General features: G+C 43.8%; 46 protein-coding genes and 1 pseudogene (2 of these 47 running past the window's edge). 26 read left to right on the top strand and 21 right to left on the bottom strand.

Going from position 1 to position 57,671, the window contains the following annotated elements:
* Positions 1-282 carry the 3' end of a RecQ family ATP-dependent DNA helicase gene (locus BACINT_RS00660; protein WP_007659762.1) on the top strand. Its footprint begins 1,644 nt before the window's first position, so only the last 282 of its 1,926 coding nucleotides appear in the window; its start codon lies beyond the left edge, outside the window; it ends in the stop codon at positions 280-282.
* A 51-nt stretch (positions 283-333) separates the two neighbouring features.
* Here the strand turns inward: BACINT_RS00660 and BACINT_RS00655 are convergent, their stop codons facing one another.
* Entirely contained in the window at positions 334-1,134 is an 801-nt protein-coding gene (locus BACINT_RS00655; RefSeq protein ID WP_007659761.1) for a M48 family metallopeptidase, read from the bottom strand.
* Between the two features lie 195 nt (positions 1,135-1,329).
* On the opposite strand from BACINT_RS00655, the gene BACINT_RS00650 reads away from it, so the two are divergent.
* The 8 genes and pseudogenes from BACINT_RS00650 to BACINT_RS23445 form a co-directional block, all read left to right on the top strand.
* Complete coding sequence (locus BACINT_RS00650) at positions 1,330-2,286, top strand: tetratricopeptide repeat protein (protein WP_181990179.1); 957 nt, start codon at positions 1,330-1,332, stop codon at positions 2,284-2,286.
* A 4-nt stretch (positions 2,287-2,290) separates the two neighbouring features.
* Positions 2,291-4,006: a DUF6377 domain-containing protein gene (locus BACINT_RS00645; protein ID WP_007659759.1), complete on the top strand. Its 1,716-nt coding sequence runs from the start codon at positions 2,291-2,293 to the stop codon at positions 4,004-4,006.
* A gap of 201 nt (positions 4,007-4,207) precedes the next feature.
* Positions 4,208-7,243, top strand: coding sequence for a SusC/RagA family TonB-linked outer membrane protein (locus tag BACINT_RS00640; RefSeq protein WP_232288730.1), 3,036 nt, complete (start codon positions 4,208-4,210; stop codon positions 7,241-7,243).
* Positions 7,244-7,267: 24 nt separating this feature from the next.
* Positions 7,268-9,061 (top strand): RagB/SusD family nutrient uptake outer membrane protein, encoded by a 1,794-nt coding sequence (locus BACINT_RS00635; protein WP_007659756.1) that lies wholly within the window; start codon positions 7,268-7,270, stop codon positions 9,059-9,061.
* 144 nt (positions 9,062-9,205) lie between these two features.
* Positions 9,206-10,594: a C4-dicarboxylate transporter DcuC gene (gene dcuC, locus BACINT_RS00630; RefSeq protein WP_007659755.1), complete on the top strand. Its 1,389-nt coding sequence runs from the start codon at positions 9,206-9,208 to the stop codon at positions 10,592-10,594.
* Between the two features lie 14 nt (positions 10,595-10,608).
* The gene (gene iadA / locus BACINT_RS00625; RefSeq protein ID WP_007659753.1) at positions 10,609-11,754 is read left to right on the top strand and encodes a beta-aspartyl-peptidase; all 1,146 of its coding nucleotides are present in this window, start codon (positions 10,609-10,611) and stop codon (positions 11,752-11,754) included.
* On the top strand, positions 11,751-14,777 hold the full coding sequence (locus BACINT_RS00620; RefSeq protein WP_007659746.1) for a M14 family metallopeptidase: 3,027 nt from the start codon (positions 11,751-11,753) through the stop codon (positions 14,775-14,777). Before iadA ends, BACINT_RS00620 begins: the two co-directional genes overlap by 4 nt.
* A 532-nt stretch (positions 14,778-15,309) precedes the next feature.
* Positions 15,310-15,498: pseudogene (locus tag BACINT_RS23445) on the top strand (cell filamentation protein Fic); the annotation flags it as partial.
* A 36-nt stretch (positions 15,499-15,534) separates the two neighbouring features.
* Here the strand turns inward: BACINT_RS23445 and BACINT_RS23440 are convergent.
* Complete coding sequence (locus tag BACINT_RS23440) at positions 15,535-15,936, bottom strand: hypothetical protein (protein ID WP_225663099.1); 402 nt, start codon at positions 15,934-15,936, stop codon at positions 15,535-15,537.
* A gap of 784 nt (positions 15,937-16,720) precedes the next feature.
* On the opposite strand from BACINT_RS23440, the gene BACINT_RS00610 reads away from it, so the two are divergent.
* The 5 genes from BACINT_RS00610 to dnaG all read left to right on the top strand — a co-directional run bounded on the left by BACINT_RS00610 (position 16,721) and on the right by dnaG (position 23,002).
* Positions 16,721-17,569: a prephenate dehydratase gene (locus BACINT_RS00610; protein WP_007210092.1), complete on the top strand. Its 849-nt coding sequence runs from the start codon at positions 16,721-16,723 to the stop codon at positions 17,567-17,569.
* Entirely contained in the window at positions 17,544-18,725 is a 1,182-nt protein-coding gene (locus BACINT_RS00605) for a pyridoxal phosphate-dependent aminotransferase (RefSeq protein ID WP_007659734.1), read from the top strand. The genes BACINT_RS00610 and BACINT_RS00605 overlap by 26 nt, the downstream gene beginning before the upstream one ends.
* A 67-nt stretch (positions 18,726-18,792) precedes the next feature.
* Positions 18,793-19,860: a bifunctional 3-deoxy-7-phosphoheptulonate synthase/chorismate mutase type II gene (locus BACINT_RS00600; protein ID WP_007659732.1), complete on the top strand. Its 1,068-nt coding sequence runs from the start codon at positions 18,793-18,795 to the stop codon at positions 19,858-19,860.
* 89 nt (positions 19,861-19,949) lie between these two features.
* The gene (locus BACINT_RS00595; RefSeq protein WP_007659729.1) at positions 19,950-20,723 is read left to right on the top strand and encodes a prephenate dehydrogenase/arogenate dehydrogenase family protein; all 774 of its coding nucleotides are present in this window, start codon (positions 19,950-19,952) and stop codon (positions 20,721-20,723) included.
* A 194-nt stretch (positions 20,724-20,917) separates the two neighbouring features.
* Positions 20,918-23,002, top strand: coding sequence for a DNA primase (gene dnaG / locus BACINT_RS00590; protein WP_007659728.1), 2,085 nt, complete (start codon positions 20,918-20,920; stop codon positions 23,000-23,002).
* 169 nt (positions 23,003-23,171) lie between these two features.
* Here the strand turns inward: dnaG and folE are convergent, their stop codons facing one another.
* From folE to BACINT_RS00525, 13 genes are all read right to left on the bottom strand, one after another.
* A complete protein-coding gene (folE, locus tag BACINT_RS00585; protein ID WP_007210082.1) occupies positions 23,172-23,765 on the bottom strand; it encodes a GTP cyclohydrolase I FolE in 594 nt (197 codons plus the stop codon).
* Positions 23,766-23,825: 60 nt separating this feature from the next.
* Positions 23,826-24,281, bottom strand: coding sequence for an SPOR domain-containing protein (locus BACINT_RS00580; RefSeq protein WP_007659727.1), 456 nt, complete (start codon positions 24,279-24,281; stop codon positions 23,826-23,828).
* A 102-nt stretch (positions 24,282-24,383) separates the two neighbouring features.
* Positions 24,384-25,139, bottom strand: coding sequence for a triose-phosphate isomerase (gene tpiA / locus BACINT_RS00575; protein ID WP_007659726.1), 756 nt, complete (start codon positions 25,137-25,139; stop codon positions 24,384-24,386).
* A 54-nt stretch (positions 25,140-25,193) separates the two neighbouring features.
* Positions 25,194-26,501 (bottom strand): BT_3928 family protein, encoded by a 1,308-nt coding sequence (locus BACINT_RS00570; protein ID WP_044154559.1) that lies wholly within the window; start codon positions 26,499-26,501, stop codon positions 25,194-25,196.
* A complete protein-coding gene (locus tag BACINT_RS00565) occupies positions 26,491-27,033 on the bottom strand; it encodes a DUF1599 domain-containing protein (protein WP_007210078.1) in 543 nt (180 codons plus the stop codon). The genes BACINT_RS00570 and BACINT_RS00565 overlap by 11 nt, the downstream gene beginning before the upstream one ends.
* Before the next feature lie 105 nt (positions 27,034-27,138).
* Complete coding sequence (locus BACINT_RS00560) at positions 27,139-28,008, bottom strand: M23 family metallopeptidase (protein ID WP_007659724.1); 870 nt, start codon at positions 28,006-28,008, stop codon at positions 27,139-27,141.
* 201 nt (positions 28,009-28,209) lie between these two features.
* Positions 28,210-30,306, bottom strand: a complete 2,097-nt coding sequence (recG, locus tag BACINT_RS00555; protein ID WP_007659722.1) for an ATP-dependent DNA helicase RecG — start codon at positions 30,304-30,306, stop codon at positions 28,210-28,212.
* The gene (locus BACINT_RS00550; RefSeq protein WP_007659721.1) at positions 30,294-30,965 is read right to left on the bottom strand and encodes a 2-C-methyl-D-erythritol 4-phosphate cytidylyltransferase; all 672 of its coding nucleotides are present in this window, start codon (positions 30,963-30,965) and stop codon (positions 30,294-30,296) included. The genes recG and BACINT_RS00550 overlap by 13 nt, the downstream gene beginning before the upstream one ends.
* A 16-nt stretch (positions 30,966-30,981) precedes the next feature.
* On the bottom strand, positions 30,982-31,530 hold the full coding sequence (locus BACINT_RS00545; protein ID WP_007659720.1) for a DJ-1 family glyoxalase III: 549 nt from the start codon (positions 31,528-31,530) through the stop codon (positions 30,982-30,984).
* A 14-nt stretch (positions 31,531-31,544) separates the two neighbouring features.
* Complete coding sequence (locus BACINT_RS00540; RefSeq protein WP_044154558.1) at positions 31,545-32,372, bottom strand: TonB family protein; 828 nt, start codon at positions 32,370-32,372, stop codon at positions 31,545-31,547.
* Between the two features lie 50 nt (positions 32,373-32,422).
* Positions 32,423-32,836 (bottom strand): ExbD/TolR family protein, encoded by a 414-nt coding sequence (locus BACINT_RS00535; RefSeq protein WP_181982215.1) that lies wholly within the window; start codon positions 32,834-32,836, stop codon positions 32,423-32,425.
* 36 nt (positions 32,837-32,872) lie between these two features.
* On the bottom strand, positions 32,873-33,589 hold the full coding sequence (locus tag BACINT_RS00530) for a MotA/TolQ/ExbB proton channel family protein (RefSeq protein WP_007659717.1): 717 nt from the start codon (positions 33,587-33,589) through the stop codon (positions 32,873-32,875).
* Complete coding sequence (locus BACINT_RS00525) at positions 33,589-34,302, bottom strand: pyridoxine 5'-phosphate synthase (RefSeq protein ID WP_025725903.1); 714 nt, start codon at positions 34,300-34,302, stop codon at positions 33,589-33,591. The genes BACINT_RS00530 and BACINT_RS00525 overlap by 1 nt, the downstream gene beginning before the upstream one ends.
* A 104-nt stretch (positions 34,303-34,406) precedes the next feature.
* On the opposite strand from BACINT_RS00525, the gene BACINT_RS00520 reads away from it, so the two are divergent.
* Positions 34,407-35,276, top strand: coding sequence for an NAD kinase (locus BACINT_RS00520; protein WP_007659715.1), 870 nt, complete (start codon positions 34,407-34,409; stop codon positions 35,274-35,276).
* 111 nt (positions 35,277-35,387) lie between these two features.
* Here the strand turns inward: BACINT_RS00520 and mdh are convergent, their stop codons facing one another.
* From mdh to BACINT_RS24295, 6 genes are all read right to left on the bottom strand, one after another.
* Positions 35,388-36,329, bottom strand: a complete 942-nt coding sequence (gene mdh, locus BACINT_RS00515) for a malate dehydrogenase (protein WP_007659714.1) — start codon at positions 36,327-36,329, stop codon at positions 35,388-35,390.
* Positions 36,330-36,684: 355 nt separating this feature from the next.
* The gene (locus tag BACINT_RS00510) at positions 36,685-37,548 is read right to left on the bottom strand and encodes a phosphoenolpyruvate carboxykinase (ATP) (protein WP_007659710.1); all 864 of its coding nucleotides are present in this window, start codon (positions 37,546-37,548) and stop codon (positions 36,685-36,687) included.
* Between the two features lie 5 nt (positions 37,549-37,553).
* Positions 37,554-39,209 (bottom strand): ABC transporter ATP-binding protein, encoded by a 1,656-nt coding sequence (locus BACINT_RS00505; protein ID WP_007659709.1) that lies wholly within the window; start codon positions 39,207-39,209, stop codon positions 37,554-37,556.
* Positions 39,202-40,344, bottom strand: a complete 1,143-nt coding sequence (locus BACINT_RS00500; protein WP_007659707.1) for a Wzz/FepE/Etk N-terminal domain-containing protein — start codon at positions 40,342-40,344, stop codon at positions 39,202-39,204. The genes BACINT_RS00505 and BACINT_RS00500 overlap by 8 nt, the downstream gene beginning before the upstream one ends.
* Positions 40,345-40,502: 158 nt before the next feature.
* On the bottom strand, positions 40,503-43,007 hold the full coding sequence (locus tag BACINT_RS00495) for a hypothetical protein (RefSeq protein ID WP_157448639.1): 2,505 nt from the start codon (positions 43,005-43,007) through the stop codon (positions 40,503-40,505).
* Between the two features lie 65 nt (positions 43,008-43,072).
* Entirely contained in the window at positions 43,073-43,222 is a 150-nt protein-coding gene (locus tag BACINT_RS24295) for a hypothetical protein (protein WP_007659703.1), read from the bottom strand.
* A gap of 733 nt (positions 43,223-43,955) precedes the next feature.
* Here BACINT_RS24295 and BACINT_RS00490 point away from each other — a divergent pair.
* From BACINT_RS00490 to BACINT_RS00435, 11 genes are all read left to right on the top strand, one after another.
* Positions 43,956-44,222, top strand: coding sequence for a PqqD family protein (locus BACINT_RS00490; protein ID WP_021967495.1), 267 nt, complete (start codon positions 43,956-43,958; stop codon positions 44,220-44,222).
* Between the two features lie 560 nt (positions 44,223-44,782).
* Positions 44,783-46,072, top strand: a complete 1,290-nt coding sequence (locus BACINT_RS00480) for a tyrosine-type recombinase/integrase (protein WP_007659695.1) — start codon at positions 44,783-44,785, stop codon at positions 46,070-46,072.
* 993 nt (positions 46,073-47,065) lie between these two features.
* Positions 47,066-49,414 carry a leucine-rich repeat protein gene (locus BACINT_RS00475; RefSeq protein WP_130070139.1) on the top strand — a complete coding sequence of 783 codons (2,349 nt, stop codon included), beginning with the start codon at positions 47,066-47,068 and terminating at the stop codon, positions 49,412-49,414.
* Between the two features lie 114 nt (positions 49,415-49,528).
* The gene (locus BACINT_RS00470) at positions 49,529-50,641 is read left to right on the top strand and encodes a hypothetical protein (protein WP_007659689.1); all 1,113 of its coding nucleotides are present in this window, start codon (positions 49,529-49,531) and stop codon (positions 50,639-50,641) included.
* Positions 50,622-52,268: an ABC transporter ATP-binding protein gene (locus BACINT_RS00465; RefSeq protein ID WP_007659688.1), complete on the top strand. Its 1,647-nt coding sequence runs from the start codon at positions 50,622-50,624 to the stop codon at positions 52,266-52,268. Before BACINT_RS00470 ends, BACINT_RS00465 begins: the two co-directional genes overlap by 20 nt.
* 5 nt (positions 52,269-52,273) lie before the next feature.
* Positions 52,274-53,137 carry a hypothetical protein gene (locus BACINT_RS00460; RefSeq protein WP_007659687.1) on the top strand — a complete coding sequence of 288 codons (864 nt, stop codon included), beginning with the start codon at positions 52,274-52,276 and terminating at the stop codon, positions 53,135-53,137.
* Positions 53,125-53,607, top strand: a complete 483-nt coding sequence (locus BACINT_RS00455; protein ID WP_007659686.1) for a hypothetical protein — start codon at positions 53,125-53,127, stop codon at positions 53,605-53,607. The genes BACINT_RS00460 and BACINT_RS00455 overlap by 13 nt, the downstream gene beginning before the upstream one ends.
* A gap of 76 nt (positions 53,608-53,683) precedes the next feature.
* Positions 53,684-54,805 carry a nucleotidyltransferase domain-containing protein gene (locus BACINT_RS00450; RefSeq protein ID WP_007659684.1) on the top strand — a complete coding sequence of 374 codons (1,122 nt, stop codon included), beginning with the start codon at positions 53,684-53,686 and terminating at the stop codon, positions 54,803-54,805.
* A gap of 12 nt (positions 54,806-54,817) precedes the next feature.
* Entirely contained in the window at positions 54,818-55,687 is an 870-nt protein-coding gene (locus tag BACINT_RS00445; RefSeq protein WP_007659682.1) for a hypothetical protein, read from the top strand.
* A 117-nt stretch (positions 55,688-55,804) separates the two neighbouring features.
* Positions 55,805-57,292 carry a TolC family protein gene (locus BACINT_RS00440; protein WP_044154522.1) on the top strand — a complete coding sequence of 496 codons (1,488 nt, stop codon included), beginning with the start codon at positions 55,805-55,807 and terminating at the stop codon, positions 57,290-57,292.
* Positions 57,293-57,339: 47 nt separating this feature from the next.
* Positions 57,340-57,671: the beginning of an HlyD family secretion protein gene (locus BACINT_RS00435; protein WP_007659678.1), read on the top strand. 655 nt of this gene lie beyond the right edge of the window; 332 of the gene's 987 nt are visible here — the first part of the coding sequence; the start codon lies at positions 57,340-57,342; the stop codon falls past the right edge of the window.

The raw sequence follows: 57,671 nt of genomic DNA, 5'->3' as shown, positions 1-57,671 counted from the left end.
GTTTGCCGCAGCCGTATGCTTCTACGCTATTTCGGAGAGAAGAATGAGCATAACTGCGGAATATGCGATGTCTGCCTCAGCCACCGTGCCGAGACTCCCGGGCTTTCCTCCCAACAAATAAAAGAAGAAATTAAAGAATTGCTTCGCAAGCAACCTCTGACACCTGCCGATATTGCCTCACAAATAGAAGCAGATAAAGAAATTATCTCTCAATGCATCCGCGAATTGCTGGAAGATGAAGATCTGAAGGCGGAGAACGGCATAATAAGTCTGAAGGCATAATAAAGGGCGTACAGTGAATGCACACCCTTCTCCTTATGATATCAATAAGAATTATTCCGTTACTGCCGGCTTCTCAATACCCTCGCTGGTTGCACGTTCTTCCATACGCTGGATACGGGCATCCAAATCAGGATGAGTAGAGAACAGTTGATTCAGCTTACTACTTTTCTGTGCACCGGCTTCTTCCTGCAATTTCTTCAGCTTTTGGAAAGATAAAGCCATTGCCCAGGGATTCTTACCATGACTTTTCAGGAATTCATATCCATAGTCATCAGCACTTCTCTCCTGCTTCTGTGAATATGTAGAGTTTACCAGAGCCTCACCCAGGTCACCCAACTGAGAATCAGATAACTTAGCTGCTGTACCACCTTGTGAAGAAATACCATCCTTCAAAGCTGAAGTCAGCAATGCCGTACGGAACCCATTCTTAGAGTCCTTGTGTGCCACGTGACCTACTTCATGACCGATTACACCCAGCAATTCATCATCCGTCATGATATCCATCAAAGACGAGAAAATGCGCACACTACCGTCAGCACAAGCAAATGCATTGACATCTATCACATAATAAACTTTGAAGTTCAAAGGAATTCCCTCCACATCCGTCAAACCTTCAGTCAGCTTTTTCAGACGAATTGTATACTCATTATCGTCGGCACATACCTGATTATGTGTATCCATCCAGTCGATATACTCTTTTACATATTCTGCCATCTGAGCATCAGTCAGAGTAACAGCTTTAACAGCTTTAGCCGCACCTTTCAGTGCTTTCACATTAAACTGAGCCATTGCAGGCATTGTCATGGCCATACATAACATAAAGAAGGCCCACTTCATGAAAGTCTTTTTCATTCTTGTGTCTTTAATTTAGAAATGATGATTAATTAATATAATTGATAAATGTATCGCAAAATAACAAATTTTAAATGATACCATCAATAATAACACGGATGTTTTTTCTTTTTAGGTCGAATTCTTGATATGGAAACGAGATTTTTCACTAAGTTTGCAAAAAGAATAAAAACAAAACACCTAAGAAATACAGATATTATGGGATTCTTTAAATCTTTCTTCTCCGGCAAACAAGAAAAACCGGAAACTGAAAAACAGAAAAACGATCAAAAGAACTTCGAGATATTTAAGTATGACGGCATGCGTGCACAGCGCATGGGGCGTCCCGATTATGCAATTAAATGCTTCACGGAAGCCCTTGCCCTTCAGGAAGACTTTGAAACCATGAGCTACCTGAGCCAGGTTTACATCCAAACCAATGCCCTCAGCGAAGCACATGAACTGCTGGAACGCATGGCAAAACAGGAACCGGACCATACCTCCACTTTCCTCACCCTTGCCAACGTATGTTACCTGCAAGAAGACTATCAGGCAATGGCAGACGCCGCACAAAAAGCTATTGAAATAGAAGAAGGAAATGCCATGGCACACTATCTTCTGGGCAGAGCCAAGCAAGGTATGGACGACGGTATCATGAGCATCGCCCATCTCACCAAAGCTATCGTACTGAAAGACGACTTCACCGAAGCCCGCCTGCTGCGTGCCGAAGCCTTAATCAAGATGCAGCAATACAAGGAAGCTACCGAAGATATCGACGCTATACTCTCCCAAGATCCCGATGAAGAAGCTGCATTACTGCTCCGCGGTAAAGTGAAAGAAACAACGGGACAGCAGGAAGAAGCCGAAACCGATTATCGCTATGTAACAGAATTGAATCCATTCAACGAACAGGCTTTTCTTTGCCTGGGACAACTTTATATCGTCCAGAAGAAGTATCCCGAAGCTATCGCACTCTTTGACGAAGCCATCGAACTGAATCCTAATTTCGCACAAGCCTATCATGAACGCGGTCGCGCCAAGTTGCTGAATGGTGACACGGTAGGCTCTGCAGAAGATATGAAGAAAGGATTGGAGTTGAACCCCAAAGAAATCCAAGGAATCAGCGGACAATATGACAATCAGCCAAGACAAACGGACGTTTTAGGATTGTAGCGCCATGAAAAGCGGCCTCTTTATACTCATTGTATGCCTTCTTTTTCCTGCCTATGTCTGTGCGGACACTTCTAAACATGCTTTAGAAGAAAACAGGAAATTACTTCACTCTTTAGATAGCCTGCTGGAACAGCAGGATCTATTTGTCAGAGTAAAAGAGGAGCGCATCAAGCAATTGAAAATGCAGTATAGCCGGGTCAAAGATGTAAAGGAACTCTATGCCATGAATAGAATGGTCTATTTGGAGTATCGGGTTTATGATGCGGATTCCGCCCTACATTACATCAACAAGAACATACAACTGGCACAACAGACCAACAACCGTACCTGGGAAGTGGTCTCTTTGCTCGAACAATCATTTGTCCTCACCTCCTCCGGGCTACTGACCGAAGCCTTGAAAGCCGTCAGTGACATCCAACCGGAAGAATTACCCCAAAATCTCCGTTCCGAGTATTTTGGCAGGTTATGTACACTCTATTCCCGCCTCCGGGATTACTCCAGTGAGAACTCCCAACTGTCGGAACATTACAATAATCTCCAAAAGGCTTTCCGAGACTCGGTATACCTCACAGCCACTCCCGACGAATTGCGCTACTGGAACTGCCGGGCATGGCTCTACATGGGAACCCCGGAAATAGAACCCGTCAAACAAGCATTTGAGGAAAACAAGCAGACATTGTCTAACGACAGCCGCAAGTATTCCATAGCTACCTACAATCTCTCCGCCATCTACCGGAGTGAAAATAACGAGAGCAAATACCTGGAAAACCTCATTCTTTCGGCTATGGCAGACATACGGTCTGTCAACGGAGATATCGGCTCTTTGCAGGAAATAGCGGAATACCTATTTAAGCATGGAGAAATAGACCGCGCCTATAACTACATCCTCTATTGTTCCCAAAAAGCCATGCTTTTCCACAACCGGGTACGAATAGTCAAAATGTCTCATTTGCAAAACCAAATCTACAAAGCGTACCAGGAACAGAGCCGCACACAGCAAAAGCGTCTTCAAGCCTCCCTGATTGCCGTCAGTTTCTTATTTCTCGTACTGATCGGCGCCTTCCTGTTCATCCGCAAGCAAATGCGCCGGCTAAAAGAAGCCAACTTGAAGTTAGACAGTACAAACCAGAAGCTGTCTGTTAATATGGATGCCCTCTCTACGGCACATCAACGCCTGGAAGAAGTAAACATACAGCTAAAAGACTTGAATACGCAATTACAGGAAGTCAATGACCAGTTGCGGGAATCTAATTACGTAAAAGAAGAATATATCGGCTATGTATTCAACATCTGTTCCACCTACATCAGTAAGCTGGAAGAGTTTCGCAAGAACATCAACCGGAAACTGAAAGTAGGCCAGATAGAAGATGTAAAAGCAATGACAGACTCTTCCGCAACAGCCTCCAACGAACTGAAAGAGTTCTACCAGAATTTCGATACCATCTTCCTGCATCTCTATCCCGATTTTGTAGGTGACTTCAACGCCTTACTGCTACCCGAAGAGCGCATCGAACTGAAAGAAGGCGAACTGCTTAATACCGAACTGCGCATACATGCCTTGATAAGACTCGGCATCACAGACAGCGTGAAGATAGCGGACTTCCTCCATTGTTCCGCACAAACAGTTTATAACAACCGGCTTCGTACCCGGAATAAATCCATTATCCCGAAAGAAGATTTTATAAATGCTGTGAAAAAGCTCGGAAAATACAAAGCGTAAGCCCTGCTCTCTACTACCGATTCCATTCAAAGAGTTTACTTCCGAGCCTCTCATTTTCAGAAAGCAGCACTAATAATCAATCACTTATCAGTTTTAACAGTTTACTTTGCCTGTTTACCTCGCAGAGTAAGTAACCCTTATTGCGCATACCTTTGCCACAGAGATCCAAACTAAAAACTTATGTTAACTATTAAACGAATCATGAAAAGAAAAGAAAAACGCTCATGCAGACTCATTCTTGCCTGCTGCGCTTTGTTACTGTTCATTTCGGTAAATGCATTTGCACAACAGCAAGTCACAGTCACCGGAAATGTGAAAGATGAAAAGGGCGAACCCATCATCGGAGCTAATGTCATTGTGAAAGGCACTGGTACAGGAAGTGTCACCAATGTAGAAGGAGACTTTTCATTAGCAAATGTACAGAATGGCAGCACTCTTGAAATCTCTTTTATCGGCTATCTGAACCAGGATGTGAAAGTCAACGGCACGAAACCCGTCAGCATTATCCTGAAGGAAGACACTAAGATGCTGGATGAGGTAGTAGTGGTAGGTTATGGTGTGCAGCGCAAGTCGGATATGACAGGTGCAGTTGCTTCCGTAAATACCAAAACACTGGAGAATCGCCCGCAAACCAACATCATCCAATCTTTGCAAGGTGCCGTACCGGGCCTGAATATCTCAGTGACCGGAACCAATGCGGAAGGCTCTTCCACCAAGACCCGCATCCGCGGCGAGAACTCCATCACGGCAGACAACAAACCACTGGTTATTCTGGACGGTATTCCCTTTGATGGTCCCTGGTCCGAAATCAATCCGAACGACATCGAATCCATTGAAGTATTGAAAGATGCTTCTTCGGCTGCCATCTACGGTGCCCGCGGTTCGAACGGTGTCATCCTCATCAGCTCCAAGAGAGGTGAAAAAGGCAAACTGACCGTATCTTACGACACCTACATCACCATTGACAATCCTATCAACTTCCCCAACCTCATGAATGGAGCTGAATTCTGGAAGTATAAGACGGAAGCATTGAAAGATGCCAATACCACCCCGCCCACAGAAAGCAATCCCGAACCGTGGATGGGATCTATGACCGCCACAGAATTGCGTATGCACGAAGCCGGCATGGATACCGACTGGCTGGAGCTGGCAACCCGCACCGGTTTCAAGCAGCAGCACAACATCTCCTTCCGTGGTGGCGTCAACAAAACCAACTATTTTGTCTCGCTGAACTATACCGATGTGAAAGGTACTGCCGTAGGCAACCAATTCAAACGCTACAACATCCGTTTCAACCTCGATCAGGAGTTCACTTCCTGGTTTAAGTTCTCTACCAGTACCCAGTTGGGACGCTACGACCGAAGCGGCAGCAGCGCTTCTTTCTCCAGAGCATTCCGTATGAATCCCCTGGCAGAAGCTTATGACGAAGAAGGCAACATCCGTTCCGCCGCCTGGGAAGATTCCAGCGAAGCTTTCTCTGTAAACCCCTTAAGCAGCCTCAACAACAAGAGCAACGACATACGCTCTAAAGTCATCACCAACAACGTGGTAGAAATAAAGTTGCCGTTCGTCCCCGGACTCAGCTATAAGCTCAATACCGGCTATACGTACCAAAACAGCAGCTGGAAACAGTACCAAGGAATGGACACTTACTACGGCGCACGCTCCAATGGTATTCTGAACACCGACGACTGGCACTCACAAGAGTGGATTCTGGAAAACATCATCACTTATACCCGTGAATTCGGCAAGCACCGCATCTTCTTCACCGGTCTGTATTCTGCACAAAGCTACGAGAAAGAAGGCAACGGAATGGAAGGCAAAGACTTTCCGAACGACGTGATGTACTATTATCAGATATCCAAAGCCGCCACCATGTCCGGCAGCTCCAGCTATACCAAGCAAAACCATATCTCTCAGATGGCACGTCTGAACTACTCATACGACAGCCGTTACCTATTGACACTGACTGCACGCCGTGACGGTTACTCCGCATTCGGTAGCCAATCCAAGTTCGGTATATTCCCTTCCATGGCTATCGGCTGGAATATTTCCAATGAACATTTCTTTCAGACAAGCCCGTTGGCAAAAGTGGTAAGCAACCTGAAATATCGCCTGTCATGGGGTAAGAACGGTAACGAAGCAGTAGGCGCCTACACTACATTGCCTGACCTTTCCACCTTCAATTATCTGAAAGACGACCATACCCCAAACTACGGTTTCTATCCTTCCAAGCTGGCTTCTCCTTCGTTAGGATGGGAAACTACACAATCCATCAATACCGGTATCGACTTCCAACTGTGGAACGGACGTATCCAAGGAACATTCGACATGTACTGGTCGAAGACAAGCGACCTGTTGCTGAATCGCTCCATCCCCACCATCAACGGTACGGGAAACATTACCGAGAATATCGGTGAGACCAAGAACCGTGGTTTAGAGTTACAAATTACTTCCAACAACATTGCCAAGAAAGATTTCGACTGGTCCACTACTTTCAACCTGTCGCACTACAAGACAAAGATCGTAAATGTAGGTCTCTACGATGCCAACGGCAACCCTATGGATGATATCGGTTCCAGGTGGTTCATCGGCCAGCCCATCAACGTGAACTACGACTACCGCTTCATCGGTATCTGGCAGATCACCGACCCGTCTAATCCGAACGGACAGCAAGACCCGAACTATCGCTACTCCATCCCCGGATATATGAAGTACCATGACAAGGATGGTGTAAACGACATCACCCCAGCAGACAAGGAAATCATCGGCTCGGCAATTCCTAAAGTAACAATGGGTATGACGAATACTTTCCGATACAAGAATGTCAGTCTGAGCGTATTCCTCAATGCCCAACTGGGACAGACAGCCAATAACTGGCTTTACGACGTATCTCACAACTCCTATCGCCAGAACCGCCTCATGGTAGACTTCTGGACACCGGAGAATCCTACCAACAAGTACCCGAAAAACTCACTGGATACTTCTGTAAACCCGATGAGCGCAGGTTTCTACGAAAAGACCGACTTCCTCCGTGTGCAGGATGTCACGCTGGCCTACCGTGTTCCTCAGCGTTGGTTAAAGAAGATTTCCCTGAACCGCCTCGAAGTATATATGAACATCAAGAACCTGGCAACCTGGACAAGCTGGACCGGCCTCGACCCGGAATTTATCAGCGACCAACAGTCCACTCCGCAGGTACGTTCATTCACATTCGGTCTGAAACTTGATTTATAAACCGCTAAAACAAAGAGAAACAGTATGAAAAAGCTAAAATATACACTGATAGCACTACTCGTGCTCTGCATGACCGGATGCAATGAATCCAGCTTCCTGGAAGAAGATCCGCGTGCTTCACTCTACCCTGAAAATCTGTTAGTAGATTACAGCGGGTTCCAATCCATGGTAACCAGCTTCTACGGAATGATGCGTAACGAATACCGCCGTGCCGATGCACTCGGTGGTGGTCTGCCGCTCGTTCTGCACTCTGCATGGGGTTGCGGTGTGGACAATTCATGGAGTAATAACTCACACAGCGACTTTAAATACATGTACTATCCGTCGCAAATCAACCAGACGGACTTACGGATATTTCAGAACATCTTCCAATGGTGTTACCGCATCATCAATACGGCAAACATGGTGATTTCACGTGCCGAAGGCAGTGGTATCGACTGGAAAGGAACCGAAACCGAAGCTGCCGCCCACAAGAATAAGATCATCGCACAGGCCCGCTTCTTCCGCGCATGGGCTTACCGTCATCTGACGTATTCATTCGGTGCCGTACCTTTGTCCACCGAAGAAATTACAGGTATGAACTACCGTAACGACTGGGAGCGCAATTCCGTAGAATCCATCCGTGAAGTCATGGAGCAGGACTTTGTTTTCGCCATGAACAATTTACCGTTGCGTGAAGAAAGCAACAGCAAGATTTCAGGAGCCATGGCACGCCATTATCTGGGTGAACTATACCTGGCAATGGACCAGCCCTCCAAGGCAGTCGAAGTTTTGAAGCCGCTGACAGAAGGTTCCGAATACAGTTTGATAACCAACCGTTTCGGCAAGAACTCCGCCAATCCAGGCTGTCCGTTCATCGACGTATTCCGCACACCGATGTATGCGGACGGAAACACAGAGGTTTTATATGCTTTTGTCAACACGGAACCGGAAAACAGCGCGTTCGGTACAGCCGAAGTTTACATGAAGAGTACATATAAAAATTATTACTCCAACGATGGTGTCATCAACAAGAGCAACAAGTACGATCCCGACTATACAAGCGGTGCAGCCACTTGGCCTCAGGTGTTCTGGATAAACAACGGTGGTAAAGGTGCCGGACGTTGCGTGCCTTCAAGAGGTGCTTTCCGCCTCTACAACTATAAAGATCAGGGAACTCAGGACGACCGTGTATCCGATCATGCAGTGGTATGGACTATTAACGAAAAGGGTGCCGACGGCAAGATTACGGAATTCCTTAATAACGGTAAGATGGTGGTAGACACCACTGTAACCGCCGCTATGCTGGATGATAATAAGACAACCATCAAGAAGTATAACTGGCCCACTACCCGCAAATGGGATTACGTGGCACCGTTGCTGGCAAATGGTGACAAGGATGGATGTTATCAGGATATTGTTTATCTCCGCCTCGCCGACACGTACTTGCTTTATGCGGAAGCCTTACTGAAAAACAACCAGGCAGGTGAAGCCATCAAATGGATTAACAAGGTACGCAATCGTTCCAATGCAGTCAGCATCACAGAAGCTGAACTTACCGCAGGAGGTATGGATTTCATTCTGGACGAACGTAGCCGTGAACTTCTTTCCGAAGAAGAACGCCGTCACACCCTGATTCGCGTAAGTCAGGAGAAAGGTGGAGATGAACGTGATGTGAACAATTACTTCAAACGCCGTATGCGACAGTTGAATGAGATTGCAGGACGCGATGCACGAGGCATGAATTCGTATGATACGCCTGTGTTGTTCCCGATTCCGCAAGAGTTCATAGATTCCAATACAGGTCGCCAGTTGGAGAATAATCCGGGGTACTTATAAGACAGTAGAACAATGATTAAATAGTGCTATCCCAATTCTCCTCCTTTTGAGAGGAGGAGAATTGAGACACTTCATTTAATGCATTCCTGTCCCATCTCCGATCACTCCTCAAAAAACAATTTATAACACAGAACCAATCAGATTATGTCAGTCGTAGCCTTCCTCCTCTGTATATTGGTGATCACCGTCACCGCTATTTACCTCTACCGGAAACTGAATCCGCAAGGAGTTCTGATGCTGGCCGGACTTGTGATGTTGACATTCGCCCTCATTCTCAATGTCCAACCCATCATTCCGGATAAATCCACCGGTAGCGTTGTTTTCGATTTGGTGAAAGTGGTGGAAGAAACATTCATCGGCAACCTGTCCCGCGCAGGACTGATGATTATGACCATTGGCGGCTATGTAGCTTTTATGAATCACATAAAAGCCACCAATGCCCTGGTACACATCTCCATGAAACCGTTGGGTTTCTTTCGTCGTTACCCCTACCTGGCAGCTACCGTCACCATTCCCATCGGCCAGTTGCTCTTTATCACTACCCCCTCGGCAGCCGGATTAGGACTCTTGCTTGTCGCCTCCGTTTACCCCGTCCTCATCGGATTGGGAGTAAGCCGCCTCACCGCATTATCCGTCATTGCCGCCGCAACGCTGTTCGACCAGGGGCCCGGTTCGGCAAACACAGCCCTTGCTGCCGAACTTATCGACCAGACCAACGTAGCTTATTTCATTACCCACCAACTCCCGTTGGTTATCCCTACCACCTTGGTAGTCATGACCCTGTTTTACTTCAACAATAGATATTTCGATAAAAAAGAAGCCGCCAGGCAGAGTACGGAAAACCATGAAACAGCAGAAGTCCCGCAGACCTCTACCCAACCGGATATTCCATTGATATTCGCCATGCTGCCCGTACTTCCGCTTGCGCTTCTCATTATATTTTCACCCTATGTGGGGCTGTTCCAACCTCCCATAGCACTCAATACAACGACCGCCATGCTATTTTCCCTCTTTGTCTCACTTGTATTCGTAGGCTGTCATATACGCAATATACGGAAAACCTTTGACGCCTTCTCCAGCTTCTGGAAAGGGATGGGAAATGTCTTCGGAAGTGTCGTGACACTAATTGTTGCCTCCGAGATATTTTCCAAAGGACTGATTAGCCTCGGTTTCATCGACTCACTGGTAGATTACTCCACACATATAGGACTTTCCGGCATTGCCATCGCAGCAGTCTTCGCCCTGATAATCTTCTGTGCGGCCATGTTGATGGGAAGCGGAAACGCGGCCTTCTTCTCGTTCGGTCCGTTGCTACCCGGAATTGCCGGACAGTTGGGTATGCCTGCCTATTCCCTCGTGCTTCCTTTGCAGTTATCCGCCAGTATGGGGCGTGCCGCATCTCCCATAGCGGGTATCATTGTCGCCATTGCCGGCGTGGCGGGTGTATCGCCCATTGAACTGGCAAAGAGAAATACCCTGCCCCTTATAGGCAGCATTCTATTCCTGATAGCTTATCATTTCATAACACTATAAAACAACTCCGAATCATGTTCACACTCATTAAAAATGCAAACTTATACTCTCCGGAACATCTTGGCATGAACGACGTTCTGCTGGCAGATGATAAAATAGCCCTCATAGACCGGAAAATAGAACTGACCGGTATTCCATTTGATACCATAGACGCCGGCGGGTGCGCCGTCACCCCCGGCTTTATCGACCAGCACGTCCACATCACCGGTGGCGGCGGACAAACCGGCTATGCTTCCTTAGTCCCCGACGTCTCCATGAGCGAACTGGTGGCTTGCGGAACCACTACCGTGGTAGGACTACTCGGCACGGACGGTTTCGTAAAAGAACTGACCACCCTTTATGCTAAAACCAAAGCCTTGGAAGATAACGGCCTCAGCGCCTACATGCTTACCAGTTTCTACGGATTGCCTCCCAGAACACTGATGTCCTGCGTAGCCGACGATCTCATCTTCATCGACAAAGTGATCGGTTGCAAACTTGCCATGAGTGACGACCGCAGCGCTTTCCCCACCGAACTGGAGATACTGCGCCTCATCAACCAAGTACGCCTCGGCGGTTTCACTTCCGGCAAAGGAGGTATCCTGCATATTCATCTGGGAGCCTTACCCGACGGTATCACCCCGTTGCTGGACATCGCCCGCAAATATCCCACGCTGATTCCCTATCTCTCGCCTACTCACCTGATACGCACGGAAGCCTTATTCTGGCAAGCCGTAGAATTTGCCTGCATGGGTGGTATGGTAGATTTCTCCACCGGAGGAACCAAATTCGACGCTCCCCATCGCTGCGTCATGAAAGCCCTCGAAGCCCATGTACCCCTCGACCGCATCACCTTCTCCAGTGACGGCCGTGGCGGAGTGCGCCGTACCAATCCCGAAACCAAAGAAACGACCTATCGCCCCGCTCCCCTGCACCTCAACTTGCAGGAGATGAGATTGCTCGTAAAAGAAGGTCTGTTGCCTCTGGAACAGGCACTGACCCTTATCACCAGCAATCCGGCACGCAACCTCAAACTGCGTACCAAAGGCAGAATAGACATCGGTTTCGATGCCGACCTCTGTTTCCTCGATTCCGAGCTTCAACTGACACACGTCATAGCACGCGGCAAACTCGCCCTAAAGGATAAAGAAGTCATTAAAAAAGGGAGGTATGAAGAATGAAAAGACTGATTCTATTTTTTGCCATTGTCTTTCTGGGCGCCGGACTCCGTGCCGCCTCCGTGCTTCCCGTGGGTGAAGGCAAGTTCACCTACAAAGACTATCCGCCTTTTGCCGACCGTCCGGTAGATGTGCACTATTACATTCCGGCTTCGGGCGATGTACGCCGGATGCCCATTGTCTTTGTCTTTGAAGGTGCCGACCGCGGTTTCACTTATCTGCTCAAAGCTTGGAAGCAGGAGGCAGAGAAGCATAAATTCATGGTTTTCATTCCCCACTTCGATCTGGAAAGGTTTCCTTTGCCCGATTATCAGGAAGTCGGTGTCATGAATGACAAAGATCACACGATACGTCCGGCCGAAAAGCAAACGCCGGCACTGGTTGATAAAATCTTTGAGTACGTCCGCCAATCTTCAGGTAGTGAACGGAAAGGATATATGATTTACGGTCACTCAGCCGGAGGGCAGTTTGTGCAGCGTTTCATGCTTTTTTATGACAGTCCGTATGTGGAGAAAGCCGTTATCGGCAGTCCGGGATGGTACACCTTCCCCGATGCTTCGCAAGATTTTCCCTACGGAGTACGCAACATTCCGTATGTCACCCCCGAAACAATCAGGAAGTACCTTGCCAAACCGATTATCCTCCAATTGGCTACGGGAGACACCATCCGCGAATCGTATTTAAGAAAGACTCCCGAAGCCGAAGCACAGGGACGCAACCGCTACGAGCGTGGCAATCAGTTCTACCGATACCTCCACCGGATAGCAGCCGAACACAACTGGCCCTGCAACTGGCAGAAAATAGAAGAACAGGGCATCGGACACCACTCCGCCGGAATGGGCAGACGTGCCGTTCCTGCCATGTTGGGAGACTCCCTACGTGCACTGTTCATAGGCAACAGCTACACACAATACAACCGTTTAGTCCGACAAGTGCAAGCTCTTGCCGCCTCCACCGGCCACAAGCTTTCTGTAAAATTGGTGGAACACGGTGGCTGGACATTGAGGAAACATGCCGCCAATCCTGAAACCCTGGATGCCATTCGTGAAGGAAACTGGGATTTCGTCATCCTGCAAGACCAAAGTAAAGCGCCTGCCCGCGAAAAGGAATGGGTACAGGAAAATGTATACAAGCCTGCCCACTCCCTCGACAGCCTGCGCCGCCTTTACAATCCGAAGGGAAAAACCGTTTTCTACATGACCTGGGGACACGACATCGACACATATACCGAAATGCAGCAACGACTGGCTGAAAGTTATTTGGAGATGACTGTTCAACTGAATGCCTGGTGTGCCCCCGTCGGCATCGCTTGGAAGCGTGTCCGCACGGAGAATCCAAGTATCACGCTTTACAACAACGATCACAGCCACCCTTCCCGACAGGGTTCTTATCTTGCCGCCAATGTATTCTGTAGCGTATTTTTTCAGAAACCCTATACAAGTACTTATTATGTCGGACTGCCCGAAGAGGAAGCACTCTATCTGCAACGTATTGCGCAAGAAACCGTATTCAGCAACCCTTCTCTCTGGAATATCCAGCCCACGGTGCAGCCGGAAGAGGTAACCCGCCGTTTCTATCCCGAACCGGAACAGCAATATTCCACTCCCACCCTCGGCAAGCCGCTTGAAGAAGGTCTGGCTTCCTTGTTCGAGATAAACAGATATTTGAAGGATTTAGCCGACAAGCATCCCGGTAAGGTTACGCTGTCCGATATAGGAAAGACTCCACAGGGCAGGGATATCCCCGTGCTCTATTTCGGAACTCCCAACGAGAAAAAGAAAATAAGAGTCTGGATACAAGCAGGACTGCACGGCAACGAACCTGCCGGGCCGGAAGCAACCTGTATGCTTGTCGATTATTTACTGAATACGCCCGAAGGTACTGAACTATTGAGAAAGGTTTCTCTTGCGCTTGTACCCATAGCCAATACGGACGGTTATGCCATGCAAAGCCGTAAATCGGGCAGTGGGTATGATTTGAACCGGGATCAAAGTAAACTTGCCGATCCGGTGACTCTTCTTCTTAAAAAAGCGTACAAGGAATGGAATCCCGAAATAGCGCTGGATATTCACGAATTCAATCCGTTCCGCAAGGAGTTTGAATTGCTTCGGGGTACTAAAGTAGCTACGGCCCCCGATGTCCTTTTCCTACCCAGCGGGCATTTGAATATCCCTGCCGGAATTCGTACACTTTCCAACGGCTTATTCCGTGAAGAAGCAGAGAAGGCATTGGAAGCTAACAGTTATCATTCAGGCTTTTACTTTACACCCAGCGTCAGAAATGATAGCTTGTATGCAATGAAAGATGCCAAGAACCCGCAATCCAGTTCCACGTTTCAGGGACTCACCAATACGGTATCTCTATTCATAGAAATCCGTGGAATAGGATTGGGAAGAGCGTGTTTTGCCCGTCGTGCAGAATGTGGTTTTCTGGTATCCCGCAGTCTTTTGGAAACGGCGGCTCTTCATTCAAAAGAAGTAAGAAGTGAGATACGAAAGGCCGTAAAAGAGACTTGCAGTGGAAAGAGTGATATATCCGTCACTTTTCAATCCGCACGGACAGAGCTTCCCGTTACTTTTATTGACCTTGCCAAGAACGAACGTTTTACGGAACCTCTGCCTACCTTCGATGCACTTCAACTAAAAGCTGAGTTAGTACGCAAACGTCCCAAAGCATATATTCTGCCGAATACCTGCCGGATGCAAGCAGAGAAATTGCGGGCTTTAGGAATAGAAGTAGAAGAGATAGGAAAAACCTTCACAGCCACCGTAGAGAAGTATATAGTTACCGGATACAAGAAAGTTACCAAGGAATGGGAAAAGATTTATCCGGTCACAGTCTCTACACGGACGGTAAAGGAAAAGAAGAGCTTCCCGGCAGGTTGTTTCATCATTCGTCTTTCACAGAAGAATGCAAACCTTGCGACAACGCTGTTAGAACCGGAGTCCGTGAATGGCTTTGTCAATTTCGAAGTGGTTCATACGGAGTTTGGGAAAGAGTTGCCGATATACAGGAAAGGTTTCTAACTCCATTCCGATTAATTACACATCAAATCGATTAATTCTTTTTTGACAGGATATGAACATAATTTCCCCTCCTGATTCGCATGAATAATATAAGTTTCAGAGGTTAAGCCGCCGCATCGCCACTTTTATCTCTTTTCGCTACGACGGTTAAAGAAAATTGTAGTAGGTACTTATTCTTTCCACCATGGAGAAAGTTGCTTTCCATCACGGGGAAACTTTCTTTCCACCATGGTGGAAAGAAAGAAACTCCACGGTGGAAAGAATAAATGTTCGGATGGAAAAGGCTAACCGTTGGAAGGGAAAAAGTATAGGAATGCCTAAGAACGGAGTTAGCTATTGCATTTAGTTCATTTTTGTACGGTTATGAACTAAAGTACATTTGGGCATAATTTACATCACAGCTATAAATTCCATCTTTACAAATAGTAGAATTCCAAAGATCGCTGTTATCTTTACCTTGTCTAAAAACGGTATATAATATTTGCTATATAAATAACCCAAATTATGATATTATTATACGAAATAGATTTATATGGAGTTTGATGATAAAAATAATATAATCATCTACCAAGATGATAATGGTGTGCCCAAAGTCAATGTACGGTTTGCTGATACCGATGTGTGGCTCACGCAACAACTTCAGGTAGCGACACGTTTCAGGCGTTGGGCAACCGAACGATTACATGAATACATTCAAAAGGTATTTGCAATAGATGATGAATGCAACTTCCTAAAAACAATACTTACTAAAATTGCTTCAGTCCCTCCAATGCCTCACCAACCACACCAAATCCCTTACCGTCTCTTGAATCCTCCACCACAGTACTTTCAGCCTTGGAGGTCGGTGCATCGGCAAATACAGTCTCCACAAACCACTTTCCAGATCGAGAATAAAATACACTTTCCCGCGGCACATCACATACAGAAAATCACCTTTCACAAAGGTACTGAACACAGAATCCAGCGGTATTTTACATCCACATTTTTCTTCCGGAAAGTCTTTACAGGGAGGTTCCAGCTTGATGCTGGCATAGTCGGAGTCGAGCGTAAAACCATATTTTATACTTAATGGGTAGAGCACTTCCCATATCTCGTGTTTCCTCTGTTCTACCATGCAGTGGATGGCCTCTGTTATCATTTCATCCTTCGGGGTATTCATGTCTTCTTCGGATTTTAAATATTTAAAATCGCCCTCATCCCCCTTATACAAAAAGAAGTCGGACGTATAGTTCATATTTATCCAAGGAGAGGTACTGGTATACCCACAGAACCAATAAATACGCTTGCACGCCCGACCCTATATGGTCTGCGTGAAACATCTTTATTGAAGTTCTGTTTCTTGACTTAAATAAAATTACCAGTTTTCTCCTTGTCAAAAATAGCTTCAACATGCCGCATTTCTCTTCGGCTAATGCAAAGATAGATGAATTGCAGTGAATAGCCAAAAGAAGAATGCTTTTTTATTGAATCAGGATATCCCCCCAAAAAAGTAGTCAGTGCCCCAAACACCCGTTATAAAAGTACATCCGCGAAGGTCATAGTACTCCGAGGCAGGCACAGCCTAACGATGCCGTGAACAAATGGGAGTAAATCAAAAGAATCATGCACAACGATTGACTGATTTCCAGTAGAAAAAGACAGTCGGAAGCAGTAGTCTGAAAGCTAAATTTGAAGAAGAAATAAAAAAAATATCATTTTTTGCTTGCATATAAGAGAAAAGTATTACTTTTGCCACGAATTAAGAATCAAAAAGAAAACGAAAGTATGAATTTGTTTACTTATGCATATTACTTCTTTTTTTACTTTTACTTTAGCCAGAAAGTAGAGCGGGAGTTTGTATGTGTCAAGTGACAGTGATGCTTAAGAACTGAATAGAGAACTAAAGTAATATACTTAATCCCGCTCCATTGTATGGAAGCGGGATTTTTTTTTAAAGAAACAGTATGAAAAGAATAGCCATTCAAGGAACATTAGGGTCGTATCACGACATTGCCGCACACAAGTACTTCGAAGGAGAAGAAATAGAGTTAATCTGTTGCGCTACTTTTGAGGATGTGTTTGCAGCCGTGAAGAAAGACAGCAAGACCATAGGAATGTTGGCGATAGAGAATACCATTGCAGGCAGCCTGTTGCACAACAATGAGTTGCTGCGGCAGAGCGGCACACAAATCATAGGCGAATACAAACTACGCATTTCACACAGCTTTGTCTGCCTGCCCGACGAGGACTGGAACGATCTGACGGAAGTCAACTCCCACCCTATCGCACTGATGCAATGCCGCGAGTTCCTTGCCCAGCACCCGAAAATGAAAGTAGTGGAAGCGGAAGATACTGCCCTCAGCGCCGAAATCATCAAGCGGGAAAACCTGAAAGGACACGCCGCCATCTGCTCCAAAGCTGCTGCCGAGCGTTACGGCATGAAGGTGTTGCAGGAAGGCATCGAAACAAACAAGCACAACTTCACCCGTTTTCTGGTAGTTGCCGATCCTTGGCAAGTAGACGAAATACGCCGCCATCCACACCCGGAAACCAACAAGGCAAGCATGGTATTCACACTGCCCCACACGGAAGGGAGCCTCTCGCAAGTACTGTCCATTCTTTCGTTCTACAGCATCAATCTGACCAAGATACAGTCGCTGCCCATCATCGGACGGGAATGGGAATACCAATTTTACGTAGACGTTGTTTTCGACAACCTACTGAGATATAAACAATCCATCGCGGCCATCACACCGCTAACCAAAGAACTTAAAATATTAGGCGAATATGCAGACGGAAAATCAAACATCTAAGATCAAGCCCGCCGACCGGTTGGCCAGCGTGAGCGAATACTACTTCTCCAAGAAGTTGAAAGAGGTGGCACAAATGAATGCCGAAGGAAAAGACGTAATCAGCCTCGGAATCGGCAGCCCTGATATGCCTCCCTCGGAAGCAACCATACAAACCCTGTGTCGCGAAGCACAAAACCCTGACGGACACGGTTATATGCCTTATGTCGGCATCCCCGAACTTCGCCGCAGCTTTGCCGCCTGGTATAAGAAATGGTACGGCGTGGAGTTGAATCCGAACACTGAAATACAGCCGCTCATCGGCTCGAAAGAAGGTATCCTGCACGTCACACTCGCCTTCGTCAATCCGGGCGAACAGGTGTTGGTTCCCAATCCGGGTTATCCCACTTATACCTCATTGAGCAAGATACTGGGCGCGGAAGTCATCAACTACAACTTGAAAGAGGAAAACGGCTGGATGCCCGACTTCAACGAACTGGAAAAGATGGACATGAGCCGCGTAAAGCTGATGTGGACCAACTATCCGAACATGCCGACCGGAGCTAACGCCACCCCGGAACTCTATGCAAAGCTGGTGGACTTTGCACGCCGCAAGGACATCGTGATTGTAAACGACAACCCGTACAGCTTCATCCTGAACGACCACCCTCTCAGCATCCTCAGTGTGCCGGGCGCCAAAGAGTGTTGCATCGAGTTCAACTCCATGAGCAAGAGCCACAATATGCCGGGCTGGCGTATCGGTATGCTGGCAAGCAACGCCGACTTTGTGCAATGGATACTGAAAGTGAAGAGCAACATCGACAGCGGCATGTTCCGCGCCATGCAACTGGCAGCCGCCAACGCCTTGGAAGCCGAACAGGAATGGTACGACGGAAACAACAAGAACTACCGCAACCGCCGCCATCTGGCAGGGGAAATCATGCATGCACTGGGATGTACATACGATGAAAAACAGGTAGGTATGTTCCTCTGGGGAAAAATTCCCGATAGCTGCGCCGACGTTGAAGAACTGACTGAAAAGGTGTTGCACAACGCACGCGTGTTCATCACACCGGGATTTATCTTCGGAAGTAACGGAAAACGGTATATCCGCATCTCGCTTTGCTGCAAAGACCATAAATTGGAAGAGGCATTGAAGCGCATCAGGGAGATGAAGTAATATATTCACAGGAGATACAGAGAAATATCAATACAATAAAAATATAATTGAACAAAAATAAAAGAATATGGAACTTGAATTAGAATCGATTTTGCTGCCGGGTATTGAGGACAAACGTCCCATGGTAATTGCAGGTCCTTGCAGCGCCGAGACAGAAGAACAAGTAATGTGCACAGCCAAGCAACTGGCCGAAAAAGGAACGAAGATATTCCGCGCCGGAATCTGGAAACCACGTACCAAACCGGGTGGTTTCGAAGGTGTGGGCGTAGACGGTCTGGCATGGCTAAAAGAGGTGAAGAAAGAAACCGGTATGTACGTAGCTACCGAAGTAGCTACTTCAAAGCATGTATACGAGTGTCTGAAAGCAGGTATCGATATCCTTTGGATTGGCGCACGCACCACTGCCAACCCGTTTGCCATGCAGGAAATTGCCGATGCACTGAAGGGTGTGGATATTCCTGTGTTTGTGAAGAACCCGGTAAACCCGGATCTGGAACTCTGGATCGGCGCATTGGAGCGTATCAACAATGCCGGACTGAAACGTCTGGCAGCCATCCACCGCGGTTTCAGCAGTTACGACAAGAAGTTGTACCGCAATCTGCCGCAATGGCATATCCCCATCGAGTTGCGTCGTCGCATCCCGAACCTGCCGATCATCTGCGATCCCAGCCACATCGGTGGTAAGCGCGAACTCATCGCACCGCTTTGTCAGCAGGCTATGGACCTCGGTTTCAACGGTCTGATTATCGAAAGCCACTGCAACCCCGACTGTGCATGGAGCGATGCTTCGCAGCAAGTGACTCCGGACGTACTGGATTACATCCTGAACCTACTCGTCATCCGTAAAGAGACACAGACCACGGAAAATCTCAGTGAACTGCGCAAGCAGATTGACGAGTGCGACAACAACCTGATGCAGGAACTTGCCAAGCGTATGCGTGTGGCACGTGAAATCGGTACGTTCAAGAAAGAACACGATATGACGATCCTGCAAACGGGACGTTACAATGAAATTCTGGACAAACGCGGTTCACAAGGTGTGCTTCTGGGCGTAGATTCGGAATTTATCAAGAAGGTATTCGAGCTGATACACGAGGAGAGTGTGAGGCAACAAATGGAAATAATTAATAAGTGACAAGCTACAGGCTACCAGTAGCTGCGCCATCATATCGCAGGATACTCGTAGCTTGTTGCTCGTAACTTGTAGCTAATAACACTAAATTTATGCGTATTTTAATACTCGGAGCCGGCAAGATGGGCTCTTTCTTTACAGATATTCTAAGTTTCCAACATGAAACGGCAGTGTTCGACGTGAATCCGCACCAGTTGCGTTTTGTCTATAACACGTATCGTTTCACCACGTTGGAAGAGATAAAGGACTTCGAACCGGAGTTGGTAATCAATGCCGCCACGGTAAAGTATACATTGGATGCATTCCGCAAGGTGCTGCCTGTGCTGCCCAAGGATTGTATCATCAGTGATATCGCCTCGGTGAAGACGGGATTGAAGAAATTCTATGAGGAAAGTGGTTTCCGTTATGTATCGTCGCATCCGATGTTTGGCCCTACGTTTGCCAGCCTCAGCAATCTGAGCAGCGAGAATGCTATCATCATCAGTGAAGGTGACCACCTGGGAAAAATTTTCTTCAAGGACCTTTACCAGACGCTCCGCCTCAATATCTTCGAATATACTTTCGACGAGCATGATGAGACAGTAGCTTATTCTCTGTCTATTCCTTTTGTCTCTACGTTTGTTTTTGCAGCGGTGATGAAGCATCAGGAAGCTCCAGGTACTACGTTCAAGAAGCACATGGCTATTGCCAAGGGTTTGCTGAGTGAGGATGATTATTTGCTTCAGGAAATTCTCTTCAACCCGCGCACTCCCTCACAAGTGGAAAATATTCGTCTGGAACTGAAGAATTTGCTGGAAATTATCAGTACGAAGGATGCGGAAGGAATGAAGCAGTATCTGACGAAGATTAGGGAGAAGATAAAATAGATCAGAATTCCATCAGCAATTAATGAGTTCTTTTGCTCGTTTACGCTATTGTTTTTATCTGGGGATAGTTTATCCCCAGATAAAAACAATAATATTCCTCCCCACTATTCCTTCCTTTCACACTACATAAGAAATCCAAGAGTTGCGATTCGCTATCATTTTAGTATCTTTGCATTCGCAAAAACAATTATCCAATGATAGACCAACCTACCATAGACAGAATTCTGGATGCCGTACAGATTGTAGACATTGTATCGGACTTCGTTACGTTGCGCAAGCGAGGTGTGAATTATGTAGGCTTGTGTCCGTTCCATGATGACAAGACGCCATCTTTCTACGTGTCGCCTTCCAAAGGGTTGTGCAAATGCTTTTCCTGCGGTAAAGGTGGCAATGCGGTGCACTTCATTATGGAACACGAGCAGATGAGCTACCCCGAAGCTCTGAAATATCTGGCAAAGAAATACGGTATCGAAATCAAGGAGCGCGAACTGTCCAGCGAAGAGAAGCTGATGCAGAGCGAACGTGAAAGTTTGTTCATTGTGAATAACTTTGCACGTGACTACTTCCAAAATATACTCAAAAACCATGTGGACGGACGTAGCATTGGCATGGCATACTTCCGCAATCGTGGTTTCCGGGATGATATCATTGAAAAGTTCCAATTAGGCTATTGCACCGAAAGTCACGATGCCATGGCTCAAGAAGCCATCAAGAAAGGATTCAAGAAAGAATATCTTGTCAAGACAGGGCTTTGCTACGAAACGGATGATCACCGCTTGCGCGATCGCTTTTGGGGACGTGTTATTTTTCCGGTACACACACTTTCCGGTAAGGTAGTCGCTTTCGGCGGGCGCGTGCTTAGCAGTGCGACGAAGGGAGTCAAAGTTAAATATGTCAATTCTCCCGAATCGGAAATCTATCATAAGAGTAATGAGTTGTATGGCATTTATTTTGCCAAACAGGCTATTGTGAAACAAGACCGTTGCTTTCTGGTGGAAGGATACACGGACGTTATTTCCATGCACCAGTCAGGTGTGGAGAATGTGGTAGCTTCTTCGGGTACGGCACTGACTCCGGGACAAATTAAGCTCATTCACCGCTTCACCAATAACATTACGGTACTCTATGACGGTGACGTGGCAGGTATCAAGGCTTCTCTCCGCGGTATCGACATGCTGCTGGAAGAAGGTATGAATATCAAAGTTTGCCTACTTCCCGACGGAGAAGACCCGGACTCCTTCGCCCGCAAGCACAACGCTACGGAGTTCCAGAAATTCATACAAGATAATGAAACAGACTTTATACGCTTCAAAACAAATCTTCTGCTGGAAGATGCAGGAAAAGATCCTATCAAGCGTGCTGAATTAATCGGTAATCTTGTACAAAGTATATCTATTATTCCTGAAGCAATTGTCCGTGATGTATATATTAAAGAATGTAGTCAGCTGCTTCGTATAGAAGACAAACTGCTGGTTTCGGAAGTTGCCAAACGACGCGAAACGCAGGCTGAGAAGCAGGCGGAACAAAGAAACCGGGAAACAAGAAAGAATAATGCAGCCCGCGACGCTACACAAGCACCGCTTCCCGACGGAATGCAACCACCCTACCCTGAAGACATGCCTCCTTATCCCATGGATGGAGAAATGCCTGACGGTGGTGCACCGCTTCCACCGGAAGCTGCCGAATACGTATCTTATATCCCCCAAGAAGGAAAAGAAGGACAGGAATTCTACAAATACGAGCGCCTTATTCTGCAAATGGTAGTACGCTACGGAGAGAAAGTATTGTGCAACGTTCCCGATGAGGAAGGGAAAGAAATTCCCATCACGGTAACGGAATACGTAGTCAATGACTTGAAGGAGGATGAACTGGCTTTCCACAACCCACTGCACAGGCAGATGTTGACGGAAGCGGCAGAGCACATACATAATGAAGGATTCACCGCAGAACGGTATTTCCTGGCGCATCCCGACCCAATTATCAGTAAGCTAAGTACAGAGTTGATTGCCGACCGCTACCAACTGAGTAAGTATCACTCCAAAGCCCAAAGGTTAGTAACCGACGAGGAACGCCTATTCGAATTGGTGCCTACGCTCATGATTAATTTCAAGTTCGCCATCATCAGTGAAGAAATGAAACACATGATGTATGCCTTGCAAGATCCTGCCGTAGCCAATGATGAAGAACAATGCACCTCTATCATGAAACGCTACTCAGAACTGCGTGAGATCAAAAGTATTATGGCCAAACGATTGGGAGACAGAGTTGTACTCGGTTAAATCACCTTACTCTTAATGAGAACGATAGTTTCCTTATGCAGAAACGACAGTTCCCCCTAATGGGAACGACAGTTTCCTCATACAGAAACGATAGTTTCCCCCTAAAGGGAACGCGCGTTTCCTTTCATGGGAACTGCAGTTTCCTTTCATGAAATAAGGTATGGGATTGTTATGTGAATGAATTCTGACGAATGAGGTTCATAAACTCTTCACGGGTCTTTGCCTGATTGAAAGCACCTGTAAAATCGGAAGTGGTCGTTATGGAATTCTGTTTTTCAACCCCACGCATCTGCATACACATGTGCTTGGCTTCCACAACCACCATTACGCCCAAGGGATTCAGTGTTTCCTGGATGCATTCTTTAATCTGGAGCGTCATGCGTTCCTGCACCTGAAGACGGTGGGAGAAGATATCCACTACACGGGCAATCTTGCTCAGCCCCGTAATGTAACCGTTGGGGATATAGGCCACGTGTGCTTTTCCGTAGAACGGAAGCATGTGGTGTTCGCAAAGTGAGAAGAAATCAATGTCTTTCACAATCACCATCTGACTGTATTCTTCCTTGAACTTGGCAGAGCGGAGCACTTCATGCGGGTCCATGAAATAGCCTTTTGTCAAACTCAGCATAGCTTTCGCTACACGTTCGGGGGTTTTCAGTAGTCCTTCGCGTTCGGCATCTTCGCCCAATAAAGTTATAATACGCTGATAGTGTTCTTTCAGTTCATCCAGTGCAGGAGATACGATTTCTTCTTTTCCTAACATATATTTGAGTTTTAAGTTTCCGAGTTTCAGTATAACTCAAAAACTGAACAACTTATAAACTTAAAGCGGTATGTTTATCTGCTCTTTCACAATAGAAACTTCTTTGAATACGCCTGTAGCACGCAACTGGCGCATCATGGCATCCGCTTCTTCAATACTGCGGAAGTCTCCTACACGGCACAGCCAGCGGGGAGAGTGGAAAGAGGTATAAACAGAAAGCTCCGGGAAATATTCTTTGATTCGTGAGCCCACTGAGTGAGCTTCATTCTTGGCTCTACTGGTATTGTTTCCGGCATACACCTGTACGCGGTAACCCTGACTTTTAAGCACTCTGTTTTCCGTTCCATTGGGGATATATTCCTGACCTATCAAGGCCTCGATGCGGGCATCCTGATGGATGGTTACCTTACCCTGTCCCGGCACATTGCGTTCCAGACTCTTCACAATGTTATTCTGCGCCGAAGCAAAAGCGGCGAAAGCAAAGCATGCAATTAAAAGTAAACCAAGCTTCTTCATAATGAATAATAAAATAATAGACGGTTGATAATATGATTATAGAGACTGATAACCGACAAACGGCACTTCACCGGTTATCAATTATCAGTCTTCCATTATCTATTAGTTAAAAGCATCAATGATACCTTTGAAGTCTGCTGCCTTCAGAGCTGCACCACCGATCAAGCCACCATCAACGTCAGGATTAGCAAACAATTCCTTTGCGTTAGACGGTTTAGCGCTACCACCGTAAAGGATAGAACAGTTGTCAGCAACTTCCTTACCATACTTGTCAGCAATCAGTGAACGGATGAAAGCGTGGATTTCCTGAGCTTGGTCGGGAGTAGCAGTTTTACCTGTACCGATAGCCCAAACCGGTTCGTAAGCCAATACGATCTTAGAGAAATCTTCAGCAGACAGAGAGAATACAGAAGCCAACTGAGCGGCAACTACTTCATTCTGCTTGTTAGCCTCGCGTTCTTCCAGCACCTCACCGATACAGAAGATCGGAGTCAGGCCGTTAGCCAAAGCCAATTTTACTTTTTCTTCCAAGATGGCAACTGTTTCGCCATAGTAAGCACGACGTTCTGAGTGACCCAGGATTACATATTTAGCACCTGTAGAAGCAACCATAGCAGCTGAAACTTCACCAGTGTAAGCACCTGATTCTTTGTCAGCACAGTTTTCAGCACCTACGCCAATCTTAGCGGGGTCTACCAACGGAGTAACCGATGCCAGATGGATAAAAGGAGTACAGATGATTACATCACAGTTAGGCTTTTCGTTAGCCAATACTTCATTCAGTTCTTTTGCAAGAGCAATACCCTCCTGAAGGGTTTTGTTCATTTTCCAGTTTCCTGCAACAATGTTTTTTCTCATTTTGTTTTTTATTTATTAAAAGGGTTAATGTATTTACTATTTATAATTTGTGATTTATGGCTGAGGAAGCTCTTTATTTTTCTCTCTCTTTCTTTCCCTGCGCTTCACAACCAGAATATCCACGCCGATAACCATCAGCAACGGAATGATAAACCACAAAAGAACGTAACCAATCGTGCGCAAATCACTTTCTTGTTTCTGCTGACCGAGTTCCAGTTTATCCAAGCTATCCGTCAACACATATTCATCCGGTAAACTGTTATCACTCCACTTATTCAGAATAACGCCATCCTTTATCAGCATCAGTCCGGGATTGGAACGAATAATGGTCTTCAAAGTGATGTCATCCATCTGGCAGAAAGGATATTCTGCACCGGTCTTGTCACGCCACAACTCTATTTGTTCCTCCGGCGAAGAAGTCAGGGCATAAAAGCCGTAACCATGCTCCACACTATAATCATAGATCTCGTTAATAAGATCTATATTGCTATCGTCAGCTTTTTCAATACGATGAGCTACTAACAGGAATGTATACCCCTTATCTGATAAAATGCTATCGGTCAGATCCTCTCCGGTTTCCAGACTTACAATAGAAAAGTCGTGAATCGGAGGCTCGTATCCTTTTTCCTTCAACACCGTACGTGTTTCAACAAACGTCCATGTGCTATCCGGGTAATTATCCAGTGTAAATTCCTGCTTTTTTCCATCTTTCTCCAGAATAAACTTGCTCTCAAACACACTGGGTTTTGCTCCTTCGGGTATTTCCATGCCTTCTTTGATATTCTTTCCGATCTTGTAAGGACGAAAATCCAGAATGGGCAGATTGTCTAGGCAATAGAATGAAAGCACAAACACGAAAAAGAATGTGTACATGGAAACCATCCATGCCATCTTTGCCGTAATAAAGCGGATGATTTGTTTTCCACCTTTGAAAACAGATACAGCTGCAATAAACAATACTACATTCTTGCCAAACGTTTCCCAGTTTGTCAACACCCATGCATCACCGAAACAACCGCAATCGGACACCGGGTTCGCTAATGCCAGATACAGTGTCAGCGGTGTCATCACGATCATCAACAACAGTGCCAAAGTCGTAGCAAACCTCCGCCGTATACCGAAGAACAGGAATACCCCCACTGAGAATTCCAACGCCGACAATACGATGGCAAACAGTAGTTGCAAATATGTAGGAAACCACGCGGCCATTCCGAAAGCCGTCAGATAATCCTGAATCTTATAAAAAGAGCCTAACGGATCGACTGCCTTCACAAAGCCGGAAAAGATGAATACCGCCGCCAATAAAAAACGGCAAACATTCACCCAGCTCTTCCAGATTATATGTTTCTGCTTAGTCTCCAAATTCAATCTTAATCAAACCGAATACGGAATAATTAATCATGTCCATATAATTAGCATCCACTCCTTCCGAAACCAAAGTCTGTCCTGACAGGCTTTCAATCTGTTTCGTACGGTAGATTTTCATCAATATCAGATCAGTGTATGAACTGACACGCATGCTGCGCCATGCCTCATCGTAATCATGATTCTTAGCAAGCATCAAATCCAATGAAGTTTTAGCATATTTGTCATACAACGCCATTGCTTCTTCATTCGTGATATCGGCTGATTCCGCATATCCCAGTTCCAGCTGTATCAATCCGACAATGCCATAGTTGACTATCGCAATGAACTCGGAACGTATTCCTTCGTCCACCAACGTCACTCCTTTGGTTTCAATACTCCTGATACGATTGGCTTTAATGAATATCTGGTCAGTCACGGAGGCCGGACGGAGAATACGCCATGCCGGACCGTAATCATGTAGTTTCTTGGAGAACAAATCACGACAGATGGCAATGACATGCTCAAATTGTTGTTTGGTATCTTTCATTTCCTTACAAATTGGTTGCAAAGGTAGGAATAATTAAAGAAAAAAGAAAAGAGGGCACTCTAAATTATATTAAAGTGCCCTCTTCTTTATGGGTTTATTGATATCTTACGAACAACGTAATACCTGTCCCGGACGTAAGATTGTTTTCCGTGTAATGCGATTCAACTGACAGAGCTTGTCAATAGATACTCCCTGACGGGATGCAATCTTAGACAATGTATCGCCACTCTTCACTTTATAGAACAAACCTTCACCGGAAGCCATGCTGCGAGCAGTTCCTTTTGAAGTCTTGGTCTTAGTGAAAGTATAATGATCAGCAACAATATCTTGCTTTTCAAAGTCGAACATTAAAGCGGGGTTAATAGGAATTCCTAAAAAGCGGGTTTCAAAGTGAAGATGCGAACCGGTAGAACGTCCGGTATTGCCACCTAAAGCGATAGGTTCTCCGGCTTTAACCAATTGATTAATTTCTACGATCTGTTTGGACAAGTGTCCGTAAACAGTTTCCAGTCCATTGTCATGACGAATAACGATATACTTACCATAGCCACGGCGTCCCTGATTCTTTACTACGCGTACTTTACCATCGAAAGCTGCTCGAATCGTATCACCGATGAATACTTTAACATCCAAGCCATAGTGCATTCTGCGTCTTCTGGGGCGATAACCGAATACATCGGTAATCTTCGTATGCGTGGTAGGCATACAGAAACCTGTCAGGTCCACTTTATAGCTTTCAGGAACGATAGCATCGCCATAAGCTTGTACATACTCATTGTTCCAAGTCGGATATAGACTTAGACCTGGATAAGCAGATTGTTCAGCACGTATCTGTTTCTGTAAAGCCAACGAGTCAACGCTCTTTAGTTTCCTGTCGATGGGGGCTTGTCGGGCAATCAAATCCTGAGAAAAAGAATTCAGGCTGACCATTGCCGTCGCAGCTATTAGAATCGTTTTAATGCAATTGAAATTCATTCCGTTTCGTCATTCTTTTAAAAAATTCTCCCAAAGGTAGTATTTCTTCTCTAAATGAAAAGGCTGTTCTTAACTATTTTTTCGGTAAGGGACTAAAAGATACATATTAAAACATTCCCTAACTCCCTGTGTATCGGAAAGATAAGAGCTAATATGTTTTACAACATAAAAATGCAAATAAAGTGTATGTTTAACCGTTATTCAACTAATGGAAGCCCAATTAACGTTAGTTTTCCGAAGTGCCTTTAGCTGACGCCACAGGATTTCATTCTCCGGACGAATACCAGTAGGATCAGCATCCACCACTTCTTCAGCAACATTGCGCACATATTGCAGCAGTTGTCCGTCGCGCGCTATATCGGCAATTTTCAGGTCGAAGGCAATACCACTTTGCTGTGTGCCTTCCAAATCACCGGGACCTCGTAGCTTCAGATCGGCTTCAGCTATTTCAAAGCCGTCATTTGTCCGCACCATAATTTCCAGACGCTTGCGGGTTTCCTCTACCAACTTGTATCCGGTCACTAAAATACAATAAGACTGTTCTGCTCCACGACCTACACGACCACGCAACTGATGGAGCTGTGACAAACCGAAGCGCTCTGCATTCTCAATAATCATCACGGAAGCATTCGGTACATTTACGCCTACCTCAATCACAGTAGTCGCTACCATTATCTGTGCTTCGCCCGAAACAAAAAGCTGCATCTGCGCATCCTTCTCAACTGCTTTCATCTTGCCATGCACTTTGCAGACTTTACAACCCGGAAATTCCTCACAAATATGAAGGTAGCCTTCTTCCAGGTTCTTCAAGTCGATTTTCTCACTTTCCTTAATCAAAGGATATACAATATATACCTGTCTGCCCTCTGCAATCTGCCTATGGACGGATTGGTACAAGCTTACACGGTGCGCATCATATTTATGAATGGTCACAATAGGTTTACGTCCCGGCGGCAGTTCATCAATGACGGAAACATCGAGATCACCGTATAATGTCATAGCCAGCGTACGCGGAATAGGGGTAGCTGTCATGACTAGCACATGGGGGGGCTGTGCATTCTTAGTCCATAAACGTGCGCGTTGTGCCACACCGAAACGGTGTTGTTCATCTATCACGACCAGCCCCAGTGAAGAGAAATTCACGGTATCTTCTATCACGGCATGCGTACCTATCAGTATTCGTACATCTCCTGTTAACAGACCGGTGAGAATGGCTTCCCGCTTTTTTCCTTTCACAGAACCGGTTAGCAATTCCACGCGTATATCCATTCCGTACAACAACTCGCGGATTGTTTCAAAATGCTGATTAGCCAGAATCTCGGTAGGCGCCATCATACAAGCCTGGTAACCGTTATCCAACGCTATCAGCATACTCATCAGTGCCACCAGCGTTTTCCCACTACCTACATCCCCCTGCAACAGACGGTTCATTTGCTTACCGCTCCCCACATCCCGGCGTATTTCTTTCAGCACACGCTTCTGAGCGCCGGTCAGTTCGAAAGGCAGATTCTTGGCATAGAAAGTATTGAATATCTCTCCTACCGTTTCAAATACATATCCACGGTATTTCCGTTGCCTGTCTTTGGCATAGCGGAGAATATTCAACTGTACATAAAAAAGTTCTTCAAACTTCAAGCGATATTGCGCTTTACGAAGCAATTCCGGATTTGCCGGAAAATGAATATTCATCAAGGCCTCCGTCAGTGGCATCAAATGATGCTCTGTCAATATAGCGGGAGAAAGCGTTTCAGGCAGCGGTTCGCGGAGTTGCTGCACTACGGCGCTCATCATCTTCTCAATTGCATGAGAATTGAGGGAACTCCGCTTCATTTTCTCCGTTGTATTATAATAAGGTTGCAATCCCATTGTCGAGAGCTTCAGTTCCGAAGCATTATCTATATCCGGATGAGCAATGTTGATCCGTCCGTTAAAGACGCTGGGTTTACCAAATACAATATATTCCTGATGTACCTTATACTTACCGACGAGAAATTTAATTCCCTGAAACCAGACTAAATCCACAATCCCCGTACCATCCGAGAAATGGGCAATCAGACGGCGTTGCCTACCTTCTCCAATCGTCTCAAAGCCCAGGATTTCACCTTTTAGCTGGATATAAGGCATCGTACCGTCTATCTCATGGATATAATAGATACGGCTACGGTCTACATATTTATAGGGGAAATAATACAATAAGTCGTGAAGGGAATAGATATTCAATTCCTTATTGAGCACTGAGGCGCGTTGCGGCCCTACACCCGACAGGTATTTTATGTCACGAGAAGCTAAATCAAACATGAATCCAACAAAGCAGCGGCTATTTTCAAATCAAAGGGAGTCGTAATTTTAATGTTTTCCCGATTACCTGCCGCGAGGTATACAGATACTCCCATCGCTTCCACTACCGAAGCGTCGTCCGTAAAGAAAGAAGTATAAGGTTGTTCATAGGCCTGTTTCAGTAAATCGGCATCAAACACCTGGGGAGTTTGTACCAATTTATACTCATCCCGGCTGACGGTCACACTTTCTTCTCCTTTGAGATGACGTACAGTCTCCACCACATCTATCACGGGAATCACCGCTTTTTTTTCAGCAGCCAATTCATAACAACGGGCTATGACTTCCCGGGAAACAAACGGACGTACCCCATCATGGACACCAACCAATCCCGGAGTGGTTACGTGAGACAATCCGTTCTTTACTGAATGGAAGCGTGTTTCACCTCCGTCCGCCACTGTATGCGGCAAAGAAAAAGAATGCTCCGCACATAGCTCTGTCCAATAAGACTGCTGGCTAAGCGGGAGCACCAATATTATATGTATCTCCGGATTGTAGGCATAAAAGGCTTCCAAAGTACGCATCAAAACAGGTTTTCCACCTATAGGCAGAAACTGTTTGGGAAGTTCGCCTCCCATGCGCAACCCTTTACCACCGGCAACTATCAGAGCATACTCCATCAATTAAAAATGAAAGTTAGATGACACACATTGCCTCTTTCAGTTCCTGTACCTTCTCTTTTCCGAGCATCATATCTACAACCGTCAGAGCAAATTCCATCGCAGCACCCGGTCCTTTTCCGGTAATGATATTACCGTCTCTTTCCACCGGAGCACCTGTACATTCAGCACCTTCCAGATATTGTTCAAAGCCGGGATAGCAAGTTGCCTTGCGGCCTTTCAGCAAGCCAAGCTTACCCAACATCATAGGAGCGGCACAAATGGCAGCAATCGGTTTATTCTTTTCAGCAAAATCCAAGACCAGTTTCCGAAGTTCCGGGCACTTCTCCAAAGTAGCTGCTCCGGGCATTCCACCGGGTAAAAGAACTAAATCTGCGTCATAGAAATCACAGTTCACTACATTCTTATCGCAAAGCACTGGTACATCATGTGCACCTGTTACTATCTCATCGGGAGTCACCGTTATCATTTCCACGTTCAGCCCTGCACGTCTCATTACATCCACAGAGGTGAAAGCTTCCACTTCTTCAAATCCGTCTGCAAAAAAAACATAAACTGTACCCATAATTGTTCTCCTTATTATTTTAGTTTAAAGTAATATGTTATCGTCCCTGTCTGGTTATTCAAGCCCTCTACTTTATTGAAGCGCGCTTTCTTAGCAGCATCTTCAGCCGCCTTCCGCAAGGCAGAATTTATGGTATTGGTCTTCCGGTCAATCCTAGTAGCAATAACATGTCCTGCCGGATTTACAGTAATAGAAACCACCACAATCCCTTCATCCTGCACATTATATGCCGGACGCGGCAAACCTCCTTGTCCTATAGAACGTCCGCCGAGGTCAAAAGTTCCATAACCTCCCGTTCCACTCGACGCACCTTCTGGCGCATTTCCGGTGGGACTTCCCTGGATACCTGTTCCCTCAGTCGTACCTTTGCTTCCCATTTGCGCTCCTTTTCCGAAGGCACCTGCCACCCTCTTGCGGGCAGCCTCTTCCGCCTCCCTCCGTTCCCGCTCAGCTTTAGCTTCCGCCAACTTCCGGGCTTCTTCCGCTTTCTCGGCTTCCGTCTTCTCCGGTTTTTCCGGCTTCTTCTTTACTTCTTCCTTTTTAGGTTCCGCTTTGGGCTTGATAACAACGGTTTCTTCATCCTCCTGTGTAAGCATCTCCTGTTCTACCGTCTCCTGTACTTTAGGAGCAACGGTCTCGGGCATCACATCCACTTTTACCAGGGAAGGGTCAGCACTTCCAAATGCATTGGGCACTTCACCCAGCATTACCGGCATACCGTCTTCATCCTGCTGCTCCGGCAAAGCGAAGCCCACCAGTATCAACAGGAGAATGAACGCTACATGTACCAGCAACGCACCTACTATTCCTATATATTTGCCTTTCTTCTTCGGATTCACCATTGCCATTTACTATTTAACCATTTACAATGTACAATTTAGCCATCGTACATTTATTTGCTTTCCGGCGGACGTGTAGCCAGCACCATCTTGAACTTATTCTCATTGGCAATATTCAGCACTTTCACGATCTCCCGGTAAGGCACAGCTTCATCAGCATAAAGCGCCACATACATTTCCGGTTCTTTCGCAGCGCACGATTGCAGGAAAGGAGTCAATTCTTCCAAAGAAATCGCCTGCTCCTTATCATTTCCAAACGCCGCGTAAAAATTCAGGTCCTTATCGATAATAACCCGCGTCAAGGGCTTAGCCGACGTCTGCTGTTTTCCCTGCGGAAGCAACACCTTGATAGCATTCGGCGAAACAACCGTAGACGTGATCATAAAGAAGATCAGCAACAGGAAGATGACGTCCGTCATGGATGCCATACTGAAATTGGGCGATATTTTAGCTCTACGTTGTAGCACGCTTAGTTCAATTATTAATTACTAATTATTAATTACTTAGGAAGCGGGTTCATTCAAGAGGTCCATGAATGCCATGGTCTTAGCCTCCATCTTATTCACCACGCCGTCCACCAGAGTCACGAGGTAGTTATAGGCAAACATCGCAATAATACCCACGATCAAGCCACCTACCGTAGTGATCATAGCTTCGTAGATACCGCCCGAAAGCAATGTGATATCGATGTTGTTGCCTGCATTGGCCATTTCGTAAAAAGCACGCACCATACCGGTCACCGTACCGAGGAAACCAATCATCGGCGCACCTCCGGAGATGGTTGCCATAATCGTCAATCCTTTTTCCAGTTTCGCTACCTCAATATTTCCCACATTCTCAATGGCAGCCTGCACATCATTCACCGGACGTCCCAAACGGCTGATACCTTTCTCAATCATACGGGCAGCCGGAGTATTTACGCTGCGGCAATAGGCTATGGCAGCTTTTATTTCTCCATCCAAGATATAATCCTTTATCTTATCCATGAACATCGGGTCCTCTTTGCCGGCTTTCCTGATCACATAGTTGCGTTCGAACAAGATGTAGAAACAAAGAATGGACAGCAGGCCAAGAACGATCATAATCCAACCACCCTTGACAGCCATACTCCATAAGTTCATCTCTTCAGGACCAGCTACCGGAGTCAATACCGGATTGGCGCCCGCAATAGAATCGGTCAGCGCCGGAGCCACTTGGGCTAATAACAACATTACATTCATCAACGAAGACAGTTTTTATATTCCTGAATGGTACGTTCCAATCCCAGATACAGAGCATCGCTTATCAGCGAGTGTCCGATAGAGACTTCATCCATCCATGGAATGTTTTGATATAAATAATTCAGATTCACCAAACTCAGGTCATGACCGGCATTCAGCCCCAGCCCCAGACTACGTGCCACTTTGGCTGCCTCTACAAAAGGAGCAACGGCGGCTTCCTTATTCTGCGGATAAGCGGTCGCATAGGGTTCGGTATAGAGTTCCACCCGGTCGGCACCAGCTTTGGCAGCATACTCTATCATCTCCGCATCCGCCGATACAAATACGGAAGTACGGATGCCTGCATCATTAAATGTTTCGAGTACTTCGGTCAGAAATTCCAGATTCTGCTTGGTATCCCAGCCTGCATTAGAAGTCAACTGAGTCGGACTATCCGGAACCAGAGTCACCTGATGCGGCTTCACTTTCAATACCAAATCAATAAATTCGGGGGCAGGATATCCTTCGATATTAAATTCAGTACGAAGCAACGGGCGAAGATCATACACATCCCTCTGGCGTATATGACGTTCATCAGGGCGTGGATGTACGGTAATTCCTTCCGCACCAAAGCTTTCACAATCCAGTGCTACTTTCACCACATTAGGTACATCCCCTCCACGCGCATTACGCAACGTCGCAATCTTGTTTATGTTTACACTTAATCTAGTCATAATTCGGATCATAGTTTGCCGCAAATGTACAAATAATAGCGATACATTGGCAGCGTTCTGAGAAAAAAACACCATATTTGCATTTCATTAAGAAAGTACAGACGATGAAATTTGCCATATTTGGAAATACTTACCAAGCCAAAAAATCAACACATGCGGAAACTTTATTCCGCTTGCTGGAACGGCGTAATGCCCAGCTTTGCATTTGCAGGGAGTTCTATAACTTCCTGACTTCCGACCTGCACATGACTATCGCTTCCGCCGAACTCTTTGACGGAGACGATTTTACAGCAGATATGGTCATCAGTATCGGGGGCGACGGTACGTTCCTAAAAGCAGCCAGCCGGGTAGGCAAAAAGAATATCCCCATTCTGGGCATCAATACCGGCCGCCTCGGTTTCCTGGCAGACATTTCTCCGGAAGAGATGGAAGAGACTTTCGATGAGATTTATAATAACCACTACAAGGTGGAAGAACGTAGCGTGTTGCAATTACATTGTGATGATAAAAAATTGATGGAATCGCCTTATGCACTCAATGAAATTGCTGTATTGAAACGCGACAGTTCTTCAATGATCAGTATTCATACTGCTATCAATGGGGCCCATCTCACCACTTATCAAGCGGACGGGCTGGTGGTATCCACCCCTACCGGTTCCACAGCTTATTCGCTGAGTGTCGGTGGTCCGGTTATCGTGCCTCATAGCAAAACGATCGCTATCACTCCGGTGGCTCCGCATAGCCTGAATGTCCGTCCTATCGTCATTTGTGATGATTGGGAAATCACCCTTGATGTTGAAAGTCGCAGCCACAATTTTCTGGTTGCCATCGACGGGCGTAGTGAATCCTGCAAAGAGACAACCCGCTTGCGAATCTCACGGGCTGATTACAGTATTAAGGTAATCAAGCGCTTCAATCATATTTTCTTTGATACGCTTCGCAATAAATTGATGTGGGGGGCGGATGTAAGATAAATAACATTATCAGACTACTTCTGAGATTGAATACATGGCAAAATTAGGGGGTTGATTCCTGATGGAATCAACCCCCTAATAATTTATTTATGTATGAAATAGTTTTCCCGATTAGAGAGCACCTACCTCTTTCAATGCAGCGTTGGTTCCGTGAACAGCTTTAGCGCTGGCAGCAAATTTTTCTTTTTCGTCAGCAGTCAGTTCCAGTTCAACGATTTTTTCAATACCGTTCCTGCCCAGGATAACGGGAACACCGATACAAAGATCAGATTCACCATATTCGCCTTCCAGCAATACAGAGCAAGGAATCATCTTCTTCTGGTTGTGAATGATAGACTCAACTACATAAGCTCCTGCTGCACCCGGCGCATACCATGCGGAAGTACCCAGCAACTTAGTCAGAGTTGCACCACCTACCATAGTAGAAGCAACAACTTCGCTCAATTTTTCTTCGCTCAACAGTGCGCTAACCGGCTGTCCTTTGTATGTAGCCAGACGAGCCAAAGGAATCATAGTTGTATCACCATGGCCACCGATTACCATACCTTCTACTTCGTTTGCATTGCAACCCAAAGCCTGAGACAGGAAGTATTTGAAACGAGAGCTATCCAAAGCACCACCCATACCGATAACGCGGTTCTTAGGCAGACCCAAAGATTTCAATGCCAGATAAGTCATTGTATCCATCGGATTAGAAATAACTACAAGGATAGCGTTGGGAGAATATTTCAATGCATTTTCAGCAACTGTTTTCACGATACCGGCATTTACACCGATCAACTCTTCACGAGTCATACCCGGCTTACGGGGAATACCTGATGTAATAACGATAACGTCAGAGTTTGCAGTCTTCTCATAGTCATTGGTACAGCCCACAATGGTGGTATCAAAACCCAACAATTGAGCAGTCTGCATCATATCCATTGCCTTACCTTCTGAAACGCCTTCTTTAACATCCAGCATTACCACTTCGTCAGCCACTTCATTAAAGGCCAACACATTAGCGCATGTAGCACCTACGTTACCTGCACCTACTACGGTTACTTTTGACATAATCTTCAATTTTTTGTTTATATGTGTTATAAAGTTGCGACAAAAGTACAACGACATTCGTAATTAAGGAAATTTTTCCGTAATAATTTTAGTTAAATACTCTATCCGATGTGCAACATCTTAAAGGCAGGTAACAACCAACGACGTAAAAAACGTAGTCGATACCACCATTCCCATTAATAAAAAGGGCAGCACCAGGCAGGTAGTTCATCCTCAGAAGGATAAGGAACCACTTCCACCTGGTCTACCCCTCCCCTGATAAAAGGATACATGCTTTGCCCATCAATCAAAAGTGTCAAAGTTTGCCCTTGTTTTAAAGCCTCAGCCACTCCGGCAAAAAAGTCATTGGATACCGTTATTTTTCACATACTCCGAAAATAGTTTCACAAGAAAGACGAGCCGCCGCCGCATCAGGAAGACAAGACAGATGATAAACCGGCACGTTCGAAAGTAAGTTACTCAAAGTCCCACTGATAGAGTCATACAATGCATCATCATAGGCAAAACAAGGAGGACATGAAGGGTGTAAAGCTCCATAGCCCTGAGCTATATTTAGCCGTTCTATTTTATTGAATGTAGCTTGCGACAATCGTACACAGGCTGCTAACGGATAACTCTCATTCTTGTAGCAAGGTGTCTTTCCACTCCATGGACTACCATATACCCATGGTTTTCCGTCTATGATGCGAAGAATAGGACTGTCATCATTCAGCAAAACAGCCCCCTCTATGTTTTCGCGCCACAAACGGGTGTGCGTACTTTTTCCAGTACCACTCTCTCCCAAAAAGAACACAGCTTTACCTTGATAGCAAATGGTACTGGTATGAATGGCCACTGTTTCGAAAGGAGTTGCAGCCACTCCATACGCAATCCAGCAGGCAAAGCGTAGTAATATAGGTGCAAAGTTGCCCGTAAAATAAGCAATACGGGCATCTTGTATCATCCACATACTCAATGGTTCAGCATCCGGGAAGGTCATATCAAAAACATACCCGTCGGTATAACGTCCAAAACGGCTGACAATGCCGTCTATTTCACTACGATAGTACACTTGTTCAAACACCGGTGCTTGATTGAGAGTTGTTATAAACTGGCAAAGCGGTTCACCACCGGATTTAGTTTTAAATACCGGAAAGCCGGGTAATGCTTCTATCCTTTGTACCAATCTATCCCCTTCCACACGGATACGATGTCCGGCTATTAAATAATCCTGTTCCATTTCTTTTATTCTTTATTGTTATATACTATATCACACGTGTCCAGATCGAATATTCGGTCACAAAAGGACAACGAGCTTTCACGGTGGGCTATGACAATCAATGTCAGTTCACGATGCTCTCGTGAAAGCATTTCCAAAGCATGATTAATTTCCTGTTCCGTCTTGTTATCCAGAGCAGAAGTGGCTTCATCAAAGAACAGTACTTCAGCCTCCTTGTAAAGTGCTCGTGCAATGCCAATCCGTTGTTTCTGACCACCGGACAATCGGCTACCGTATTCGCCTAATGGTGTGTCCAATCCTTGTGGTAATTCATCTGCCCATTCCTTCAGTTGCACTTGTTCCAGAACCTGCATCACCTTTGTAAGGTCAACTTGCGATTGCCCAAGTGCAATGTTATCAGCGAGTGTCCCTTCTATAATAAATATTTCCTGCGGTACATATCCCACCAGTTTATGCCACTCACTTCGGTTAGTAGAGGTCAGTTTCCTGCCATCTATAAGTATCTCGCCGGATGTAGGTGGAAAGAAGCCGAGCATCAGGTTAAAGAGAGTCGATTTCCCCGAACCGCTTGCTCCGCGTACACCGATACGTTCACCACGACTGACAACCAGATCTAAACCGCTGAAAAGTGTATGTCCATCAGGAAATGCGAATTCCAGCCCACACAATTCAAGGGTATGGGTAAATTCTAAAAGAGATTCACTTGGTAAGTTTTTGGGTAATTCGTCACTTATAACAGTAATACCTTCTTCCACTACCGTTATGGTATGCGAAGCATTTTGAAGCGTTACCCAACTATTCAATACGGATCTCACTGCAGGAATTAGTCTGAAAGCCGCTACTGCAAACACACCGCTTATCAATCCCAGGTCACCACTTCCCGTACCAATCAGCAATGCCAGTCCGATCACTATGGCTACTTCAGAAAGGAAGGATGGAAAAAGTTGGTACACTTCCATACGCAAACGGTTCCCAATAATAGAATCCAGACCTTGATTGAAGGAAGCAAGAGAAGTATAAAATGCTTGGGCAATTTCCAGTTCTGCATATCCACAAAAGGCTTCCACCACCGTACGGCTCTGCTTGCGACGTGCTTCCAATTCCTCCATACCATAACGTCGCAGGCGTTTCTTAACTAAACAGATATACAATACCGATAAGAACAGGAACGCTCCACAGAGCAAACAACCGGCATATGGTTTCCAGATGATAAGTGCCAATACTATTAACAATATCAGTACCGCTTCTCCTGCTATACGGAAAACAGGGGCCAATACGCATAAACTGAACATATAGCATACATGATTCACTTCATGCCCAAGCCTTACACTGCTTTTTCCTTTTAAATAGAGTAGCCCTCGATGATAATAATTGGCAAACATACGGGTACTAAACTCCCGATATATTTCCAACTGATAACAGCTTTGTACATGTGCCAGAAGCATAACTAAGGTGTTCTTTAGCAATACAAACAGTAATACGACACCGCATACTGCCAGCATCATACTCCGACCGCCATCTTTTACCACTATTAATAATATTGGCACCAGTGCCGCTATTCCTGCAAAGTCGAGTATGGCACGTGTTAATACAGAGAATACTACCCATACACCACGCCTGCGTTGCTCTTCTGACAACAATCGAACAATATTTCTAACCATCTGCTACTCTTCTCTTTTTTAGATCTTTAAGGAAGCCTTTGGCAAACAATACCCAGACCAAACTTCCTGCACCACTCAAAAAGACATACATCACAAGAATCGTCATCTTCCTGGGTTTAGAGGGTTTAAGTGGAACTACTACCGGCTGGATAACCGCATAAACAGGCCTTATCTTCTCTACTCTTGCCATAGCTGCCTGAACCAGTTGTTTCGTCTGATTGTAGGTAGTTTGAGCCAGCTTCATTTCATTCCGTAACCTTACCAGTTCAGCGCGTGAGGTTAACTTCACTAACCCTCGGTTAACATCCGCATACCGGGTATATTTCTCCTGTGCACTGTAATATTCCTCCTGTGCCTCTTTACGAAGTTCTTCTGTATATTTCAGGAATTTGCGTGCTTTACCTGTCCTGTATTCCGTTATATATTCTTTCAAGTATACTCGTACGATATCTGCCACAGTAGCTGCAACTAACGGATCTTGCATGGTGACAAATATGGTTATAGTTCTTTTCTTTTTGTCCACCCCGATATTGATTCTCGAAGCGATAGCACCTGCCATGCCTGCTTCTTTGCGAGTCAGCCGAAAAGGGTTTATACCCATCTTTGTCCCAGTTTGCCCGCTATCTTCATTTGATTCATCTTTGAATAGAGATACGATCCATCCAGTCAGTTTGAACGGAACTGAAGTAATAATTCTCCACCATGGCGCTTTCTGGCGTTCTTTTAGATACTGCGAAAGAGGAATCGAAACACTATCTTTCTGTTCGCGTACCTTGATGTCGAAAAGCCGTATAAGAAACGGCGTCGAATTGATGATTTCCGGATATAAAACCGGAAAAATGGCATCTTTTTCACCTGTGATTGATGAACTCAGATTGTCATCTTCCATATTTACTAATGCACTTTTACCCGGATAAGCCCTTCTGCTTTCCGGGGCAATAAGGGTACTTGCTGTATATTCCTTAGGAGTGCTGAAGCCTATAACTAACCCTACAATAGCTCCGATACCACACATTCTCAAAATCAATTTCCGCGAGTCCCAGACTTTCTTTACCAGTTCCAATAGATTAATCTCCTGTTCTTGAGAAGATGGTGGTCTCATATCTTTCCTCTCGTTTATAGTATTGCTATTCATCTTAGTTTCACTCGGAACTTCTTCTGAAAAAAAACGCTTGCCAAGACGAATGTCTTGACAAGCGAAAATTAAACATTCAGATTATATAATCCTATCCAGTCAGTTTTTCCTTTTAAAGAAGAATGAATAGACTCATTCTTCTTTAATTCAAAGGTATATTACTTCTTGACTCCGTATTCCTTACCCAACCAAGTAATTGTACCAGACTGGCTAACACGGATACCACCATAAATATACCCCTTATTGTCTACAGTGTAGGTTGTGGAATTGTTATTGTCAACTTCTGCCTGGAATTTGCCAGTCAAGACAACTTCTACATTATTCGTCAATTTTATACCGTATGCTAAGGTGATGTCTTTCACTGCAACTTTTGCATAACTAGCATAGTCACCTGTAGAAGCTAATTCATTATTACCTTCGAAGTACAGCAGAGCTTTCGATGCTGTAAGTCCCATAGTAGAAGCCTTAGTCGGGTTAAATGTCAATGTAACGCCTTTTTTTACTGTGATCTTAGTAGCATTGGTCAAGCTCCAAGCTTCAGAGTTGGCGTCAGAAGCCTTAGAAATGATATAGTGAGTTACACCATAAGAATTGGCGTTCTTCATGAAATCTGCCTTCTTTTCATTGTCACCTGTTCCAGGAACAATACCATCATTGTACTCAGCAATGAATTGACCATCCTCTACGTTAGTAATATTGACATTTTTCTTGTCTCCACTCTTAGCATAATAATAGTTGATAACATTGCTGTTGTTCAATGTTGCTACTTGGCCGGTAACACCCGTCAACTGAGCAGTATAGTATAAGTTGATAGTGCCTGTATTACTTACGACTGCATTACCCTTGAAACTCAGGATACCCTTAACTTCCATAGTACCCTTGTTCTCACTCTTGTTTGCAACATTCAATTCACCAGCTTCTTCATTCGTAACTAAAATGTTAGTGCTTCCATTCAAAGTTGCAACACCAGTAGTCAATTTTGCACCGTTAACGTTCAGAATAGAGTTTTGCTCTGTTACAAAAATACCTGTTGTGAAATCAGCGTTTACATCCAGAACTGCATTTTCTGAAACTACTATATCTATTTTGTTAGAAAGATTAGTCAACTGACCAGCGCCAATCTTGTTATTACCATTAAATTTGATAGTCACTTGTTTATCTGAGTGTTCCTTCAAACGTAATGTATTGCCTGCAGTAATGAATGTTTTGATAGCTTCGTTATCACTTTCAGCAGACCAGTCGAAATCAGTCAATTCCAAAACATTGTTAGCGTCATCACCGTCAACACAGAGATCAAAGCGCCTATTCGTTACATTTCTGCTATTGATACGTTCGATGGTAGCAAGCAAATCGTTCTGAGTTTTAATACAGTTGGTTTCAAATTCCAAATCATCTACATTTACTTCTATAAAACGAGTACAGAATGCTCCTGTTCTTGCAGCCCATCCACCTGCGTAGAATGCTTCAATATCGTTGATCTTGACAAATTTATCACTCTCTACTGCATTAGGACCTAAAACGAGCATACCAGTAGGATCGCTTTTTTTACTTTTATACCAGTCGCTTTCTTCAACTGTCACAACACCATAGTTAGTATGGATAACCAAAGCCAATTTATAGTATTCTTTCGTAAAATAGCTGTTTTTTTCTGTGTAAGGCATCAACAGGAAATTTACGCGACCAGTAGATTTAGCCACAGGTTGTTCGATAATAGTAGTGATGCTTGAAACTTTATTATCATTGACAAACAGCCCCTCCTGAGTTTCTATCGTAGGCAATGCGTATTTGGAAGTACCGCTCAACGATGGAATACCAAATTCATCATATGCACCCTTATTATATCTTTTGATCTTACTCATGTCAAACAGACCGGAAGTCGCAATTTTGTCTACAGCCCAACCTTCATTTTGGGTTGTCACTATCAGGTCAACGCTTTCAATCTGTATCTTTTCAGGATTTATAATTGTCTGCGAACCTGCTTTAAAGGTCACACGAGCATCCAACATGTTGGCAAAACGAAACATCTCCATATTAATAGCTTTCGACATGCCGGCCTCTTCATTTTGCAACGGATAAATGTAAGTAGCATTTTTGTTTGTTTCTTGAGTTTGCTCATCTACTCTTCTTGACACCCACGGCATATTGTCCACAACATAAGACAGTACCTCTGTCGGCTGGGTCAAGTCCGTACTTCCCTGAGATTGTATTGCATCAACACTCAAGCCAAACTTACCATCTACTTTATATCTGTCAGAATAAGGATAGTAAGCAAAGTATTGGCCTTCTAATACCTGACCATCCTGCATTCCAAAAATATTATTGTCAGGATCGTTGCAAGTCATACGGGTATTACTTGCCCAAAATGCAGTAGTTGGAAGTACAGTCGGATCATATTCTTTCCCCTTAGTAAGTTGTTGTTGAATTTCCGGTGCATTCACCCAAACTAGTCCAACTTGGTCTCCTGCCTTCCACTTTAAATTCCAACCGTCATTTACCATTCTGGTTGCGACATTTGTTTCTTTATTAAAGGATAGAGTGACGTTCTCCAACGGTTTCCCTTTGTATTGTACTTCCGGTTCTACGTTCACCAGAGCCTCTTCCTGGCTACATGCTACAAATAAAGCAGGCAGCGCACAAGCCATTAATAAATGTTTTGTTTTCATTGCAATTAGTTTAAATTTTAAATACATTAATTGATATACGTTCGCCTAGATTCAACAACTTTTATTTAGTCGTCGCCACCACTAAAGTCACCGTCGTCTCCACCTATCCCGGGACCTTCAATACCAGAAGCAGCGAAACCTAATTCTACTTCTACTTTCAGAACTTCCACTTTTGGAGCTTCATACTTCATTTCCTTTTCTACTTTCATAATCATAAATTTAAATTGTTAGTAATATTAAAAATCTCTTCATTATTAACTAGTAATACACTTTTCTATACTATATAAAAAAATCAAGCCAGTTCTTACGATCTTGCAAATATTTCTATAAAGAAGACCAGTAAAAGCTCCTTTCAGCCTGCAAAGTAAGAAACAAATTTCCTAAATATATTTGAGTGGTATTTTATTGATTATCTGATTATTATATGCTTGGAAGAAATCTTTTAAAATAAAAAGAAAAGAATTTGTTATAATCAAAAAGAATGAATCAATATATTAAGAAACAGCTTATTACGTATTTAGTAGAAAACATCTTATTTTATTCTTCTGCATATATTGACACCTCTTTCTTGCACCTTATAGAATAAAAGCACACGATAGTAATTCTCTTATTTTCAATAAGAAACGGATTTTATAAATGACAAGAAACTCACTTTTTTAAATAGCAATGACACCATTTTCAGGCACTAGCAACAAGAAATGCATTTACAAAGAGCCATCGAACACACTCAGTGAAGCCATGTAGCTATACCACTTTCCTCCCTCGTAATAACTTGGTGCTGAATTAATACTCGCATAAAGAGAGATTGCCACCTTAATAGATGGAAGATAATCACTGATAAAAAACAATTAAATCTGTTATAGACTCTTTTTTTATATTATAGTATACAATTTTCAAGAGAATGTTTACCTTTGCATTTCTTGAAACACTAATTTAATGTTTGTCACTATGAAAATTAAAGAGAATTATAAAGTTCGGGAGATTGCAGGTGAAAACCTGATCGTCGAGCAAGGAAAGTCCCAGTCTGATATGACTAAAGTAATTTCACTTAATAATACAGCACTGCTTCTTTGGAAAGAATTGCAAGGAAGAGAATTTTCTTTGGAAGATGCTGCAGAAGTATTAATGAATCATTACGGCATATCCAAAGATCAAGCCTTAGTTGATGCCCAAAAGTGGGTGGATGCTTTGGGTAACTGTGGAATCATAGGATAGTTCTTTCCTGTTACATTTACTGGAGAAATATTAATAGTTTGCTATAACTCATTGCATATAATGAGATAGTATTATAATCAGATAAATTAAATTATTCTGTTTTGGTACACTCTTTTTTGTATTGAAAATAGCAGATGTATTCTTTGTATATATACCTGAGGTTAACATTAAAGAGAAATTCTCTTACTAAATAGGCGTGATATATGACCTATTAAGTTCTATGTATCACGATAAAACGCTAAAAACAAATTTCCTAAATTCAAAAGAATTCGTTATTTTTTTATCTTTTCAGGTAAAAATATGGCAAATTCTCCTTTATCGTGAAAACATATCTCTATTCTACACGCTTTTGCGAGCCAAAGGTAGATATTTTATTGACATCTACAAACAAAATAAAGCTTTTTTTTTATGCTTTTCAACGAAAATGCATAAATACAAACTTTTTTATAGCTTTCTTATGGATTCTTATTGAAAATAAGATGGGCACTCTTTGTTTATATATCACTATAATCTTGATAATTATGGAACAATTACCACTAAACTGAAAGGAAGAAAAAGAAATGAAAATTAGATTCAATCTAAAGCAGGTCAGTGAAAAGAATAAACTGACGCAAATAATGCTTGTGACAACTATCAATAAACGGAGAATCAGAGTTTATACAAAACTCCGTGTAGAGCCACAGTATTGGAATCATGAAATATATCGATGCTATCAGAACGGAGGCTTGAACATACGGGAGAGGCTTCGGTTGAAATATATTAATGAACAAATTGATAATTTAGTAACGTCTTTATGCGAAATGGACGAACAACTTGCTATGAAGGGAGAGTACCTGTCGGCTGCTGTTGTCCGGCAAATCGTTGATAAAAACCAGCAGAAGGAACAACTTTTGCAAAATCCGATTGCTTGTCTGAGAAGATTGGTTGGCGAGTATGAAAAGAATGTAAATCGCAAAGGAAAGCGTGGCATTGAAAGTACCAAGGCTACCTACCTCACTGCGTTGGGGCGTCTGGAAGATTACGACAAGCAACGGAAAGTGCCGATCGGTTCGTTCGACGACTTCAATAAAAAGTTCTTTGTGGATTTCACCAACTACCTTTACGAGTACAGTTATGGGAAAACCGGAAAGCATTATACTCAGAATACAATCATCAATACGCTGAAAGTAATCAAGAATCTGTTGCATCGTGCTTATGACAGCGAGATGACAACCAACAACTATTTCTTGAAAGTTCAGACTACACTGCCTGCTGATTCGAGTGAACAGATTTATCTGCAAGAGAAGGAGATCCAGAAGCTTTCTTTGGCAAAGACAGAGAGTGACCAGGAGCGTGAGGTAAGGGATGCTTTTATTATTGCCTGTTATACAGCATTAAGGATTAGTGATATACAGCAGTTGAATAAAGCAACCGTACGGAAGGGAGTAATATCGCTCTACCAAAAAAAAACGAAAGAGCTGGTTGAAATTCCGATATTGAAGGAAATAGCGCCACTGATTGAACATTATCAGCAGATTGGCTTTCCGGTTATAGATAAGGTGAAGGCCAACAAAATCATTAAGGTTCTTGCCGCGCGATGCGGTATTAATGAGGCTATTAGCCGTAAGGAGTACCGTGGTGGAGAAACTACCATCGTAACAATTCCGAAATACGAATTGATAAGCTTCCATACGGCCAGAAGAAGTTGTGTGACCAATCTTTATAAACGTGGCTATCCGATTAACTACGTGATGTCGCTTTCCGGACATCGTTCTTTCCAAGCATTTCAGCGCTATATGAGAGCATCGAGTAAAGAACTGATGACTGATTTCGTCCGGTTACTGAAAAAAGAAAAAGCTATCCTAGCTTAGAGTCTTAAGAAAAAGAGTGCCCTTTTACACATACATGTGTATGTCTTGCTCCGTACCAAGTCTATGTCAAGTCCGTACCAGCTCCATGTAGAGGTACTTTTATACGGAGCAAGTACGGATCTGGTATGGACTTGACTCGGTCCAGGTACGGTTTGGTTCCCTTATTGCGTTAGTTGATTATTATCGAGAGTCTTCTCTCCAAGAGTCACCGAAGGAATTATTTACTTAGCTGTAAATAAGATTTTTATTGCCGGTGTCTGATAATGGTGCTAACTCAATTTGTAGCAATAGGAGTTTTCTCGTTTGGCTACCTCGTTATGTTTTGAAAATAAGCATGTTACCATATTATATTGCTATATAATATGGTGCCAGAATAAAGTGCCAATATATATAAATAGTTTGAAATGCCATTAACTATCAATGGCACAACTACTTAATTACTAAACCTATACATCGTTTAATACTATTTCTTGGAAATTCTATTCTTTCCCTATTTTCTCCTCTTACTTATTATTAGTATCCAGATATTCAACGAAATACACTAAAAATATATTTAGGAAATTTGTTTCTTACTTTGCAGGCTGAAAAGGCGGTTTGCTATGCTTATTTATAAAGTAGGAATAGTAAAGTTCTGCAAGAATAAATCCGGTTATAGAATGATGAGAATAACATATTGATATTATTAACAATTAAATTATTTGTAAGTATGAAAGTAGAAAAGGAAATGAAGTATGAGGCTCCAGAAGTGGAAGTCCTGGAAGTGGAAGTAGAAGCAGGTTTTGGACCAAGCGGCGATGTGCCTGGTGGTGGCGAAGATCCATTTTAGGTAATACTACTTCAATGAAACAATTTTTATAATGGCTTCTATACGCACGATTCAAACAATGATATACCCTGTTCCAGACAGTAATAATACTTATCCTTGTTGTTTCGTGCATCTAAGCATTATAAACAAAACAATCTAAATAAAAAAAACATTTAAAAAGAATGCAGATGAAAAAAATTTTATTTTGCGCAGGCATACTAGCCTTAGCTGCAAGTTGTGCAGAGAACGAAATAGATTCAATCTCCGGACAAAAAGAAGCTACCAAAGGAATCTCTTTTGAAGGTGCATTAGTAGAAACACCGACTACAAGAGGAGATTTGGCATATGATGACGTTTCAGGCATACATAACTTCTTCTGGTATGCAGAAAAAGATCAAATTAGTATTTGGAGTACAAATACCACAGGTGCTACTAACGCTAATGAGACTACAGCTTGGGATAAGACTAAAGTTGTTAAATACAAAGCTACACAATCCAAAGCTAATGGTGTATTTACTGCTTATCAAGATGATAACATCTTGGATTTCCAATGGGAGCCAGGAGAAAAAAACTGGAATGATCCTACTAACGAACAGTTTAAATCACAGTTCATAGCCACTTATCCTGCCACTGTAACTTTAGCAGCAAATGATAAATATGAATTCTCAAATCTACCAACATTGAACGATCAAGACCAATTAACTCTTGATGGGCAAGATGTTACAAAGAAAATCATGATGATTTCTCATACCACAGCTGTTAAAGAAAACTCTTACGATGCTGTAGGTGAGAAAATTGATTTGAATTTCATCCGTCCGTTTACTGCCGTAGTATTCAGAACTAGTGGAATTGATGAAGAATATGCTAATATTTTTGGTAAACTTAAATCTATCACATTGACTGCAAAAGGATATGATGCAGACAATAATGGTAGTAGCACTGACCCAGAAGATATTGCACCTTCTTACATAGATTATGGTTCTAATGCTCACTACCTCTATAATAGCGAAAAGCCGGAAGAATCTAAACTAGTGAAAGCAGATGGTGGTGATATTACTGATATGGCAAGTGATATTAACGATGCTGCTCAAGAAATAAAACTGCAACTGCAAAGTGGTACAGGTCTTGAATTTAAGGATGGCAATATTGCATACATGGCTATCAATAAGATTGATCGTAAAGCCTTCAAGGATGCTGGAGTTAAAGAAACGATGTTAATGAAGTTTTCTTTTGAGCATATTGATCTTCCTAAGACAGTTGAGACCGATGCAAACTGGCCATCTACAATGAATAACAAATTTATTGGTGGTAATCCTACTACTCTGGACATCAATTCATTCCCTTATTTGGTAACAAACACTGTTGGTGCCCGCACTTTGATTGTCAACAAAGGAGCGTTCTCTCAAATCTTTAATGCTAGTAAGAATAAAGTAAAATGGAATGACGGCACAGAACAGGAATATGATCTTAATCAGTTTACAAACATCATTTCCAAAGTTGAATTAACTACTGAGGAATTGGCTACATTGAAAGGATTTACAGCAGCAACTTCAATCAAATTAACAGAGAATGCAACAATTCCTGCCAATACATTCAAGAACTTAACAGCTTTGGAAACCATCAATCTTCCGAAAGCAACTACAATTGCAAAAGACGCATTTGATGCAAGTACTAACTTAGTTAACGTAATCATGCCAGCATACAAATTTGCTGACGAAACTATCAATCCTCAGATTTTGAAGAAAGCAAGCCTCGTAACTTTGAATATGTCTGGCGTTGATCAAATGAGTGCTGCTTTCCCGGCTAAAGGTTTGAGTCTTAGTGATTACAACCTGTTAACAACGGTTACTGTTAAAGATGGTCTGTTAGTAGGTGCCAGCTCATTCAATGGTTGCTCTGCTTTAACAACTATCAATGGTGCTATCGAATTCCGTGAAGATGGTGCTGCTGCATTCAAGGATTGCGTTGCATTAACAGAAATCAATATCAAGAATACTGTTATTCCAGCTGATGCATTTAGTGGATGTTCTACGCTGGAAAAAGTTCTGAAAGATGGACAACAAGTTTTACCAACTTCTGTAGGAAGCCAAGCATTCATGAACTGTGCAGCATTGAAAGAAATGAATTTAACTCTTGCAACTACAATCGGTGAAGAAGCCTTCAAGGGATGTACGACTCTTTATGGTGTAGCAGATGCAGCAGAAGATGGCAAGAAGATTATGTATGTAGGTGCTACAACAGTTCCTCTCGGAGTATTCGAAAATTGTACAGCATTGGAGTACGTACATTTCATGGAAGCAACTTCATTCGATAATGACATTTTCAAAGGCTGCACAGGTGGTAGTCAGTTAAAAGAAATCAAATTCAAGAAGGCCTTCACAATTGCTTCAGGTGTAAGCTCAAATGCTACATTTGGTAGCAATACCCAGGTAGTGAAATTGTTCATTAGCCCAGCTCAAAGTGTAAAAACATTCAACAACAATACTCTAAAGTTGAATGCTACAGATATTACTTTCTTAAGCATTACTAAAGAATAATCCTTAACCAAGATAAGTTCATCGAACTACTCTTAAATAATGCTACTTATCAAAAAGGTGAGGCTTATGCCTCACCTTTTTTAATCACCCAGCCTAATTTTCTGATTATTATTTATGAAAAGAGAAATGCTCGATCCCACCCAAACGGACTATATACTCTTACTTTTTAAATTATGGGATGCCAGAATGTTTTTATTAAAAACAAGTATGGTAGGACTTCTCATCGGAATACTAATCTTTATCAGTATCCCCAAGGAATATGAAACGAGCATTTACACTGTACCCGAAAGTACATCAGGAAAAATAGATACAGACGAAGGCTTCTCATCGGAAGTGAGTATCGGAGGCAAAAAGATACAAGATGCTATCATTCCAAGCCTATATCCAGAGGTTGTTAGTTCTACCCCTTTCCTTCTATCACTATTTGACATACCCATAACACTATCCAACAATAAAGAACTAAGTACATTAACGCTATCCGAATATATGTCCACACACCAACGTTCACCTTGGTGGAATACTATCCGTGTTGGCATATTACAAATCATTAGCTTCCCAATCACCATTTTTAGCGAAAAAGAGACAAACGATACCAGCAACCTACAACCTACTAGTCACCAACATGGCGAAACCATAGACATTTTCCATCTCTCCAAACGCGAAATTGCTATAGCTGCCGCAATCAATAGTAGAATCAATGTGGATGTAGATAAGAAAAAAAGAACAGTTACTTTACATATACGTATGCAGGATCCTCTTGTTTCTGCAACAGTAGCGGATAGCGTAATGGCTAAATTACAAAAATTTGTCTCAGATTACCGTACTAAAAAAGAATGTATAAATCTGGAGCATGCAGAAAACCTCTATCAACAAGCACGCAAAAGATATTATGAAGCACAAGAAACTTATGCCCATTTCGCAGATGCCAACCAATCCTTATCACTCAAACTTTACCAAAAAGAGTTATACAATTTACAAATAGCCAAAGATATTGCCTATAAAGAATACACCGAAACATTACAGCAATTGCAATTTGCCAAAATCAGGGTATATAAGAAACGCCCTGTGTTTGCTATCATTGAACCTGCCACTGTTCCACTTAGTCCAGTTTCTCCCTCGAAAATAAAAATTCTATCAGTAATCTTCTTGCTATCACTAGCTATGGGATGTGGTTGGATTTATTTCAAAACTATGCCCTGTTACAACTATGATCAAAAAGATATATAAACTATTATCGGAACGCCAGCAAAAACGTAGTGTAGCAGTCATGTTTATGGTACTGCTACGTGCTTTGCTCGATTTTGCAGGCGTAGCTGCACTGATCCCTGTATTACTAGCTATACTGGAACCCGATGGTAGCCGTGAGAAAATGCTGACACTATGCTGTATAATTTTATTATTTGTAATGCTAAAGAATGGGCTGGTTATATTACTGGCACGTATGCAAAGCCGTTTTCTACTAGATATATATCGAGATTTTAGCCGGAGAATGTTTGTGAATTACTATCGCCGGGGATTACTTTTCCTGAAAGGCACGAGTAGCCTGCAACTGGGGCACGAAGTGAATTATGTATGTTACACATTCAGTTTGTGCGTATTGGCACCCGTCTTTCGCATAGTGAGTGATTTGGTGCTTGTGCTACTGATGATATCGGCACTTGTAATATGGGAACCAATTGCAGGACTCTTACTCTGTGCCGCATTCCTGCCATTGGCCGGAGGATATGTAGGATTAGTACGAAAACATCTACGTCGTTACGGCATAGAGGAACTGGAAGCACGCCGAAAGCAGTTACGAACAGTAGTGGAAGCCTTTCGTGGCTTTGCAGAACTAGAAGTAGCACATGCTTTCCATACCACAATTTCCTTCTTCGACCAAGGCATAGAATCTATAACACGAAATCGCTTGCGAATGGAAATATGCCAACTTTTCCCGCTATTTTTATCGGAAATAGCTATAGTCTGCGGATTAGCATTATTGATAGGTGCAGGACGTGAAGACCTCGGACTGATGAGCGGCGTATTTGCTGTTGCAGCCTTCCGGCTACTACCTGCCATACGAAGCATTTTGAATAATTGGGGGACACTCCAGAACGCCTCGTACACACTAGAAATAGTAGCCGAAGGAATTGCTGATATACCGCAAAAAGAGATGGAAACGGAATCTCCCTTCACCTTCAGACAAGGTATTGAATTGTGTGGTGTAAGCTTTGCTTTTCCGGATGGCCATATACTTTTTAGAGACCTGAATTTGAATATCAAACGTGGTGAATGCGTAGGCATACGAGGTACGAGCGGATCAGGCAAATCCACTTTATTTAATCTGATGCTTGGATTCCTGGAACCTATTAGTGGGGAAATTCGTATAGACGGAAAACGGTTAACAGTTAACAATCGGGAAGAATGGTATAAAGTGGCAGGTTATGTACCACAAGAGATTTTTATAACAGAGGGTACTCTTGCCACCAATATAGCCCTGGGACAGGTGCAGGTGGATTACAAAAAAGTGATGAACGCCTTGGAACAGGCACAGCTCAAAGAATGGGCAGAACATCTACCGCAAGGATTAGATACGCCTTTAGGCGAATTTGGCAGTCGGTTGTCCGGCGGACAGAAACAACGGATAGGAATAGCCCGTGCACTATATAAACAAGCGGAAATACTATTCTTCGATGAAGCAACTTCAGCACTAGACCATCGAACGGAACAAGAAATCAACCATGCCTTGCAAGAACTTTCTCATCAACGCCATGAACTTACCATAGTCATCATAGCCCACCGTGAAAGTTCACTCGCCTTTTGTGACCGGATATTTGATCTGGACAGCGGAAATACATATACTAAAGAAAAATAAAGAAAATGGAACAAGATTATTTAATTGCCGGACATCGCATCAAGGTAGAAAACGAAACATTAATGCATGCCATGGACAGAATGTCGGGCTTCGAAGTATTCAAAGTAAATAATAAAGATGAAGATACTTTCCGTTTCGTTCTAGTAGACAGTGAAATACCAGCTTGGAAAGAGATTCTTTACAGCATCGATATTAACGGAACCATAAATCGGTTTGGAACCTGTACCAACGGGTATATATTCGAATCTACTCCTCCAGAGGGAGAAACACTGGAACTATGGGTAGACAATAATGGACATACAGCCCACCTAAAGGGTAACCTTGATCCGCGTTTACTACGTTTTGCCTGCTGGATGGCTTATGGCGTGATGACCGTGCCTTATCAAACGGTCGCCATCCACACCAGTACAATTGTATGTCGGGGCAAAGCGGTACTCTTTCTGGGCGAAAGCGGTACAGGAAAAAGTACACATACACGCTTATGGCGTGAAAATATAGAAGAAGCCACACTACTGAATGATGACAGCCCCATTGTCCGCATTACAGACGGACAGCCATGGGTATGGGGTAGCCCTTGGAGCGGAAAAACACCTTGTTATAAAAAAGAATGTTATCCTCTTGCTGCCTGTGTCCGTTTGTCACAAGCACCGTTCAATAAGATTAGAAGACTGGCTGTGGCAGAGGCCTATGCTTCATTACACCCTTCGTGTCCACCAGCCTTTTCTTATGATGAATCTTTATATGATTCCATTTGTGAAGTACTGAATGCTATACTCACCAATATACCTGTATATCATTTGGCTTGCTTGCCAGATGCAGATGCGGCCCGTCTATCTTATGAAACAATCTTTGGGACATGCGAAAAATAGTGGTATCCAACAACTTCTTTAACGAAGCCGCCAAGGCATTAAAACAAGGACAGACAGTAAAGTTACTTATTGGCGGACACAGTATGTACCCTTTCATCAGAGGAGGAATAGACCTGGTGGAAGTAGTTCCCTTCTCTTTTGAAGAAGAACTGCCTGCCTGGTGTTGTCCTTTTTACCAATGGAATGGAAAATATTTAATCCATAGATATATAGGTAAGAAAGGAAATGAGTATATGATGCTGGGAGATGGAAATCTAGCGCGCATTGAACGAGTGAAACGGGAAGATATTATCGGAATATTAAGAACCATCTACCGCCCTGACGGAACAGTGCAGGATTGCCGGGATACACGCTGGCTGAAGAAGGCAAAATGGTGGTATCGGTTACGTTTTTTACGACGATGGCTGTTACCAGTCTTAGTTTTCACCTCCGGAAAGGTAAAAATAAGTAGTGTACAGCATAAAAAATGAACAAGTTCATTTTTTATGCCCTTGGTTTGCATTATCTTTGCCCCGGAAAAGAAAACAGTGAATTCAGCAGAAGAATATGACTCCGATACAAAAACAGTTTTTTGCACTGGTGCAATCAGGTCTATGGGGTACACCTGTAGATACCACTCTATTTAATATACAAACAGATTGGGCACAGCTGTACCAATCAGCCAAAGTGCAAGCCCTACTAGGCATCACATTCGATGGTATGCAAACTCTGCCGCAAGAACTGCGTCCGAAGCGTGAACTTTATTTAAAGTGGTGCAATGCATTACTGCAAATAGAAGAAAACAATCACATTCTGAATCAAGAAATCGCCAAGGTATACACGCTCTATCGTGCCAATCAGATAGAGCCCGTTTTGCTGAAAGGACAAGGAGTGGCACAGAATTACCGGAATCCATTGCACAGACAATGCGGAGACATTGATTTATATATAGGTCCCAAGAATTATGAAAAGGCCAACAAGCTGTTAAGGACAGAATCTACTGGAGAACACGAAGAGAATCATAAACATACATGTATACACTGGCATGGTGTAGACATAGAAAACCACCGCGTACTCTCCCGGCTCAGTTCTCCTTCCTCCGACAAGAGTTTCCAACAGGAAATAGCCCGGTGGCATGGTACAACTGCTTGTCGGAATCTAGAAATAGAAGGTTACCAGGTAACTCTCCCTCCCCTATCTTTCGATGTAGCCTACGTGCTGACACACTCTGCACTACATTTCCTCAATGAGGGAATCGGACTCCGCCAGGTATGCGATTGGGCCAACATACTCCATACGCAAAAAGACAATATCGATCTTAAAGAAATTGCTGATTTACTGCAAAAATGGGGATTAAGCAAAGCAGCCAAAATATTCGGGGTTGTTGCCGTAAACTATCTGGGACTTCCCATGGAAGATTTGCCTATCCCTTATACTCAAAAAGATATAGAAACCGGTGAATGGTTACTCAATGATATATGGCAAGGAGGTAATTTTGGGCAACATAACCAAAATCGCAAGCAACGCCCTAAAGGATACTGGAGTGGAAAATGGTACACTTTCACCCGCGCCACTCAACGATGCCGTGAATTCGGAGCCTTGGCACCGGCCGAAGCACGTTGGTATCCTCTCATGCTCGCCGTTCATTCTGCTCAGGTACAATGGAATAAAATGTGGAACAGAAATTAAATAGGAAATAAAATGAAAAATAAATATTTAATCGCTATAGGAACTCTGTTAGTAGTATTATTAGTAGGAGTTACCGTGTTATTACTCTCTGAGAAGCAAACCAATAAAGAACTGGTACAGGAGTTCCAACTGGAAAAGGAAGACCTGGAAAATGAATATACGCGCTTTGCACAACAGTACGATGAGTTGAAACTGACAGTTTCCAATGACTCCTTGTCTGTACTGTTGGAACAGGAACAATTAAAAACCCAACGTTTACTGGAAGAACTGCGTACCGTAAAAAGCAGTAATGCCGCAGAAATACGCCGACTGAAAAAGGAGCTTGCCACTCTGCGTAAGGTTATGATAGGATATATCAACCAGATAGATTCACTGAACCGCCTCACTGCTCATCAGAAAGAAGTGATTGCACAAGTGACGCAGAAGTATAACGATGCTTCCCGCCAAATCAGCAATCTGGCGGAAGAGAAAAAGAATCTGAATAAAAAAGTCACCCTTGCCGCCCAGTTAGACGCTACCAATATCAACATACAGGCTGTCAACAAACGGGACAAAACAGCCAAGAAGGTGAAAGATGTAGTAAAATTCAAAATAGGATTCACAATCGTCAAGAATATAACTGCCGAGACAGGAGAACGTATTATCTACGTACGTATCACCAAACCGGACAATGATGTATTGATCAAAAATCCCGCAAACACTTTCCCATACGAGAACCGCGAACTGGGTTATTCCATCAAGAAGTACATTGAATACAACGGTGAAGAACAAAATATAACCGTATATTGGAACGTGGAAGAATACTTATATGCAGGTACTTACCGTGTAGATCTCTTCGCTGACGGAACACTTATCGGCTCGCAATCCTTTACATTGGACTAAAAAAGTTTAAATTATTTTGAGGTCTCACTGAAAGCCTATACATTTGCATCGTTGTTTATGCAATTATTGTTGCATCACAAAACAACGTTTTAATCACCTTAATAATGTATAGACACGATGAGAAAGTTCTTCTGTTTCACTTGGTTGGTATGTCTGACCTTCTCAGTCTGCGCACAAGAGGTTTTAAGCCTCGATAGTTGCCGTTCATTGGCAATTGCCAATAACAAAGAACTACTGATAAGCCAGGAGAAAATAAACTCTGCGCATTATCAGCGAAAGGCAGCATTTACCAATTACCTCCCCGACATTTCCGCCACCGGTGGATATATGCGTACCCAAAAAGAAATTTCACTGTTGAGTGATGCCCAGAAAGGTGCATTAGGTTCAATGGGAACTCAAGTAAGCGGTGCTATGCAAAATGGTATACAAGGTATACTGACGCAGCACCCTGAGTTAACACAGAATCCGCAGTTCATGGCACTGATCCAGGCATTGGGCAACGTAGACATTGCTTCTCCTCTCAATGGTCTCGGAAACTCCCTCGTTGATGCATTCCGTACAGATACCCGCAACATGTACGCCGGTGCTCTAACGTTGACACAACCATTGTACATGGGTGGAAAAATTCGCGCCTACAACAAGATTACCAGATATGCCGAAGAATTGGCACGCCAACAGCATGATAGTGGCCTGCAAGACGTAATCCTCAGTACCGACCAGGCTTATTGGCAAGTCGTATCGCTCGCCAGCAAAAAGAAGTTGGCAGAAGGTTACCTCAAATTATTGCAGAAACTGGAAAGCGATGTGGATAAAATGATTGCCGAAGGTGTTGCAACTAAAGCAGATGGTCTGTCGGTAAAAGTAAAAGTAAACGAAGCGGAAATGACACTCACCAAAGTGGAAGATGGGCTGAGTCTTTCCAGAATGTTACTATGCCAACTATGTGGTCTGGACCTCTCCTCTCCCATCATCCTGAAAGATGAAAAGGGAAATGACCTCAAGCCCGATCCGGTAGCTGCCAACGGCATTGATCTCAATACGGTTTATGCTACACGACCGGAAGTACGCAGCCTGGAACTTGCCACGGAAATCTACAAACAGAAAGTAAATGTCACCCGTTCAGAATACTTGCCATCATTAGCTTTGATGGGCAGCTACATGATGACCAATCCTTCTGTTTTCAACGGATTTGAAAAGAAATTCAAAGGTATGTGGAATGTCGGTGTAGTATTACAAGTACCCATCTGGCATTGGGGAGAAGGTATGTATAAGGTAAAAGCAGCCAAAGCAGAAGCCCGTATCGCCCAATATCAGTTGGATGACGCCAAAGAAAAGATTGAGCTTCAAGTCAACCAGTCGGTTTTCAAAGTGAATGAAGCTGCAAAGAAACTGATTATGGCAGAAAAGAATCTGGAAAAAGCGGATGAAAACCTCCGTTATGCTACACTCGGATTTGAAGAAGGCGTGATAGCTGCCAGCAACGTACTCGAAGCACACACAGCCTGGCTTTCTGCCCAATCCGAAAAGATAGATGCACAGATTGACGTAAAACTGACTGACATCTATCTGAAGAAAGCATTGGGACAATTAAATATTAAAAATTAAAAGGGTGAAAGCTCATAAATCATAAATCTGAAATCATAAATCATAAGATGGATACCAAATCACAAAACAGTAACATGCTACTAGCGTTCTTAACGCTGACAGGCGTCATTGCCATTGTAGCCGTAGTGGGTTTCTTCATGTTGCGCAAAGGACCGGAAATCGTACAAGGTCAAGCTGAAGTCACAGAGTATCGGGTATCAAGCAAAGTACCGGGACGAATTCTGGAATTCCGCGTAAAGGAAGGACAAAGTGTACAAGCCGGGGATACCCTCGCCATACTGGAAGCTCCGGATGTGTTAGCTAAGCTGGAACAGGCTCGGGCCGCAGAAGCTGCTGCTCAGGCACAGAATGAGAAAGCACTGAAAGGCGCCCGTCATGA

This window comes from Bacteroides intestinalis DSM 17393, from assembly GCF_000172175.1.
Taxonomy (GTDB): Bacteria; Bacteroidota; Bacteroidia; order Bacteroidales; family Bacteroidaceae; genus Bacteroides; species Bacteroides intestinalis.
This window is presented reverse-complemented; position numbering and strand designations above follow the sequence as displayed.

What these genes read in the sequence shown, in the direction of transcription:
- BACINT_RS00595 (WP_007659729.1), top strand. Translation starts at nt 19,950, where the DNA reads ATGCGTATTTTAATACTCGGAGCCGGCAAGATGGGCTCTTTCTTTACA.
- BACINT_RS00645 (WP_007659759.1), top strand. Translation starts at nt 2,291, where the DNA reads ATGAAAAGCGGCCTCTTTATACTCATTGTATGCCTTCTTTTTCCTGCC.
- BACINT_RS00460 (WP_007659687.1), top strand. Translation starts at nt 52,274, where the DNA reads ATGGAACAAGATTATTTAATTGCCGGACATCGCATCAAGGTAGAAAAC.
- BACINT_RS00440 (WP_044154522.1), top strand. Translation starts at nt 55,805, where the DNA reads ATGAGAAAGTTCTTCTGTTTCACTTGGTTGGTATGTCTGACCTTCTCA.
- BACINT_RS00530 (WP_007659717.1), bottom strand. Translation starts at nt 33,589, where the DNA reads ATGAATGTAATGTTGTTATTAGCCCAAGTGGCTCCGGCGCTGACCGAT.
- BACINT_RS00445 (WP_007659682.1), top strand. Translation starts at nt 54,818, where the DNA reads ATGAAAAATAAATATTTAATCGCTATAGGAACTCTGTTAGTAGTATTA.
- BACINT_RS00565 (WP_007210078.1), bottom strand. Translation starts at nt 27,033, where the DNA reads ATGAAAGATACCAAACAACAATTTGAGCATGTCATTGCCATCTGTCGT.
- BACINT_RS00605 (WP_007659734.1), top strand. Translation starts at nt 17,544, where the DNA reads ATGCAGACGGAAAATCAAACATCTAAGATCAAGCCCGCCGACCGGTTG.
- BACINT_RS00655 (WP_007659761.1), bottom strand. Translation starts at nt 1,134, where the DNA reads ATGAAAAAGACTTTCATGAAGTGGGCCTTCTTTATGTTATGTATGGCC.
- dcuC (WP_007659755.1), top strand. Translation starts at nt 9,206, where the DNA reads ATGTCAGTCGTAGCCTTCCTCCTCTGTATATTGGTGATCACCGTCACC.
- BACINT_RS00475 (WP_130070139.1), top strand. Translation starts at nt 47,066, where the DNA reads ATGAAAAAAATTTTATTTTGCGCAGGCATACTAGCCTTAGCTGCAAGT.
- BACINT_RS23440 (WP_225663099.1), bottom strand. Translation starts at nt 15,936, where the DNA reads ATGAATACCCCGAAGGATGAAATGATAACAGAGGCCATCCACTGCATG.
- BACINT_RS00465 (WP_007659688.1), top strand. Translation starts at nt 50,622, where the DNA reads ATGATCAAAAAGATATATAAACTATTATCGGAACGCCAGCAAAAACGT.
- BACINT_RS00635 (WP_007659756.1), top strand. Translation starts at nt 7,268, where the DNA reads ATGAAAAAGCTAAAATATACACTGATAGCACTACTCGTGCTCTGCATG.
- BACINT_RS00505 (WP_007659709.1), bottom strand. Translation starts at nt 39,209, where the DNA reads ATGGTTAGAAATATTGTTCGATTGTTGTCAGAAGAGCAACGCAGGCGT.
- BACINT_RS00525 (WP_025725903.1), bottom strand. Translation starts at nt 34,302, where the DNA reads ATGACTAGATTAAGTGTAAACATAAACAAGATTGCGACGTTGCGTAAT.
- tpiA (WP_007659726.1), bottom strand. Translation starts at nt 25,139, where the DNA reads ATGAGAAAAAACATTGTTGCAGGAAACTGGAAAATGAACAAAACCCTT.
- BACINT_RS00620 (WP_007659746.1), top strand. Translation starts at nt 11,751, where the DNA reads ATGAAAAGACTGATTCTATTTTTTGCCATTGTCTTTCTGGGCGCCGGA.
- BACINT_RS24295 (WP_007659703.1), bottom strand. Translation starts at nt 43,222, where the DNA reads ATGATTATGAAAGTAGAAAAGGAAATGAAGTATGAAGCTCCAAAAGTG.
- BACINT_RS00580 (WP_007659727.1), bottom strand. Translation starts at nt 24,281, where the DNA reads ATGAAGAAGCTTGGTTTACTTTTAATTGCATGCTTTGCTTTCGCCGCT.
- BACINT_RS00490 (WP_021967495.1), top strand. Translation starts at nt 43,956, where the DNA reads ATGAAAATTAAAGAGAATTATAAAGTTCGGGAGATTGCAGGTGAAAAC.
- BACINT_RS00455 (WP_007659686.1), top strand. Translation starts at nt 53,125, where the DNA reads ATGCGAAAAATAGTGGTATCCAACAACTTCTTTAACGAAGCCGCCAAG.
- BACINT_RS00610 (WP_007210092.1), top strand. Translation starts at nt 16,721, where the DNA reads ATGAAAAGAATAGCCATTCAAGGAACATTAGGGTCGTATCACGACATT.
- BACINT_RS00600 (WP_007659732.1), top strand. Translation starts at nt 18,793, where the DNA reads ATGGAACTTGAATTAGAATCGATTTTGCTGCCGGGTATTGAGGACAAA.
- iadA (WP_007659753.1), top strand. Translation starts at nt 10,609, where the DNA reads ATGTTCACACTCATTAAAAATGCAAACTTATACTCTCCGGAACATCTT.
- folE (WP_007210082.1), bottom strand. Translation starts at nt 23,765, where the DNA reads ATGTTAGGAAAAGAAGAAATCGTATCTCCTGCACTGGATGAACTGAAA.
- BACINT_RS00480 (WP_007659695.1), top strand. Translation starts at nt 44,783, where the DNA reads ATGAAAATTAGATTCAATCTAAAGCAGGTCAGTGAAAAGAATAAACTG.
- recG (WP_007659722.1), bottom strand. Translation starts at nt 30,306, where the DNA reads ATGTTTGATTTAGCTTCTCGTGACATAAAATACCTGTCGGGTGTAGGG.
- mdh (WP_007659714.1), bottom strand. Translation starts at nt 36,329, where the DNA reads ATGTCAAAAGTAACCGTAGTAGGTGCAGGTAACGTAGGTGCTACATGC.
- dnaG (WP_007659728.1), top strand. Translation starts at nt 20,918, where the DNA reads ATGATAGACCAACCTACCATAGACAGAATTCTGGATGCCGTACAGATT.
- BACINT_RS00495 (WP_157448639.1), bottom strand. Translation starts at nt 43,007, where the DNA reads ATGAAAACAAAACATTTATTAATGGCTTGTGCGCTGCCTGCTTTATTT.
- BACINT_RS00560 (WP_007659724.1), bottom strand. Translation starts at nt 28,008, where the DNA reads ATGAATTTCAATTGCATTAAAACGATTCTAATAGCTGCGACGGCAATG.
- BACINT_RS00550 (WP_007659721.1), bottom strand. Translation starts at nt 30,965, where the DNA reads ATGGAGTATGCTCTGATAGTTGCCGGTGGTAAAGGGTTGCGCATGGGA.
- BACINT_RS00545 (WP_007659720.1), bottom strand. Translation starts at nt 31,530, where the DNA reads ATGGGTACAGTTTATGTTTTTTTTGCAGACGGATTTGAAGAAGTGGAA.
- BACINT_RS00640 (WP_232288730.1), top strand. Translation starts at nt 4,208, where the DNA reads ATGAAAAGAAAAGAAAAACGCTCATGCAGACTCATTCTTGCCTGCTGC.
- BACINT_RS00540 (WP_044154558.1), bottom strand. Translation starts at nt 32,372, where the DNA reads ATGGTGAATCCGAAGAAGAAAGGCAAATATATAGGAATAGTAGGTGCG.
- BACINT_RS00470 (WP_007659689.1), top strand. Translation starts at nt 49,529, where the DNA reads ATGAAAAGAGAAATGCTCGATCCCACCCAAACGGACTATATACTCTTA.
- BACINT_RS00450 (WP_007659684.1), top strand. Translation starts at nt 53,684, where the DNA reads ATGACTCCGATACAAAAACAGTTTTTTGCACTGGTGCAATCAGGTCTA.
- BACINT_RS00500 (WP_007659707.1), bottom strand. Translation starts at nt 40,344, where the DNA reads ATGAATAGCAATACTATAAACGAGAGGAAAGATATGAGACCACCATCT.
- BACINT_RS00520 (WP_007659715.1), top strand. Translation starts at nt 34,407, where the DNA reads ATGAAATTTGCCATATTTGGAAATACTTACCAAGCCAAAAAATCAACA.
- BACINT_RS00510 (WP_007659710.1), bottom strand. Translation starts at nt 37,548, where the DNA reads ATGGAACAGGATTATTTAATAGCCGGACATCGTATCCGTGTGGAAGGG.